Below are 55,151 nucleotides of genomic sequence, written 5' to 3' on the forward strand. Positions count from 1 at the left end.
CCATCTCCTCCCGGGCGAAAAGGCCGCGCCGGTTGACCCAGGCGCCGAGATTGGTCGACACCGTCACGTCGGGTGCGGTGGTGACAATGCGGCTGGCAAATGGCGTGTCGCTCTTGGCGATCTCATGCATGACTAGGCCGAAGCCCTGCTGGGTCGACATCGAGGGTTGGGCGCCGAACTCGAGTCGCTTAGGCACGTCGATGACCGGCGAAACGTAGCGGCGGCGGCCGGACTGCACGAACGGCACGTTGGCAAGAAACTCCTTCAGGGTGGCCTCCGGCGTCGCGAGGCCTTCGAACGGGCTCCACTCGCGGCCCTCGCGCACCTTCATCGATTTGCGCAGGACCTCAACCTGGGTCGGGGTCATCAGCCCGGCGTGATTGTCCTTGTGTCCGGCAAGCGGCAGGCCGAAGCCCTTGATCGTATAGGCGATGAAGCAGGTGGGACGGTCATGTGTCCTGGCTTGCTCGAACGCGTCCAGGATCGATTGCAGGTCATGCCCGCCCAGATTGCTCATCAGCTGGGCGAGGTCGTTGTCGCCGCGTCTTTCGATCAACCGCGAAACGTCACCCTGGTCGCCAAGGTCGTCGAGCAGGCGCTTGCGCCAGGCTGCTCCTCCCTGGAAGGTCAGGGCCGAGTAAAGCTGGTTGGGGCAGGCGTCGATCCAGTCGCGCAACTTCTCGCCGCCGGCCTCAGTGAAGGCCGCTTGTTGCAGGACGCCGTGCTTGAGGATCACCACGTCCCATCCGAAATTGCGGAACATCGATTCGAACCGCTCCCACAGTCCCTCACGCACGACCGCATCGAGGCTCTGCCGGTTGTAGTCGACGACCCACCAGGTGTTGCGAAGACCATGCTTCCAGCCCTCGAGCAGCGCCTCGAAGATATTGCCCTCATCCATCTCGGCATCGCCGATCAATGCCACCATGCGGCCTTCGGGACGCGTGGTCCCGAGGCCTTTTGCGCGAATGAAATCCTGCACCAGCGATGAGAAAAGTGTCTGCGCCACGCCGAGCCCGACCGATCCAGTGGAGAAATCGACGTCGTCGACATCCTTGGTGCGCGACGGATAGGATTGCGCGCCATTGAAGCCGCGAAAATTCTCAAGCTTCTCCCGAGTCTGATTGCCGAACAGATATTGGATTGCGTGGAAGATCGGGCTGGCATGTGGCTTGACCGCAACTCTGTCCTCGGGCCGCAGAATGGCGAAATAGAGTGCAGTCAGGATCGTGTTCAGCGAAGCCGAAGACGCCTGATGGCCCCCCACCTTCAACCCGTCGCCATTGTCGCGCAGGTGATTGGCGTTGTGGATTGTCCAGGTTGCCAACCACAGCACTTTACGCTCGAGTTCGGACAGGATGGAAAGCCGTTGCGCTGTCATGATCAGCTCCCTTGAGAGGGGTAGAGGTTAAACCTCTTCAAGCACGAAATGTAACCAAACTTGCCTTTCAGCCGGCAACCAATTAGCTGTTTTCACCAACATGATGTTTGCTTTGAAAGAAAAACAGCTAATGCGCGTGTTGGACGATATCGACAGGAAAATCATCGCGGCGATCCAAGGCAACGGGAAGATCACGGCCAATGAGCTGTCTGATCGCGTCGGTTTGTCACCGTCTCCTTGCGTCCGGCGTGTGCGCTTGCTGGAAGATTCTGGCGTGATCAAAGGATACACGGCAGTGATAGACCAGAAGAAGGTCGGCCTGCCGATCAGCGCCTTCGCGTCGATCAAGCTCGAGCGGCAGCGCGAAGAAGATCTTGACCGGTTCGCGCTCGCCGTGGCGCGCTGGCCGGAGGTGGTAGATTGCTACCTCATGACTGGGCAGCGGGACTATCTGATGCGCATCGTTGTGCGCGATCTCGAAGCATACGAACGGTTCATCAAGGACAAACTCACGCGTTTGGACGGCGTCGCCTCGATCGAAACGAGCTTCGCTCTTGCTCAGGTCAAGCGTTCAGAGGTTCTGCCCTTAGAATAGGATTCGGAGGCGTGCAGTCTAGCGTCATCCGATCGGCCTCAATGTGCGTCTATATCGGCGGCAGGGGTGGTCGTGATTTGAACTTGCGGTTTTCCCAACGCGGAGAGTAATGCTACGACCTGGAAGGCGGTCGTCAGTTTAAACTCAATTTAACTGCAGCGACAGTCTCGTAGGCGTCGAGACCGTACCTCTACAGCAGATCGCGGTTCGCAACAGCAGTGTGAAGCCGATGCGCGTCTATAAGCGCCAGAGATTGAGGTTTTTATTGGTAGCTCACAGCAGATCGCAAATTGCGTCGGCTAGGCTGCCCTCGCAACTCGGATCGTGTGCAGGGTTTCCGGCTTGAGATGCGTATATCTACGCAACATCTCCCAATCCTTGTGACCCGTGACCAGAGCGACCTGTGCTATCGTGAAACCTTTTGACACTCACATCTATGCGGCGCGCGCTGCCAACAGCGCGTGGAGAGCCTCCGGCCGCAGATGGGTGTAGCGCTTCAACATTTTCCAGTCCTTGTGCCCAGTTACCAGCGCAACTTGTTCGATCGTGAATCCGGCCTCGAATAGGCGGCTTGTCCCTTCGTGCCGCAAGTCATGAAAATGAAGGTCGTGGATGTCCAGGTCAGCGCACCCTAAACGGAAGGCGGTGCCGACTGACCTATGATTGAATGGGAAAATTCGATCATCGTCATTGCTTCGCTTGGCCAGTCGGTCCTCGACAATGGCCCATGCGTCGTACCCAGTTGCCGCGAACAAGGGTATGCGTTGATTGTTCCCGTTTTTGTTTCGCGGGTCTTTCCGGTCACGGATTAGAAGCATCCGCGTGCGGGCGTCCATGTCGGACCATCGCGCTTTGCAGATTTCCTCCTGGCGCATCGCGGTTGCGACTGCGAAACGTATTATCTGGCCAACCGGCGCTATTTGACGAGGATTTGCTTCGAAGTGGGCGATGAGCCTGTCGAGTTCATCCTGGGTCGGCCTCCTGTCGCGCTGATTGCCTTTCCCAACGAGGCCAAGTCTCTTTAGGGCGATACGCGCGAGATCAACCGGTTCGACCTTGACGGGCAGGCCGTGCACCGCAGCGGCATGAGCCAGAATGAGTTTTACAAAGCCGATGTCGATGCTGAGCGTCATCGGTCCGGCACCTTGGGCGGCCCGGTCGCGCCCAAAACGTATGAGCCGTTCGCGATCGAGAGCCGCGATGCTGCATTTCCCCAGATGTCTTTGGAGCATATCGAGGGCTGCGGCCTTGGAGCGGCGAGGGGACTTGCCTACGTCGCACATGTCGTCGATATGAAGGTCGATGAGTTCGCCGAAAGTTTTCAGGCGAGCAATACGGGACTTGGTCGGCGTCTCGCCACGATCGACTTGGCGCTCGGCTTCGGTTGCCCAGCGCCGTGCGTCGTCTCGGCGCAGGAAGGTCTCGCTGACGTAGCGGCCCTTGCGACGGACTTGGACACGCCAGGAACCGGACGAGAGTTTTGTGTAGGTGGCCATTTTTTCGTGTGCGCTCTGTGTGCACTGAGAGATCGAAACGTGGCGAAAAGGGTCGTATTCTGGCGTAAATTCGTGTGCACTCGGTAGGTTCTAACGATTTGATGTTAAAGAAAAAATGCTGAAAAATCAAGAGCATAGACTAGCTATTGCACCCATGATGGACTGGACGGACAGGCACTGCCGGTTCTTCCATCGCCAGCTGACGCGCCGTGCGCTGCTTTATACCGAGATGGTGGTGGCCGACGCCGTCATCCACGGTGCGCGCGAGAGGCTGCTCGGCTTCGATGCTCTGGAACATCCCGTCGCCTTGCAACTCGGAGGCTCCGATCCGGCAAAACTCGCCGAAGCGGCGCGCATTGGCGAAGCCTTCGGCTATGACGAGATCAACCTCAATGTCGGTTGCCCGTCCGACCGCGTCCAGTCGGGCACATTCGGCGCCTGCCTGATGAAGGTGCCCGGCCTCGTTGCCGACTGCGTCGCGGCGATGAAGGCGGTGGTGAAAATTCCTGTCACCGTCAAATGCCGGATCGGCGTCGATGAGCAGGATCCCGAGGCGGCGCTCGATGCGCTGGCGGACGGGGTTCTCAATGCCGGCGCAGACGCGCTTTGGGTGCATGCGCGCAAGGCCTGGCTGGAGGGGCTCAGTCCCAAGGAAAATCGTGACATCCCGCCACTCGACTACAACAGGGTCTATCGGCTGAAGGCCAAAAAACCGAACGAATTCATTGGTATCAATGGCGGAATTCAGTCGCTTGAAGAGGCGCGGGCGCATCTCGATCATGTCGATGGTGCCATGCTTGGCCGCGCCGCCTACCACACACCAGGCATTCTGGCTGGCGTCGACGCCGCCTTCTACGGTGCGAAACCCGAGGCCTTCGATTTCGCTGCGCTGATCGATGCGATGGCCGGCTATGCGGCGCGTCACATCGAACAGGGTGGGCGGCTCGGCCATGTCACCCGCCATATGGTCGGACTGTTCCACGGATTGCCGGGTGCACGCCGCTACCGCCAGATCCTGTCGACCGACGCAAACCGGCCCGGTGCCGGGCCTGACGTGCTGAAGACGGCTTTCGCCGCGGTCGAATTCGGTAGAGGGACGGCCGAAGCGGCCTGAGCTCAGTCCCGCAGGATCATGCGGTCGCCGCGCACGTCGAAGCCCGAGAGCGAGCCGATGAAGTTCATGCCAAGCAGGCTTTGGCTCAGCATGCCGGGTGCCGCGACCATCACCGACATGTCCTTGCGCACGATGCCGCCGATCGCCACCGCGTCGGTCTTGACCGCCGCGGCGCGCGCCATGCCGTTGGCTGTCGAAACCGGTATCGTGTAGTTGAGCGCGGCCGGGTTGAAGCCGGCGGCTTGCGCGTCTTCCGACGTCAGCACCGTGCTGGTCGCGCCGGTATCGACAACGGCCCGCACAGGATTGCCATTGACCAGGATGCGCGCTTCGAAATGGCCATTGTCGGCTTTGTCGAGGGTTACGGTGGCGTGGCCGTCTTCAACGCCGAGAGCCAGCGGACTGCCGGGAACAAGCCCGGCGGTCACCCGGCTGGCGACGTCCTGCAGTTCGTAACGATATTGGTAACCGGCGACCAGTGCCAGCACGATTGCCACCCAGGCGCCGAGGTTGCGGGCCATCGCACCCAACGGGCGGCCTGACCGCAGCAGGCCGGCGCCGATCAGGGCGCCGAAGGCGCCAAGCCAGATCAGCCGACCGAAATCGTAGTTCTCGACGCCGAGCGTGCTGCCGGCGGAATCGTTGAGCATGAGGAGGACCGCTCCCACGCCGATCACCGCCATCAAAATCCAGAACAGCCGGCTACTCATTTCGTGCCTCTAAAGTGCGTCGCGTTCACGCGCCATGCGGGTGCGGCGCGTTTCCCGGCGCGGCCGGCGCTCGACCGTTTCCAGCCGGGCCGGCAATTCGGCCATCACATTGCGGCGCGTTTCGGGCGTCATCCCCATCCAGGCGCCGATTTCCTCACGCGTGCGGCCGCAACCGAAGCAGAAGCCGGTTTTCATGTCGATCGAACAGACAAGGATGCAGGGGGATTCGATGGCCGTCATGACTTTCTCTTGAGGATTCCATTCGGAATCCCGAGTTCCATCTCCACATGGTGCAACGGCAAAGCCAATGCAAGCCCTCGCGATCGCGCCTTCCCAGGCCATCTTTGCGGCAATCAAGGCGGATGTTTGGGAGAGGTTGTGCCGATCACGCAACGCGGCTATGCCGCTCCCAACTCCAGGAATGATTGCTCACGACATGATCAGCGCTCTGCCTTTCGACGATTTCCGCAACCTGCTCGACAATCTGCCGGCAGCCGACCTCAAAGCTGAGGCACGGGTGCGCACACTGTTTGCCAAAGCCGACAAGCCAGCGCATTCGCTCGGCCGCATCGAGGACATCGCCGCGTGGCTTGCCGCCTGGAGCGGTCGGGCTCCGCCCGCCGTGACAAGACCGCTGATGGCGGTCTTTGCCGGCAACCATGGTGTTGTCAGGCATGGCATTTCGCCACGCCCGGTGGCGGCGACCGCCAACGCGGTCGAGCTTTGCGCGGCCGGCGGTGCGGCGATCAACCAGATCTGCATCGCCAACGACCTCGGATTAAAGGTATTCGATCTTGCCCTGCACATCCCGACCGGCGACATCACCGATGACGCAGCACTTGACGAGCGCGGTTGCGCGGCGACTATGGCCTTCGGCATGGAAGCGATCGCCGGCGGCACCGACCTGCTTTGCCTCGGCGATCTCGGCGTCGGCAATTCCACCGTCGCCGCCGCACTATTTGCGGCGCTGTTCGGGGGCAGGGGTGCCGACTGGGTTGGCCCGGGATCTGGCGCCGACGCGGCGATGCAGGCGCGCAAGGCTGATGTGGTCGATGCGACGCTGGCCTTTCACCACGGCCATCTCGACGACCCGTTGGAGGTGCTGCGGAGGGTCGGCGGCCGTGAGTTCGCGGCGATAGCCGGCGCCATCCTCGCCGCGCGGATGCAGAAGATTCCGGTGCTGCTCGACGGATTTGCGGCAACGGCTGCCGCAGCGGTGCTTTATGCCGCGAACCCTTCAGCGCTGGACCATTGTCTTCTCGCCAGCCTGTCGCCGGAGCCTGCGCACGCCAGGGCCGCCGAACTGCTTGGCTTCCGTCCGTTGCTCGACCTCGGCATAAGCCACGGTGAAGGGGCAGGGGCTGCCCTTGGCGCAGGCCTGGTCAAGGCGGCGGCGCTGGCCAGTTCGGGCATGGCGGCGGCTGTGCGGGGTTAGGCACATCGGGCGCTGACGAAGGTTCTACCGCCTGCGCGCCGCCACAGCCGCGGTCGGCAGCGCCGGCAGTTCTTCCATCACCCGGCTCAGCGGGAAGATGGCGATCGCCTCGGTGCCTTCGCGCAGCTTGGAATGAAGCTCGAACTCGCCGCCATGCATGGCGAGCAGGCCCTGCACGATCGGCAGGCCTAGCCCGGTGCCCTGTTCGGCGCTCTTGATCGCGATCGAACCTTGGCCGAAGGCCGAGAGCACAATCGGGATCTCATCCTCGGGGATGCCGGGGCCATTGTCCTTGATCGAGATGTATTGGCCACCGCCCGCCGTCCAGCCAACGCGGATTCGAATTTCGCCGCCGGTGGCGGTGAATTTTATGGCATTCGACAAAAGGTTGAGCGTGATCTGGCGCACGGCGCGCTCGTCGGCGAACAGCCGCGGCAATGTCTGTTCGAAATCCTGGACGAGACGGATATCCTTGTTGCGCGCCTTCAACTCCATCATGTGGCAGCAATCCTCTACAATGTGCAGCAACATCACCGGCTCTTCGTTGAGTTGATAGCGGCCGGCCTCGATGCGCGACAGGTCGAGGATCTCGTTGATCAGGTCGAGCAGGTGCTGGCCGGAATCATGCACGTCATGGGCGTAGTCGCGATAGGTGGGATTGCTCATCGGCCCCAGCACCTCATTCGCCATCACCTCGGAAAAACCGAGAATGGCGTTGAGCGGCGTGCGCAATTCATGGCTCATCGAAGCGAGGAACCGCGACTTCGCCAGATTGGCATCCTCGGCACGCCGCCGCGCCTCGTCCGACATCGATTTCGCCGTCTCGACTTCGGCAATCAGCGCATCCGTTTCGGAGCGGAACGACAACAGCATCAGCGAGGAGCGGTTGAGGTGACGGGCGATATAGGCGAAGAAAGGCAACGACACGACGAGTAGTCCGGCCATGATCGCCTCGACCGGCATCCACAGCTTGGTGCCAGCATAGGCGTAGAGCGCGACCGGAACGGCAAAAGTTGCCAGCAACGCCCCGCTCAGGGAAGAGGCCATGACCGCGGTCCCGGCCATGGCAAACAGCAGCACCACCGCCTTGACCACCTGGAACTGGTCGACGGCGCAGGCGCCGCAGCCCAGCAATACGAACCAGGCCCAGCCAAGCCCGCAAAGGAAATGGCCGACCAGGAATTCCCGTTGCGCTTGCAAAGGGTTGAGCTCGGACGCGTCCGTACGCTCAATGCGCCGCGCCATGAAGACGACGATCGTATAGGAGGTGAGCGTGAACAGCGCCCAGAGGCCGATCTCGTTGCCGACGCCGGCGAGCCGGCCGGCCGCGGCGATCGCCAGGACGAGCAGCGGGATGACCACGGCGCCGCTTGTCATGGCGCGCGCGTGGAGTTTCAGCAGTTCGCGGTCGAAATCGAGATTGCCGGCCTGCTGCGAAAGACGGTCGCGCGTCTTGCGCACCGCGCGCGCCACATCGCTGTTGCGATGGGGTTTCCTGCGGTCCACAATGAACTTGTCCGCTGTGTTCGAGCGTTGCAAGGGCATCAAAAGCTTCAATTTATGCGCGCAGCGATTTCAAGGTGTTAAGCTACGTTCGAATGATTAACCAACCGTTTGCCATATGAGCCGTTCCTGGTCGCCGAGATCGCGCCGGCGGTACGCGGCGCCTCGCCCGAGAAGCCTCTGGCACAAGGTGCTGGACTACGGGCTGGCCATCATCATTCTGGGCTTGCTGATCCTGCTGGCGGCGCGCCTCGACCGGGTGGAGACGCGCCAGACGCAAGGTGCTGCCATCATCAATGACGGCGATTCGATCACACTCGGCACCGAGCGCATCCGCATGCGTGGCATCGATGCGCCTGAATACACCCAGACCTGCCGCAGGAACGGCGCCGACTATGCCTGCGGCACGCTTGCGCGCCAGTCGCTGGTGCGCCTGATCGCGGGCAGGCCGGTCACCTGCAGCGGCTGGCAGCGGGATCGCTACGGCCGGCTGCTTGGCGACTGCAAGGCCGGTGGCACCGACCTCAACCGTGCCCAGGTCGAAGCGGGCTGGGCTGTAGCCTTTGGCGACTTCGAAAATGAGGAAGCGACTGCCCGCGCGGCCAAGGTCGGGATCTGGGCAGGTACGTTCGACCAGCCGCAGGACTGGCGCGACAGCCATCACGGCGAGGTCGTGGAGCGAAAGCACGGCACGCTGGCGTCGATCGGCGACGCCGTGCGGGAGATTTTTCGCTTCTGGTGAAGCGTATCGGCTTGGACAGAAAGGGAGGATCGAATGAAGCTCTTCGACGGTGGCCGGGCGCCCAACCCGCGGCGGGTTCGCGTTTTCCTCGCCGAGAAGGGGATCACGGTTCCGCTGGTGTCCGTCGACATGGGGGCGCTGGAGCATAAGGGCCAAACGGTGAGCTCGCGCAATCCTTTGCAGCGCCTGCCGGTGCTGGAGCTTGATGATGGCACCGTCATCACCGAATCCGTCGCCATCTGCCGTTATTTCGAGGAGTTGCATCCGGAGCCGGCCCTGTTTGGACGTGGCGCGCTCGGCAAGGCGCAGGTCGAGATGTGGCAGAGACGGATGGAGTTCAATCTCCTCAGTTGCGTCGCGCAGGCCTTTCGCCATATCCATCCAGCGATGAAGGAATGGGAAATTCCGCAGATCCCCGAATGGGGCGAGGCCAACAAGCCGAAGGCGGTCGCATTCCTGAAACTCCTCGACGGCGAGCTTGCAAACCGGGAATTCGCCGCCGGCGACAGCTATTCGATCGCCGATATCACCGGCCTGATCGCGATCGACTTCATGAAGCCAGCGCGCATCAGGGTGCCGGAGGAATGCACCAATGTGCTGCGTTGGCATCAGGCGATCTCCAGCCGGCCGAGTGCCGCCGCTTGAGCGTGGAACTGGATAGTTTTGCCGCAAAGGTCCGGGCCTGCCGCATCTGCGTCGAAAATCCTGTCGGCAAGCCGCTGCCGCATGAGCCGCGGCCGGTGCTGCGGCCCTCGTCCAACGCGCGCATTCTCATCGCCAGCCAGGCGCCGGGAACCAAGGTGCACCTATCGGGCATGCCGTTCACCGATGCCTCCGGCGACCGCCTGCGCAGCTGGCTCGGGGTGACCAGCGACGAATTCTACGACATCGAGAAATTCGCCATCGTGCCGATGGGCTTCTGCTTTCCCGGCCAGGATGCGAAGGGCGGCGACCTGCCGCCAAGGCGCGAATGCGCTCCGGCCTGGCGTGCGCCCTTGATGGCCTTGATGCCGCGGATCGACCTGGTGCTGACGATCGGCATTTACGCACAGTCCTGGCACATGGGCGCCGCGCGTCGCCGCTCGCTGACGGAAACGGTGATGGACTGGCGCGCCATCTGGGAGAATTCCGTCGGTGCGAAAGTGCTGCCGCTGCCGCATCCGTCCTGGCGCAACAGCGGCTGGTTGAAGCAGAATCCGTGGTTTGAAATGGATTTGCTGCCTTTCCTGCGCTCGGAAATCCGCTATCGCCTCGGTTAGGCATTCAGCAAGAAATCACTCGCTTTTGCGGCGATTGGCAGAATTTCTTTCTTGTGAAAGCCTGGAATAAGAGGGAGTATAGATAAACTATTCCTCCAGGAGCCTCTAATGGACCGCCTTGACCGAAAAATTCTCCGCCTCCTGCAGGAGGACGCGACGCTCGCGGTGGCCGATGTCGCCAAGAAAGTCGGCCTGTCGACCACGCCCTGCTGGCGCCGCATCCAGAAGCTTGAGGAAGAGGGCGTCATCAAGCGGCGCGTCGCCATTCTCGACCACGAAAAGGTCAATGTGCGGGTTACGGTCTTCGTCTCGATCCGCACCAATTCGCACAGCCATGAGTGGCTGCGGCGGTTTTCCGAGGTTATCCAGGAGTTTCCCGAGGTGGTCGAGTTCTACCGCATGAGCGGCGACGTCGATTATCTCTTGCGCGTCGTGGTGCCTGACATCGCCGCCTATGACGCCTTCTACAAGCGGCTGATCGCCAAGATCGAGATCCGTGACGTGTCGTCGTCCTTCGCCATGGAGCAGATCAAGTACACGACCGAGATCCCGCTCGACTACATGGTGCTGGACAAGGAATCGGGCGCTAACGCTGCTTGAGCGCGATCAATTCTTCTTCTTGTTGAGGAAACTCCACGGTGAGTTCACCGGCAGGGTAACGGTGTCCGGCACGGTGTCGACGCTGACCACATCCGCCTTGCGTACGCTGTAGCCCGACTGGATGACGCTGACGCCGTCGAGGATGAACAGCTGGCTCTTTTCCATGTCCTGCTTCAGGGCACCGGTGACGGCGACCGACTGGTAGGCTTGCGACATCTTGTAGGGATGGGCCGGCGTGACCAGCACGATCTGGTTGGGTGGCGGCGTCGGCATGTGGCTGCACGCGCCCGTCCACGGCACCAGCAGGAACTGATAGACGAGATCGCCGTCACGATCGACCGGCAATGCATAGCCGGCTAATTGTATGGTCTTATCCTGCAAACCGACGGACAGCGTCTCGCCATGATCGGGCAATTTTGCCGCGATCATCGGCAGGCCAGCGTCTTCGGCAACCGCCTGGCTCGCCGGCCGCAGATCCTTCCACAAGATGTGCATGGTCTCGGCCGAGGCGCCGACAGCGGAAAGAGACAGCGCGGCCGCGAGCGCGAGGCTTGATCTGACATGGTTCATGGCCGCTTCCTTTGCCTGGGAGTAAAGACGCCGAGGCCCATGACGTCAATGCTCGATACGCATCACATGTCGGCGAGAACCGGCCATGCCGGCCTCGTGGAAGCCGCGCGCCGCAAACATGTCGCGAAAGCCCATGAAACGGTAGCTCGGTGACGCCTCGGCCACCGGATAGGCCTCAATGATGCGCGCTCCCTTGGCGAAGGCATGGTCAATGGCTGCATCGAGCAAGGCCGATGCAAGGCCGCCGCCGCGCAAAACCCTTGGCACATAGAAGCAGACGATCGACCATACGCCCGTCTCGCTGTCGTCCTGCCGCTTTGAAAGCCTGCGATAGGTCTCGCGTGGCGCTATCGAGCACCAGCCAACCGTCTTGCCGTCGACCTCGGCGAGGATGCCGACCGGGGTTCCGGCATCGATGAGCGCCATCATCTGACGCTTCTTCTCATCGTTCTGGATGTGCTCGCGGCCGGAGTGCCGCCAGGCCATGCACCAGCAGTATTTTGGCGCACCCGGCTGCTCGAACAAAGTCTCAAAGCTGCCGCGTGTTGCCGGCGTCACATCGGTGAAGCGGATATTGGCAAGGTCAGATTTTTCTGGCGGCGATCCGCGCGAGCGTTTTGGCATCGGTCAGTTCCTTCACGGCATTCTTGCCGTTCCAGCGCGCGGTCTTGTCCGGGGAGCCGGCAAGCTTCTGGGCCAGCGCAAGGGCAGGGGCGTGCAGGCTCGTCGAACGCTTGCCGATCTGCCGCAGCGCCCAGTTGACGGCTTTCCTGACGAAGTTGCGCTCATCACCGGCATGGGCTTCGATCAGAGGCAGATAGGACAGGAATGTCGCGTCCGGTTCCTTTTTCAGATGCACAGCCGCCCAGGCCAGCATGGCAAAGGCCGTGCGGCGGACGAATTCGCGCTCGTCGGAGGCGAACTCGTCGACCAGATCGCGCCAGAACGGTGTGTCAACGAACAGGTCAGAGACGGTATCGACGATTTCCCAGGAATCGAAATCGCCGGCCCAGCGGCGACATTCTTCGATGGCGATCTTCTTCGGCTCGCCGGTGAAAGCCGCCAGCAGCCGCGCTTCGCGAATGCCGCTGGCCCACAGCGCCAGGGACCGTCCGTGGTTGCGCTTGAGCTTGCGCGCCAATGGCCGCAAATCCGTATTGCCGACGCCAAGCGCGGTCGCCGTGTTGATGCCGAACCGTGCCATGCCGGCGCGGTTTTCCTCGGTGCCGATTGAGCGCAGGTGCGCGACGATATCCTGCGCGGTCCAGTCTGGAGCGGGCAGGGACATGGTCGCCTACTTCTCCAGGCGCGCCAGCAGCGAAGACGTGTCCCAGCGCTTGCCGCCCATGGCCTGCACATCCTTGTAGAACTGATCGACAAGCGCGGTCACCGGCAGCTTGGCGCCGTTACGGTCGGCTTCAGCCAGGCAGATGCCGAGGTCCTTGCGCATCCAGTCGACGGCGAAGCCGAAATCGTATTTGCTGGCATTCATGGTCTTGTGCCGGTTTTCCATCTGCCAGGAGCCGGCCGCACCCTTGGAAATCACCTCGATCACCTTTTCGATGTCGAGCCCGGCCTTCTTGCCGAAATGGATGCCTTCCGACAGTCCCTGAACCAGTCCGGCGATGCAGATCTGGTTGATCATCTTGGTCAGCTGGCCGGCGCCCGCCGAACCCATCAGCCCGACCATGCGGGCATAGGCGTCGATGACCGGCCTGGCCCTGTCGAAGGCAGCCTGGTCGCCGCCGACCATGACGGTCAGCACGCCGTTCTCGGCGCCGGCCTGGCCACCGGAAACCGGCGCATCGAGAAACGAGAACCCGCCGGCTTGCGCGGCTGCCGCCAATTCGCGCGCGACTTCCGCCGATGCCGTGGTGTTGTCGATGAAGACCGAACCTTTCTTCATTGATTTGAAGGCGCCGTCCGGGCCTGTCGTCACCGAGCGCAGATCATCGTCATTGCCGACGCAGGAAAAGACGAAGTCCTTGTCCTTGGCTGCCTCTACCGGCGTCACTGCCAGGCTGCCGCCATGTTGGCCGACCCACTGCTCGGCCTTGGCCCTGGTGCGGTTGTAGACGGTGACGTCGTGGCCGCCCTTGTTCCTGAGGTGTGCCGCCATGGGGTAGCCCATAACGCCAAGACCGAGAAATGCCACAGATGCCATGAACTTGCCCTTCAGACGAAAACGAAATTGCTGCGAAAGCTCTAGAGCAATTCCAGGAAAAGTGTGAAGCGGTTTTCCCACAGGAATTGCGTCAAAACAAAGAGATAGAGCGGTTCGGCGTTTCTGCGAAACGGTGAACCGTTCTAGGCTCTGCGCTCAATTCGTCAAGACGCCTGTGGCACGATCGACTGGTACAGTATGGGAACCCGTCAGCGTTTCAGATGGATGGTGATCCGGCGCTCGATCCATTCGATGGCATGGCGCAACAGCTCGACCATCACGAGGTACACCAGGGCGACCCAGATATAGGACTGGATGTCGAAGGAGTTGGCGAAGGCGAGTTTTGCATTGCCCATCAGGTCGTAGACGGTGATGATGGCGACGATCGCCGAAGCCTTGACCATCAGGATCAGCTCATTGCCGTAAGGCCGCAAGGCGACGACCAGCGCTTGCGGCAGGACGATCTTGCGCAGCGTCTGCAGTTTGTGCAGGCCGAGCGAGGCAGCGCCTTCCCATTGGCCCTTCGGCACACTCTCGATAGCGCCGCGCAGGATCTCGGCCTGGTAGGCGGCGGTGTTGAGCGCAAAGGCGAAGACGCCGCAGTTGAAGGCGTCCTTGAAGAAATCCCAGAGCCCGATCATCTGGAGTTGAGGCCTGAACGACCCCAACCCGTAATAGACCAGAAACGTCTGAACCAGCAGCGGCGTGCCCCGGAAGAAATAAACGTAGCAATAGGCAAGGCCGGACAGGATGCGATTCCTGGACATGCGCCCATAGGCGACAGGCACCGACAGGATCGCACCAAGCACCATCGATATGGAAACCAGCGCGAGCGTTACCCCAAGCCCTTGCAGATAGGCCGGCGCATATTTGGCGAAGAAGGCCGCGTTCCAGGCAAAAAGAGATAGCTGACGATGCCGAGGCCAAAGGCAATCCACAGGCAGACCAGCCCGTAGCCGACGACGCGCCTTCGCGGCCAACCGCGGGCCCGCGGTGGTGGCCGTTCGATCATGGTGGCTGTCGCGCTCATCGTTGTGCCTCCCTTTTGCCGAGCGAGCGCAAGATGGCGCTGGTGGCGAAGGACGACACGACGGCCAGAGCAAGAAAGACCAGAGCCGCTACGCCGTAAAACAGGAAGGAATGCTTGGTGACACGAGCGGCCACGCCGGCGTTGCGCAACGTCTCCGCAAGACCGACGACAGACACCAGTGAGGTGTCCTTCAAAAGGCTAAGCCAGCAATTCTCGAGGCCGGGAAACGCAATGCGCAGCAGCTGTGGCACGATCACCAGGCGCATTGTCTGCCCGTAGGAAAGACCAATGGCATAACCCCCCTCATACTGGCCTTTGGGTATGGCACGGAAGGCCGACAGGAAAACCTCGCTGGCATAGGACGAGAAGATCAGGGCAAGCACGATCATGCCGGCGACGAAGCTGTTGACGTCGATGGTCGCTTCGGGTCGAAAATACCGGATGAGATGCTGCAGCAGGATCGGCACGCCGAAGAAGAACAGGAAGAGCGTCACCAGTTCCGGCAGGCCGCGAAAGACCGTGGTGTAGATGTTGGCGGCCAGGCGTAGCGAAGGTTCTTCGGACTGCTTGGCGAGTGCAATGAAAAAGCCGATCGTCAATCCGATCGGCAGGGTGGCGAGCGCAAGCGCAACGGTGATCAGTGCGCCATAAACAATATCGTCACTCCAGCCATCGGGTCCCCAACTGAGAAGTGTCCATATGCTCTGGGCTGGCATCGACAGGTCTTATCCCCACGGCCTAAGATGAATAGAAAGACGGCGGGAATTTTCCCGCCGTCTTGATCCTGTCTATCAGGACTCGGCGCCGAAGACGTCGAACTTGAAGTACTTGTCGTTGATTTCCTTGTATTTTCCATTGGCGCGGATGGCGTCGATGGCCTCGTTGAGCTTGTTGACCAGGTCGGTCTCGCCCTTGCGGACGGCAATGCCGGCGCCCGGCCCGAAGATCTCGACCGGTTGCGGCGACGGCTGGCCGAGAATCTTGCAGCAGGCGCCATCAGGCGAATCCAGCCACTGCTGCAGCACCACGATATCGTCCTCGATGGCGTCGAGACGACCGTTGGCAAGATCTGCCTGCTCCTCGGGGCTGCTCGGATAGCCCTTCACGGTGCTGTCGGTGTAGGTCTTCGAGGCATAGTTGAAATGGGTGGTCGTCGTGGCGACACCGATGGTCTTGCCGGCGAGATCCGCCTTGGTCACGCCCTTCAGGGTCGAGTCTTTCGGCACGGCGAGCGCCGAAGGCGTGTTGTAGTATTTGTGCGAGAAGTCGACCTTCTCCTTGCGCTCCGGCGTGATCGACATCGAAGCGACGATGGCGTCGAACTTGCCGGCCTGAAGTGCGGGGATGATGCCGTCCCAATCCTGGGCGACGAAGGTGCACTTGACCTTCATCTGGTCGCAAAGCGCCTGGGCGATGTCGATGTCGAAGCCGACGAGCTTGCCGTCAGAGGTCAGGTTGTTGAAGGGGGGGTAGGCGCCTTCGGTGCCGATCCGCAGGGTCTTCTCCTGGGCCTGGGCGACGCCGAGCGTCAGCAGCGCAGCCGATGCGGCGAGCGCGATACGCAGTGCAATACGCATGATAGTCCTCTCTTTATGGTCCCGGCCGTCGTTCCGAAACGGCTCTGTGGGGCGGTGCTTTTGACCGCCCGCTGGCGCGATACTCCACTCTTTCCAAGAAAAAAGCAACTGCAAAACCACCGAAATCGGTAATGGGGTTCTGCCGTTAGGTTAGTTCTCAAGCAACGAGACCGGTGGTGCGCTCGATGAAGTCGACTATGGATTTTACGTCGTCGAGGTCGAATACCGGCAGGCTTTCGTCGGTGACGGCGAAATCCGCGGCGACGGCGACAATATTGGGATCACCCGCCGCGAGCGGCGTCCGGTCCTTCGCTTCCAGGCGCCGCGTTTCGATCTTGCGGTGGGTCTCGCGCTTGTAGCCTTCGACCAGCACGATGTCGCATGGGGCGAGCCGCGAGAGGATGCTGTCCAGCGGCGGCTCATTCTCACCGCGCAATTCGTGCATCAGCGCCCAGCGATTGCCGGACACGATCGCGACCTCGGTGGCGCCGGCCTGGCGATGGCGGAAGCTGTCGGCGCCGGGCTTGTCGATGTCGAAATCATGATGAGCATGTTTGACCGTCGAGACCTTCCAGCCGCGCCGCACAAGCTCGGCGACCAGCTTCTCGGTCAGAGTCGTCTTGCCGGAGTTTTTCCAGCCGGTGATGCCGAAGATGTTCATGATGTCATGCTCTGCAACAGCCGCGCGGCCTCGGCAAGATCGTCCGGCACATTGATGTTGAAGAAAGGGTCGAGCCCTGTGGATTGCAGGACCGGGAATTCCACCTCGACGTGACCATGGCGCTCGATGAAGGCCGAAACCCGCCTGTTGTCCTCATCGACCAGGAAATGCCGCAAGGCATCGCGGCAATCGATTGGCCAGAGCGCGAAGGTCGGGTGCCGCCTGCCGGCCGATAAGGCGACGGCGATCGAACCGGGATGCTCGCCGGCTGCTGCCGCCAAGCGGTCGACGAGATCAAGCGGCAGAAAAGGCGTGTCGCCGGCGGCGGTGACGACCGCCTTGCAAGGCGTGCCGGCAGCGGCCCATTCGAGGCCGGTGAGGATTCCGGCCAGCGGCCCGGCAAAGCCTTCGATCGTGTCGGCGAGCACAGGCAGTCCGAAACGGGAAAAGCGGTCGGGATCGCCATTGGCGCTCAGCGCCAGGATTTCAACCTGCGGACCAAAGCGCGACAGGAGCTGGTCAAGCACGCTGCCGCTGCCAAGCGGCAACAGGCTCTTGTCGCCGCCTCCCATGCGCCTTGATTGGCCTCCGGCCAGGACGATCCCTGCAGATCTCGCTCCATGCATCGAGCCTGTACGCCAGCCGCCGGAAATCACAAGACCCGGCTAGATTCCATCCGGCGCCATGGCCGGCCCGGTGGTTTCGGCGACGATTTTCCGCCGGCCGACAACGCGTTCGCGATAAAGCGCATAGAGACCCGAGCCGACGACGATTGTCGCACCGACGATCATCGGCATGTCCGGTATGTCGCCGAAGACGATCAGGCCAAGCAAGATGGACCAGAGGAGCGCCGTGTAGCGGAAGGGCGCGATGAAGGAGATCTCGCCCGAGCGCATCGCCATGATGATGGATTGGTAGCCGATGACCACGAGCACCGCCGCCAGCGCCAAGAGCGCCGTGCTCTTGCCGCTCATCGGCGTCCAGCCCCCCATCGGCGACAACAGCACCGCGCCGACGACGGTCATTGCCAGTGCGGTCGCGGTCGAGACCAGCATCGTCGGTATGGTTTGGGGGATGCGCTTGGTGGAGAGATCGCGCACGGTGCAGCAGGCGACGCTGGCCAACGCCCAAAGGGAATAGATGGTGAAGCCGTCGAAGCCCGGCCGGACGATGACCATCACACCGGCAAAGCCGACGGCGATCGCCAGCCAGCGTCGCCAGCCGACCGCTTCGCCGAAAAACAGCGCGGCACCCATGGTCACCGCCAGCGGCAGCGCCTGAAGAACGGCCGAAACACTGCCGATCGGCAAATGGGCAAGCGCCACGAGGAATGACACGGTGGCGCCTGCTTCTCCCAGGACACGGATTGCCACCATAGGCTGCAGCATCAGGCGCGGCCGCGAAAGCGCGCCACGTTGCCAGGCCAGCAGGCCGACGAAGAGCGAGGCAAAGGCCCCTCTGATCAGCATGACCTGCGCCATGTTCATCGATAGCGAAGAGTATTTGGTGATGGCGTCGTTGAGCGTGAAGCCAACCATCGCCACCATCATGAACAACGCGCCGCGAAGATTTGGAGAAAGGGGCAAGACATCTACCGGTTGCTTGGGCAAGCAAGCCTGTAACAGCCCGCCACGAAACCGCAATGGCAAAGGGCTGGGCCAGGACCGGGGCATTCGTCATAGCCGGCGCGAAATCACGCCCTGGATTCGGCACAAATCTGGTCGGGAGACGGCTCCGCCTCCCGAAAACTGTCTGGTCTCCGCGATGCCTATTTCTTCGGCGTCAGTATTTCGGTGCCGTTGCCTTCCTTGCCGGCGATGGTCCACAGGCCATGCAGCGAGCCGTCATCCTCGACCTTGTAGACGACGAGGCCGATATCCTTACCCATGACATAGCCGGCGGAGAACGCGTCGTCATTGCGCATGCAGATGCCATCCGAGGAAGAGCCGCCCGTCTCCCAGTGGATCGCGCAGGTCGTCCCGCTGGTCAGCGTGATGGTGGCTTCGCCATCATATTTCGATCCGTCGAAATTGGTGCCGGCGACGGTATAGGTGCCGCCGATCGACTGAGCTGCCGCGGGCAGGGCCGTGAGGCCAAGCAATGCAAGAGAAAGAATGAGTTTGCGCATGATTTATTCCCCCTGTGAGCGACGATTCCGCTGCGGGAAAGCTAGGCCGGAACATGCTGGCGGTAAATCGGGCAACCGTTTGCGGATCAGACTTTTTCTGGGATGTGACCGAAAATGCTCACGGCCCCTTGAGGCTGCCGGCGATCGGCCCGACCAGAGGGTCGTATTTCGATTTCAGGGCCGGCGGGTAATCGATCCAGACCGTGCGGATGACGCCATCCCTGCCGAACAGACGCCGCTCGTAGAAGATCTTTCCATCCTTCATCCCCGACAGCACCGCCCAGTTCTTGCCGACCTTGCTGTAGGTGACGGTGTAGCCAGGTTCCTTGCTTGCCTTTTCATCGGCGACAAAGCCTTTCGGCGTGTCATCATCGACGTTGAGGATGCCGGAGCAGGTCAGGCTGGCGCCATCCGCGCTCAGCCACACCTGTCCGTCGCCATTTTCCGGCTCGGGCTGACGATCGGCAAATATCTCATCGGGAAAGGTGCAGACGGTGCCGAAGCGCTCGTTCACATAGGTGGAAGGCGCGGCGATCGCGCTGGTCGCCGCGATGATAATGACAGTCGCCAGGAACGAAGAACGTCGCCGCATGCTCGCCTCGAAGCCAATAGAGCCAGAAGCGATGTTGCATGAATTTTCGAAAAAATCAGCCGCCAGTGACGCTCATATGCCGTGACACCGAGGGGCGGCTGGTGCGGCGGTCGATGATGAAATCATGGCCTTTCGGCTTGCGACCGATGGCCTCGTCGATCGCTTCGGCGACCAGTTCGTTACCTTCGGATGCGCGCAAGGGCGCGCGCAGGTCGGCGGCATCTTCCTGGCCAAGGCACATATAGAGCGTGCCGGTGCAGGTCAGCCTGACGCGGTTGCAGCTTTCGCAGAAATTATGCGTCATCGGGGTGATGAAGCCAAGCTTGCCGCCGGTCTCGGCGACGTGGACGTAGCGGGCAGGGCCGCCAGTCTTAAAGGGAATGTCGGTCAGCGTGAACTGGCGCTCCAGTGAAGCGCGCAGCAGCGACAGCGGCAGATACTGGTCGGTGCGGTCGGCGTCGATCTCGCCCATCGGCATGGTTTCGATGACGGTCAGGTCCATGCCGCGGCCATGCGCCCAGCGCATCATGTCGGGCAGTTCGGCGTCGTTGAAATCCTTCAGCGCCACCGCGTTGAGCTTGACCTTCAACCCGGCCGCCTGCGCGGCGTCGATGCCATCCATGACCTTGCCGAGATGGCCCCAGCGGGTGATCTGGTGGAACTTGTCGGCGTCGAGCGTGTCGAGCGAGACGTTGATGCGCTTGACACCGCAATCAGCGAGCTCGGCGGCAAAGCGCGACAGTTGCGAGCCGTTGGTGGTCAGCGTCAGTTCTTCGAGCGCGCCGCTGTCGAGATGGCGCGACAGCTGGCGCACCAGATGCATGATGTTCTTACGCACCAGCGGCTCACCGCCGGTGAGGCGCAGTCGCCTGACGCCCTTTTCGATGAAGACGGTGCAGAGCCGGTCCAGCTCTTCCAGCGACAACAAGTCCTTCTTCGGCAGGAAGGTCATGTCCTCGGCCATGCAATAGGTGCAACGGAAATCGCAGCGGTCGGTGACCGACACTCTGAGATAGCTGATCGTGCGACCGAAGGGGTCGATCATGTTCATGTTCGAGCGTTTCCGTGGCCGTTACCGGCGTCGTTATATACAGCTATGTGATACGATCCAGCTCATCATTCAAGATACCGCTTCTCGATCTTTGGTAACATCCCGGAGCCGACACGGTGTGTCGGTCGGCCTATGAGGACTTTTCCCCTTGCGCGAAGCGGCGTAGGGAAGGGCAATCGACACGGGATCAAACAGCATGACCGCGCCAAAAGAACTCAGGGTCTCCAAGGACCGCAAGCTGCTGTCGGTCACCTTTCCCAATCACCAGCCATTCGAATTGCCGGCGGAACTGTTGCGCGTTGCCTCGCCATCGGCCGAGGTGCAGGGCCATTCGCCGGAGCAGCGGGTGACGGTTCCCGGCAAGCGCAATGTGGCCATCCTGAAGATCGAGCCGGTCGGCAACTATGCGGTGCGCATCACCTTCGACGATTTCCACGACACCGGCATTTTCACCTGGAACTATCTGCATACGCTCGGCCACGAGAAGGATGAGCGCTGGAATGCCTATCTCGCGGAGCTTGCGGAAAAAGGCTTGAGCCGCGATCGCTGATCCAATCGCTGTCGTCAAAACGTCATCGATGTGGAGTAGCGCCGGCAAAGGTTCGGAGACGAAAAGATGTCGCTCATCACCACGGTCGAACAGCTCGAAGCGCTCTATGGCGTTCCTGGCGAAGCTTCACTGGTCAAGGAACTCGACCACGTCATTCCCGATTATGCCGCCTTCATCGAAGCCTCGCCCTTTGTCGCGCTTGCCACCAGCGGCCCGGAGGGACTGGACTGTTCGCCGCGAGGCGATCTCGCCGGCTTCGTGCGCATCGTTGATCCCAGGACGCTGATGATGCCGGACCGGCGCGGCAATAATCGCGCCGAATTCGCTGAAAAACATCATCCGGGATTCGCGTGTCGGGCTGCTGTTCCTGGTGCCGGGCTCCGGCACGACGCTGCGCATCAACGGCCGGGCGCATATCACCACGGACGCCGCACTGTGCGCGTCCTTCATGGTCGACGGCAAGGCGGCGCGCTCGGTGACCGTCATCGACGTCGATTCGGTCTACTTCCAGTGCGCCCGCGCCATCGTGCGGTCCGAGCTTTGGAATCCGGCCAAACATGTCGATCCGAAATCGCTGCCGACGCCCGGAAAAATCCTGGAAGTCACCAGCCGCAAGAACATCGACGGCGAGGCCTACGACAAGGAATGGCCGGAGCGGGCGAAGAAGACGATGTGGTGAGTGACCGGGCCGTCAGGCTTCCTTCAGCACCTCATAGATCTTGCGCATCTGTTCGCCGATCATGTCGCATTGTTCAGGTGTCGACTGGCTCATCGCCTTTTCGATCAGCGCCATATGCACTTTCAGCGCCTGCATCAGCAGCGCCTCGCCAGCCTCGGTCAAGGCGAGCCGCAAGATGCGCTTGTCCTTTTCGTCGCCTTCGCGGCGCAGCAGGCCGCGCGCCTCCAGCTGCGGGAGCAGCATGGTGATGTTGGAACGGCCGACGAGCAGCTTGCGGGCAAGGTCGTGCTGCGACATGCCGGGGTGACGGTAGAGGTTCATCAGCACATCGAGCTGTGCCGGCTTGAGATCCAGCGGCGCGAGTTTCACCGCCAGCGTGCGCTCCAGCACATGGCAGGCGCGCGCCACCGCGACCCAGTTGCGAAAACGCGGGTTGTCCCAGGGTAGCTCTTGTTTATTGTTCATCTTTGAACTATTATGTTCATGCTTGAACGTATGGATGGATTCTCACTATGGCATCAATCGGGCTGAAGGTCATCCGCAGCGTATTTGGTGCGGCCGAACATATTGCGCCGCGCATCACCGGGCGCGCGGCGTTCGAACTGTTCTGCCGCACGCCGAGCGCCAAGACGCTGACCGACGGCGAACGCCGCGCCATCGGCCGCGCCGCGGAGTTCATGACCGAGGCACGCCATCATCGGCTGAAGACGGCTACCGGCTGCGTCATGGTGCACGAATTCCGGCCGGAGCCGGGCAGGGCCGCTCTTGGCACCGTGCTTGTCGTTCATGGCTGGCGTTCGCGTACCGAATATATGCGCGCTTTGATCGAAGGCTATCGCGCTGCCGGCTACAGGGTCGTTTCGCTGGACCTGCCGGGCCATGGCCATTCGCAGGGCCGGCACCTGAACATGGTCAACGCTGTCGAGGCCGTACGGGTCACCGGCGAATGGTTCGGCCCGTTTGTCGCGGCGGTGGGCCATTCCTTTGGCGGCGCCGTTGCCGCCAATGCCATTGCCGGTTTCGTCAAGAACATCCCGCCGCTGGCAGCCGGACGGCTTGTGCTGATCGCAGCACCGAGTTCCTTACCGGCGATCTTCGCCGATTTCAGCCGCATGCTTAATGTCGGGCCGCGTTCGCAGGTCGCGATGGCGGACCGTGTTCAACATTTGTCCGGCCGGCCGCTGCATGAATTCACCGGGGACCGCCAGCTTGCCCAGGCGCCGGTGCCGACGCTGGTCATCCACGCGCCGGATGATCGTGAGGTGCCGGCCGAACATGCAAAGCGCTATGCCGGCGCCGGCGGCCATGTGCGGCTGCACTGGGCCGACGGTCTCGGCCATCGCCGCATTCTGGCGGACAAGGGCGTGGTCGAACGCGCCGTTGCCTTCGTCGCGGAGCACCGCGAGCCGTCCTTACTGCATTGAGCCGCGGTCAGGTTACTTCTTCTTCTCGCCGGGCTCGACAGGCAGTCCGGCTGCCTTCCAGGCGGTATAGCCGCCAAGGATGTGCTTGACCGGGGCAAGCCCCATATCCTGCGCGGTCTTGGTCGCCAACGCCGAGCGCCAGCCGCCGGCGCAGAAGAAAACGAAGCTCTTGCCCGAGGCGAAGAACGGCTTGTGGTAGGGGCTTTCGGGATCGATCCAGAACTCCAGCATGCCGCGTGTGACATGCTTTGCGCCGGGTATTTTCCCATCGCGCTCTACTTCGCGCGGGTCGCGCAGGTCGACGAAGATGGTGCCTTCGTCCTCGAGCAGTCCTGCTGCTTCTTCAGGCGAAACCACTTCGATCTCGGCGTTCGCCTCGTCCAGCAGTTCCCGATAACCCTTTTTCACAGGCCTGTTTCCTCTCAACCGCGCATGTCCGAATTTCCACCACAATGGCCGGCGTTTGTCACGCTCTGTCGGCGCCTGCCAGAGTCTGCCAGGCCGCCATCGCGCCGGTAACCGTCGCCATCAGCGCTGGGCACGAAGCGCCGTCGCGCGCCTGGATCGACATGCCGTGCTGCACCGTGGCGTAGAAGGTCGCCACGGCACCGCAGTCGAAGTCGGCAGGCAATTCACCCTCGGCCACGCCGCGCTCCAGGCGCTTGCGCAAGGCCGTGAGGTTTTCGGCGCGGCGGCGACGTAAATCCGTGCAGATGGCACCGCTGCTTGAACCCTCATGCAGTGCGCCCAGCGCAATCAGGCAGCCCTGCGGGCGATCGGTCTGCGAATAGGCCTTGGCTGTTTGCCGCAGGAAGTTCTCGATCGCGCGGCAAGCTGTCGATGCCTCATCCAATGCGGCCCAGATCTCGGTTCCTTCGGCTTGCGTGTAATATTCGGTCGCTTCGAGAAACAGCGCCTCCTTGCTGCCGAAGGCGGCGTAGAGGCTGGGCGAATTGATAGCCATCGCCGCGGTCAGTTCGGCGATCGAAGTGCCCTCATAGCCCTTGGCCCAAAACAGCTCCATCGCGCGCCGCAAAGCCGCGGTTCGATCGAAGGTGCGGGGGCGGCCTCGTTCCGACATGTTCTTCTTTTCTGTGTTGATCGATACATAAATGAGTTGACGCGACTGGACAAGCCTGACAGGTATTTATGTATCAATCACTACATAAATGGAGAAACCAATGTCTTCCGGAAATTTGAACGGCAAAGTGGTGCTCGTCACCGGTGGCAGCCGCGGCATCGGAGCGGCGATCGCGCGAAGGCTCGCGGCCGACGGCGCCGATGTCGCCCTGACCTATGTGCATGGCGAGGAACAGGCCCGCTCGGTCGTCGCCGAGATCGAGGCCAAAGGCGGCCGCGCCATCGCGATCCAGGCCGACAATCGGAACGCCGAGGCCATAGACAGGGCCGTCGATGAGGCCGTGGCGGCATTCGGACGGCTCGACATCCTGGTCAACAGCGCCGGTATCTGGCGGGCGGCGCCCATCGACACATTGTCGTTAGCCGACTTCGACGAGACCATGTCGGTCAATCTCAGAGCCCCGTTCATCGCCTCGAAGGCGGCGGCAAGGCACTTGGGCGAGGGCGGCAGGATCATCTCGATCGGCAGCAATCTCGCCGAACGCGTCACCGACACCAGCCTCGGCGCCTATTCCACCAGCAAGGCGGCGCTGGTCGGCCTGACCAAGGCTCTCGCGCGTGACCTCGGGGCACGCGGCATCACCGCCAACGTCGTCCATCCCGGCTCGACCGACACCGACATGAACCCGGCGGACGGACCGCATGCCGAACACCAGCGCCAGAAGATGGCGACGCCGCGATTCGGCAAGGCCGACGACATTGCCGGCATGGTTGCCTGGCTTGCCGGCCCGGAAGGACGTTTCGTCACCGGCGCCGCATTGACCATCGATGGCGGCGCCAACGCCTGATTTTCATGGAGTGCTTGGGCTGGAGCGAAACACCCGCGCTCCAGCCGTCACGATGTTGTGAAACCGTTCTGCAACAGGCTTTCCGAAATTTATGAAAGCTTAACGAAATCGGTATGAATCGGTATAGTCGCGCCTTACATCCGCCATGCGGTGGGCGAGACGGTCTTGCGTGCGGAACGGGAACCGGTTGCGGCCGGAGCGGGTGATCCATGAAATTCCTCGGTAAAAAAGCAACCGCGATGCCGCTTGTGGCGATCGCGGCAACGCTCGCCCTGGGCGCGCCTCAAGCTGGTGCGCAAGGGCTGTTCGACATGCTGTTCGGCGGCGGCATCAGGCATGAGCCGCAGGGCGAGTTTCCGCCTCCGCCACCAAAGCACAGACCCAAAGCACCGGCCGGCGGCGGCGGTGGTGGCGTGAAGATCAGCGGCCCATCCTACTACACCTACAAGGCCGACAAACTTGTGCGCGTCGACTTCTCGGCGTTGACCGCGGCACCGCAGCCCGCGGCGGCGCAGGATGCCGCGTTCGTTCCATCGGCCACCGGAGCCGCTTTCCACGACGCTATTGCCAGCTTGAGCGACTACGAGCTCTATGCTGAACCCGATATCGCCAAGGCACTGATCGCCTATTATTCAGCCAATCCGGACTTCATCTGGGTGAACGGAACCAGCCTCAACAGCCGCGCCCAGGATGCGGTGCGGGTGCTGGGCGAGGCCGCAAGCTATGGGCTCACGCCCGCCGACTACACGGTCGATGTGCCCGCCGCCAATTCAGCCTCAACGGGCGACGCGGCCAAGCTCAGGGAACTCGTGCGCTTCGAGATGGCGCTGTCGGCGCGCGTCCTGCGCTACGCCCATGATGCGCAGAACGGCCGTGTCGAGCCCAACCGGATGACCGGCTACTATGATTTCCCGGCCAAGCCGCTCGACATGGTCGGCGTGCTGAAGACGCTGGCGCATACGCAGGAAGTGCGCACCTACCTCGAATCGCGGCATCCGCAGAATGCGGAATATCAGGCGCTGCGCGTCGAGCTGGAAGCGCTGCAGGCCAGTGCCGAGAACGAGATCGTCGTCGATCCCAAGCTGCTGCTGAAGCCGGGCGAGACCAGCCCCGAATTGCCAAAACTGCTGTCGCTGATCGCGCGCAGTCTCGATGACGATATGGGCGGCACCTATGGCGAGCTGCTGTCGCGGCTGGCGACAAGCGAAGTCTACGTCCCCGAGCTCATTCCGCTGATCAAGGCGGTGCAGGTGAAGGAAGGCATGAAGGGCGACGGCGTCATCGGTCCGCGCACCGTCGCCTTGCTGGCCGGCACGTCGAAGGCCGACAAGCTGCTCAAGGTGCAGGTGGCGCTGGAGGAACTGCGCTGGCTGCCTTCCGATCTCGGCAGCCCGCGTGTCTTCATCAACCAGCCGGCGTTCACCGCCAGCTACATCGACAATGGCGAGGAGAAGCTGAAGACGCGCGTCGTCGTCGGCAGGGTCACCAACCAGACGGCCTTCTTCTACGACCAGATCAAGCAGGTCGACTTCCATCCCTATTGGGGCGTGCCGCAGTCGATCATCGTCAACGAGATGCTGCCCAGATTGCGCAGCGATCCCGGCTATCTCGATCGTGCCGGCTACGAGGTGACCGATTCGCGCGGCAAGCGCATTCCCTCATCGGCGGTCAATTGGGGCGCCTATGGCGCCAACATTCCCTACAGCGTGCGCCAGCAGCCGAGTGAGGCCAATGCGCTGGGCGAACTGAAGATCCTGTTCCCCAACAAGCACGCGATCTACATGCACGACACGCCGCAGAAATCGTTCTTCAAGCAGGATATGCGTGCGCTCAGCCATGGCTGCGTGCGCCTGCAGGATCCGCGCGGCATGGCGGCGGCGGTGCTTGGCACTTCGGTCGACTACATCGCCGAGAAGCTGAAGCACGGGCATTCGACCGAGGATGTGACGCGCAAGATCCCTGTCTATGTCGCCTATTTCACCGCATGGCCCGACATGTCCGGCAAGGTCGAGTATTTCAGCGACGTCTACGACCGCGACTCCCGGCTGAAGCAGGCACTGGATGCGACCGAGGCGGTACGCTCGCCGTCGAGCTGATCGTCAGAATTGCGATAACGGGCGGCGGAAACCCGCCTCCCGCCCGGCGATCAGCCAGTAGATCAATCCGGCGACAAGGCCGGCGGCGGCGATGATGCCGATGTCGGCCCAGCGCTCGGGGTCCATGTCCTCCGCCGGAACCGGCCAGATCAGGAAGAAGCCGCCGGCGGCGGCAGCGGCGCCGAAAAACATGTGCAGCAGAAAGTTGCGCAACGAGAAGAACTCGGCGATCAGCGCGAAGATCAGCGTCTGCAGTCCGGTCACGACAATCGTCAGGAAATAGACGAACATGCCGAGCGGCGGCACCACCAGGGCCGCGATCGGGCTGACGCCCAGGATGTCGAAATAGGCCGGCGCGTTGGGCAGGGAACTGAGCGCGGCATAGATCGCCACGACAGCGACCAGGCCGACCAATACGGCGACCAGATAACCGGCCAGCATCATCAGGATGCGCTTCATCACATACTTCGCCGTCGCCATGCCCATCCCCCCATGCGGCGCAGTCAACCGTTCCAATCAGCCATCAAAGACGATCCGGCGCAAGAGTGGGCACAGAGCGGGCCGCTTTGGCAGGCTTTCGTGGATCGCGACGCGGTGCTGATCAGGCGCCACCGCACAGATGCTCGGAGTCCGGCAGGGCCCAGCTGCCCTTGGCGACGAGGTCCAGCGAATAATAGACCCGACCGCGGTCGTCATCCCTAGGGCAGTCCCTTGGAATCGCGATCAGGCACATTTCGACAGGTTCGCCGACCTTCGAGGCGGCGAGGCCCGGCTCGCGATCGTAGGAGACGGCGCCGCCGCCATTGGTGAAGGTGGCGGCGCTGCCGGCATCGGGCGTGGCCGTTTCCAGCGGATCGTCGCCAAGCCGCGTGGTCAGCGTCTTGATGTGCGTGGTGGCGCATTGCCCGACGGCCGAGGGCAGGGGCTGATCCTTGTTGCCGGGGTTGCGCGTGGCGACGTCCAGCGCCTTCTTACCGATCAGCGCGATGTTGTAGTCCTGCACCCAGGACGGCGCGTTGCCGTAGGTCTGCAAAGCGTTGTTCAGCGCGCTGACGATGCAGGCGGTATCGCTCTTGCAGGCATTGCGGTCAGCGATCAGCCCGCGGGCGATCTTGCGCTTGTCACCGCCGAAGGCCGGCTCGAACCCCTTGTAGGCCTGCGAACCAGCAGATCGATGGCCGACAGCTGCGGATCGGCGCAGATCGCCTTCTCCGCCGGCAGGCTTGCTTTGCTGCAGTCGAAGGATGGCCCCTCGGCCCAAGCCGAAGGTGCCGCAAGAGTGCCGCCCGCCAGGATGATGCCAAGCACAAGCACGGTTCGAACGGAAAATCGCACGACTGCCCCCAAGCCAAAGGCGTTGCCCACGCCATGGGGTGCATATCACATGCCAAGGATGGACAATTTGCGGCAATCCGGTTGGTCATCGAGGCGCGCGGATAAAAACGGGTAGACCGGTCGAATAGAGAGTATCTGCTGGCGCCCTATTTGGGTTCGGCCGTCACCGGATCATAGGTGATTTCGACCTTTGCCTTGTCCGAGGTGTAGTAGGTGACGGTGTAGGCGTCCTTGTCCCAGTCGACCTCTTTCACATAGCGAAAGCCGTCGCGCTGCTCGACCTTGGCAAGGATTTCCGACAGCTTCTTGGCATTGGGCGGCGGCAGCGGCGCTTCATCCGCGGCAAAGACCGGGCCGGCGGCGAGAAGAACGGCGACGCTGGTCGCCAGCAGCAATCTGGACATGGCTTTCCCTCAAGTTTCGGTCGACAGAAACTCGCTGGCGCGGCGGTTGGTTCCGCAGCTGGAATGCGGGACCATTCAGTCCATCGATTTGCAGTCGCCCAGAAGGAAAAACATCCGCCAAAAAACCACGATGCGCCGCTCCAATATCGTGGCCATACTGCTGGCGGTTCATTTAGGGGGATCTCTATCATGTCGTCATGCTTGCAGTTTCGGTTCTTGCCATCCCGGCCGTTTCCATACCCGTGCAGAAAGCCAGGGCGCTGGAACCGGAACGCTACACGGTCTACTGCGCCGATGACCGCATCGAAGTGTCGTTCTGGGATCTCGAACAGATGAAGGTGCGGCGAGGCTCCAACGTCTGCCAGTTCCAGAGCTACACGAGCTACAGCAGCGCCTTGAATTTCGCCCAGAAGAATTTTGGCGGGGAAGGGGCGAGTTGTAGTTGCTAGCTGTGCTGGCATGGGGGCGGTTCAGAACCGCTCGCGTGCATGCTCGCCAGAGTGTCTTGCAAGTGCGATGGCGTCGGAACGGCTAAGACCCCTCGCGACTACGTGCCCGCTTTCTCGCTGCACATCCGACGTGCTTGCACCCTGGCTGCGCCCAGCTGCAACCGCGTCACGGCCAGCCACGGCGCTATCAGGGCTTTGCACGTCTGAAAGAAGGCACGCAATTTCACCACGGGATAGTAAGGACGTCGTCTGGAATCCGACGCGGTCGTTTGGCTTCGAGATCGTTGATCGCCGCTGCTAGCCTTTCTACTGTCTCCATAAAACACCGGGCTAACTGATTTAGGTAGTCCACGGTGAGGCTGGTCAGGACGTTGCCGTCGGCGTCGCGGCCGTTTCGATGAACGCAGTAGTGACGACGTTGAACAGATTGCAGCATCAGGTCGCGTTGAACCTTGTCTCTTGGGAGTAGGTAATGACCAATCGCTGCACGCAGCATGCCATTCAGGAACTCGAACCGATGGAATTGAGTTTTCTTGCGGAGTTGGGCAACAAGCATGTCGCGCACCAAGTTCGGCTGTGACGCCACTTTCGCTAAGGACACTTGTTCTATTTTCAGATCTGGGTGCCACTCCACAATAGCGCCGACGACCACAGGATCTTCGAATGCAAGCTTGATGACGGTGTCAGAGAGGTATGCTTCGACAATCGAGAACAGTTGGACAAGGAGCATTCGGTTGATGCCGGCCGCCCCTGATCGATTGTCGCCGAATGCATGCAGTAGATTTGTCCACTCGCTAATTGCTTGGTTGAAAATGGCACGTGGATGTGGCTCGGGTTCCATCTCCTCGAGCCAGTCATCGTACGGTTGGTCGGTGTGCTCAAATTCGACCTTTGTTTTGGGATCGTCAGTGAGATGAGCTTCCCATCCCGTCAAATGCGCTGTGATAGTGACAGGAATCTCTGACCCGCACGTCTCACATTCTATCTCGATGTCTTCGGTCACTATCGCGTCGGAAGCGGTCTCGGCGGCCGGGTCCGCCATTGGCACATCATCAAGCCAGGTATCGGCTGGCACGCCGCAACTTGGACAACGAGTTATAATGTGGAATTCACCTTTGACCATCACTCAACCCTACATCTTCTGCGTCATGCGCATGTAGGGTGCAGCAATCTTCGGAAGTCGTCGTAGAACGCCGATACGAACAAGAATTCATCATGTATGACCTGAGGCCAATCCCTAGAATTGTCGTGCTGTTCGCTCATCGTGTTTGCTAACTGAAGATTCGCCATCGATTTCTGCAGTCGCTCCAGATAATTGAGAACCTCGTCACCGAACAGGAAAGCGGCCTCTCCGCGTACGACGGCTATATTTCGAATGCCGTCGTTCTTGCGCGCATCGCCGTCGCGGATAACCTGATCTACGCCGGCCTTTGCTGCTGCATATAACGTGAACCGACGTTCAAAGAGATCGAGGACGAGCTTTTCCTTGGCTGTTCGCCACTGTCTATACGCAACTAACCAGACGGCAATAGCAACGACTGCGGTCACTAGGCTGACCGTCGTCGGGCCGAGAGCCTGAATCCACGAGACCCACTCAGGCAACTGAGAACCCGCTGTTGGCATTGACTTCCCCCATCGATATCTCAGCTCAAACGGCTATTCATCGCGTGCCAGTAGCTGTTGATCTCGCTTTCGAACCAGCCTTCAGCCTCGTTACGCACACCGACGCTCGATCTAAAGTTTAGGTAGTGGCTAAAGTGCTTACCTTCGAGCCAAGTCGTACAGGCGCTGAAACTAGGATAGTGGCCCGGCTTCTTCCGGTAACCGGTTTCATGCATACATTCGAGCGCCAGATGACGGATGGCCTGCTCCGCTTCGGCTTTCTTGTGCATCACCGACTCGATTGCAGCAACTGGCGCCCTGCCGGAGTAATGGCTGGCCCTCCCAGCATATGCCTGGCAAGGCCAAGGTTGATGAGGTGCTCCAGATCCTTGGCGTCAACGCTTAGGCCTATTCCCCCTCTCGCCATTGCCCGGAGAGCTATAAGTTGCGAGTTAGTCAGATCGCTTTTGGTCAACGCCATGAGTCGTCCCCCAAATCTTCGAATCACCTCGCCATTTTAGGCTCGTCGGGGGAGGTCAAGCCAGTAGACGAGGCTGCGGGTGACCGATCGCCTCCACCGGCGCCACCGTCATTGATTGAGCAGAACTTGCGCACATTCGAGGCGAGGGCGCGAGCTGTAGTTGCTAGCTGTGCTGACTTGGAGTGCAATTTCAGGAAGGAAATGGTGGGCGATGCAGGGATTGAACCTGCGACCCCACCCGTGTGAAGGGTGTGCTCTCCCGCTGAGCTAATCGCCCGCTCGTTGCCCGAAGGCCAAGCGAGCCGCGATATAAGGGAGGCCGGCCGGTTAAGTCAAGGCGCTGTCTGGCGTTGTTGTAGAGATCGGATTCTGCGCCATTTCGGGGCCGTCCCGACGGAATTTCTCGTCGCTTTCCGTTTAGTGCCCTGCGGCGCTGATCAGGCGCTCCGCCAGATCCACGGTCAGCGCGTCGAAATGCGAGATCACCGCCGAGGGCTCGAACTCGCGCACGTGCCGGTCGGTGTAGCCGAAATCGACGGCCACCACCGGAATGCCGGCGGCCTTGGCGGTGTCGATGTCGGTTTGCGAATCGCCGACCATCAGAGCGCGGTGCGGATCGCCGCCGGCCAGCTTGATGGTCTCGGTCAGGTGACGCGGGTCGGGCTTGCGGAAGGCGAACGTGTCCTGGCCGGCGATCGCCGCGAAATGCCTGGTCAGGCCGAGCGCCTCGATCAGGGCCAGCGAGTTGGCCTCGTATTTGTTGGTGCAGATTGCCAGGAGATAGCCCGCCTTCTCGAAGCGTGCGATCGCTTCGATGACACCGGGGTAGGGGCGGGATTTGCCGGGGATGTTGTCGGTGTAATGATCCAGGAACAGTTTGAGCAGCCGGTCGTGCTCGGCGACATCGAGCGAGCGCTGCTGGGCGGCGTGCGCCCGCTCTATCATCACGCGCCCGCCATGGCCGACGAAGCGCCTGAAGCCCGCCTCGTCGACAGCCGTGAGTTCGCTGGCGGCCAGGCTGTGGTTGAGGCTGTCGAGCAGGTCCGGCGCGGTATCAACCAGCGTTCCGTCGAGGTCGAACACGATGATCGGGCGACTCATGATCCATCCTGCGCAGATTTATGCATCGGCAGGCGATAGCGGCTGCGGCGCGTCAAGGCAAGCAGAGCGGTGGACAGGCGCCCAAGGGCTTTGACCACGGTCAAAGGCTTTGACCCGACCGGCAAAAATGCTAGGAGCCCGAAACACTCAGTTTCATGCATGTCGTTTCCCCAACACCGAGGTCACTTTTGGGCGACATGCATAAGGTTCCCGGGGCAGCAAGCGGCATGGATGCAAGACAGTTGAAGGTCGAGGCCGCGCGGGCCGCCCTTGCCCATGTCACCGATGGCATGCGGCTCGGCATCGGCACCGGCACCACGGCGGAAGAATTCGTGCGGCTGCTTGCCGAAAAGGTCGCCACCGGCATGACCGTCATCGGTGTGCCGACGTCGGAGCGCACCGCGGCACTTTGCCGTGAGCTTGGCGTGCCGCTGTCGACATTGGAGGAAACGCCCGAGCTCGATCTTACAGTCGACGGCGCCGATGAGGTCGACCCGGAACTGACCCTGATCAAGGGCGGCGGCGGCGCGCTGCTGCGCGAGAAGATCGTGGCCGCGGCCTCGCAGCGCATGATCGTCATCGCCGACCGGTCGAAGATGGTCGAGACGCTTGGCCGATTTCCGCTGCCGATCGAAGTCAACCAGTTCGGCCTGCGCGCCACCGAGATCGCGGTGGCCGCGGCGGCCGCAAATCTCGGCCTTTCCGGTCCGATTACATTGAGGATGACGGGAGGCCAGGCTTTTGTTACAGACGGCGGCCATTTTATCCTCGATGCATCTTTTGGCCGCATTCCGGATACAAGAGCGCTTTCGAATGCTCTCCACGCCATTCCGGGCGTGGTCGAGCATGGTCTTTTCATCGGGCTGGCGTCAGCGGCCATCATCGCCGGCGGCGACGGTATCCAAACCGTCCATGCCGCCCGAAAACCAGGGAGTTCTACCGATCATGATGTTGCATAACCGGGTTCGCGGCCTTTGCGTCGTTCTGGCGGCTTCGGCCGTTTTCGCCTTGTCGTCGCCTGCGTTTTCGCAGGACGTCACCGAATCGCACTTGAAGGCCGCCCGGGCGGCGGTCGCGGCGATCCATGCGACCGACCCGTTCGACAACATCCTGCCGCAGGCGGCGGCCGCGCTCGAATCGCAGCTGATCCAGAAGAACCCGGACATGCAGGAGCTGATCGGCAAGACGATCAGCGAGAAGGCGATGGCATTGGCCGCGCGCCGCGCCGATCTCGAGAAGGAAGCGGCTCTTGCCTATGCGAAGGTGTTTTCCGAAAAGGACCTCAACGACATCGCGGCCTTCTACAGCTCCGACGCCGGCAAGAAGCTGCTCGACAGCGGGCCGACCGTGACACGTGATTTGGTCAAGGCAGCCGACATCTGGCAGAACGGCGTCGCCCGCGATCTCGCCCAGCAGGTCGGCGAAACGCTGGCCGCGGCTGCCAAGGCCGCGGCACCGGCTGCGCCCACGCCAGCGCCCGCTGATGGTGCCGCTCCGGCCGACAATGCGGCTCCGGCGGATGGCGCCGCGCCTGCCGACGGTTCGGCGCCTGCCGACGGCACGCAGAACTGATTTCATTTTTCGAGGCGGCGTGGCTGCCTCTGGACCAGAAAGCCCGGCTTTGTCCGGGCTTTTCTTTTGGCGCTTCGCATCCTACCTCTGGCTTGAACTTTCCCTCCGCAGGAGTCCCCCTCATGGCCGCTTACGACTACGATCTCTTCGTCATCGGCGGCGGCTCGGGCGGGGTGAGGGCGGCGCGCGTTGCCGCGGCACTCGGCAAGCGCGTCGGCATCGCCGAGGAATACCGCTTTGGCGGCACCTGCGTCATCCGCGGCTGCGTGCCGAAGAAGCTCTATGTCTACGCCTCGCAATTCCCGGAGCATTTTGCCGACGCGGCGGGCTATGGCTGGACGGTGCCGGAGGCCAGTTTCGACTGGCGTACGCTGGTCGCCAACAAGGATCGCGAGATCAGCCGGCTGGAGGCGATCTACAAGAAGAATGTCGAAGGCTCCGGCGGCGAGACCTTTCATTCCCGGGCGATGATCGTCGACCCGCATGTGATACATCTTCTAGGCGAGGACCGCACCGTCACAGCCGACCAGATCCTCATCGCCACTGGCGGCCGTCCAGCGGCGCATCCGGCACTGCCCGGCCACGAACACTGCATCTTCTCCAACGAGGCTTTCGACCTCAAGGAGCTGCCGAAGGCGATCATGATCGAAGGTGGCGGCTATATCGCCGTCGAGTTCGCCAACATCTTCCATGGCCTCGGCGTCGACACCACTCTGGTCTATCGCGGCAAGGAGATCCTCAGCCGCTTCGACATGGATCTGCGCCGCACGCTGCACGAGACCATGGAAAAGAAGGGGATCAAGATACTCTGCCATGCGGTGAGCGAAGAGGTGCGCAAGCGGCTGGACGGCCGGCTCGACGCCGTTCTCACCAACGGCCAGACGCTGACGGTCGATCAGGTCATGCTGGCCATCGGACGTATCCCCAACACCGAGAATATGGGCCTGGAAGGCATCGGCATCGAGATGACCCAGGCCGGCGCGGTCAAGGTCGACGACTATTCCCGCACCAACATCGACAACATCTGGGCGATCGGCGACGTCACCAACCGGGTGCAGCTGACGCCGGTGGCGATCCACGAAGCGATGTGCTTCGTCGAGACGGCATTCAAGGGCAACCCGACCGCGCCCGATCACGAGACGATCGCGACCGCCGTCTTCTCGCAGCCGGAAATCGGCACGGTTGGCCTGTCGGAAGATGACGCCGTGAAGCGTTTCGCCGATATCGAGATCTACCGCGCCAGCTTCCGGCCGATGCGGCATACGCTGTCGGGCCGCGACGAGAAGATGCTGATCAAGCTGGTGGTCGATGGCGCTTCCCGTAAAGTGCTCGGCGCTCACATATCGGGGCCGGATGCCGGCGAGATGGCGCAGCTGCTGGGCATTCCGCTGAAGGCCGGCCTGACCAAGGATGATTTCGACCGCACAATGGCCGTGCACCCGACCGCGGCGGAAGAACTCGTCACCATGTACAAGCCGACCTACCGCGTGAAGGACGGCCAGCGCGTCTGACTTCTTTTGCAAGCCGCCAGTGCTTGCTGCCAGGGGGCAATCAATGTCCGTGACAGCCAGTTCCACACCGCTTGATCACGCCTTCGGCGGACGTGTCGATCAGGTCATCGACAGGGCCGTCGAAGAGGGGCGCATCGTCGGCGCCGTGATCCTTGTCGCCCGGCGCGACGAAATCCTCTACAGCCGCGCCGCCGGCCTGGCCGACCGCGAAGCGAAGAAACCGATGACGCCAGACGCGATCTTCCGGCTTGCGTCGGTCACCAAACCCGCCGTCGCGACTGCAGCACTTGCCCTTGTCGAAGCAGGCGATATCGGCCTCGATGACCCCTTGGTAAAATCCATCCCGGAATTCCGGCCGAAGCTCAGGGATGGCAGCGAACCCGTCATCACCATCCGACATCTGCTGACGCACACCGCTGGGCTGGACTACCGCTTTCGTCAGGCGGCGGACGGTCCCTATCATCGCGCTGATGTCTCCGACGGCCTCGACCAGCCCGGCCTCTCCATGGCCGAGAATCTCCGCCGTATCGCCTCGGTGCCGCTGTCCTGTGTGCCGGGAACGGGCTGGGGCTATTCGGTGGCGATGGATGTGCTGGGCGAGGCGATGGCGAGAGCCACGGGCGCCTCCTTGCCGGAATTGGTCGATCGCCTGGTCGTACAGCCGCTCGGCATGCATGATGCGGCCTTTGCCGTGCGCGATCGATCCCGGCTGGTAACGCCATACGCCGATGGGCCCGGCAAGGCCATCGTGATGGGAGAACATCACCGCGTGCCCTTCGGCGACGGTTTCATCTCATACTCGCCCGGCCGTGTCTTCGATCCCGCTTCCTTCGCCTCGGGCGGTACCGGCATGAACGGCACCGCCGGCGATGTCCTCAAGCTGCTCGAGGCACTGCGTTCGGGCGGCGGGCCAGTCATCCGCACCGAAACGGCAGCGGTGATGACCAGGGATGCGATACCGGGCCTCGAAACCACCATGCCCGGCTGGGGCTGGGGTCTCGGCTTCAGCGTCCTGCGCGACCCGCTCGCCGCATCGACGCCGCAGACCGTCGGCACCTGGCGCTGGGGCGGCGTCTACGGTCATTCCTGGTTCGTGGATCCGGCGTTGGACCTGACGGTGGTGGCGCTGACCAACACGGCAATCGCCGGCATGACGGGCACGTTTCCCGATGCACTGCGCGATGCCATCTATGGCAGGCAGGCCTAGGCAATTCCACGAAGGACGGAACCCGCCGCCGGCCATGGCCAGCGGCGGAGACAGTGATGCGCTACAACAGCGTGCCGCGCAGGATGACCAGCGCCACCGAGAAGTAGATCACCAGCCCGGTGACATCGACCAGCGTGGCGACGAACGGCGCCGATGCACTGGCAGGGTCGAAGCCGATCCGTTTCAGAGCAAAGGGCAGCATCGATCCCGACAGGGAACCAAAAGTGACGATGCCGACCAGTGCGGCACCGACCGTCGTGGCGATCAGCGGCCAATGCGGCCCATAGTCGTAGAAGCCCATATATTGCCAGAGCGCGATACGGCAGATGCCGACCACGCCAAGCATGGCGCCCAGCACGAGACCGGTGGGCAGTTCGCGCAACGCCACCCGCCACCAGTCACGAAGACCTATCTCGCGCAGCGCCAGCGCCCGGATGACCAGCGAGGTCGCCTGCGAGCCGGAATTGCCGCCGGAACTCATGATCAACGGGATGAACAGCGTGAGCACGATCGCCTTCTCCAGCTCACCCTCGTAGCTCTGCATGGCGTTGGCGGTCAGCATTTCGCTGATGAACAGCGCGCACAGCCAGCCGCCGCGTTTCTTGATCATGGAGAGGAAGCTCATCTTCATATAGGGCTCGTCGAGCGCCTCCATGCCGCCGAAGCGGTGCACGTCCTCCGTCGTCTCCTCGATCATCGTATCGATGATGTCGTCGATGGTGACGATGCCGAGGATCTTGCCGTGGTCGACGACCGGGACAGCGAGCAGATCGTATTTGGAGATCGTCTGCGCCAAGGTTTCACGATCGGTCAGCGGGGTGACCGTGACCGGGATGCGGTCCGGCGCTACCGACAGGATCGGGTCGTCCGGCTCACCGGTGATGAGCCGGCGCAGGCCGGTAGAGCGCACCAGCAGGTGCGTTTGCGGATCGACAATATAGATCGCGTAGACGGTTTCGCGCGTCCGCTCGACCTTGCGGATGTAATCGAGCGTGCGCCGACGGTCCAGTCCGAGGGAACGCTGACGAACTCCGTCGTCATGATCGATGCGGCGCTGCCTTCGGGATAGCCCAGGATCGACAGCAGGGTCGCGCGCAGTGGCGGCGCCAGCGCCCCGAGCAGTTCGGAGCGTGCCGGCTCGTCGAGCTCGCGCAGGATGTCGGCCGCACGGTCGACCGACATGGCGGTGAGCAGCTTGCTTGCCTTGGGGCGGGGCAGGGCCTCGGCGAGTTCCGGCGCGCCTTCGAGTTCAGGCTGATCGAAAATCTCGACCAGCCGCTCGAAAGGCACGGCGCAAAGCAGATCTGTCGCGGTTTCGCGCGGTTCACGGTTGAGCGCCTCGACCACGTCGGCGACATGGTCGTTTGCAAGGATGCGGGCGATGGCGACGGCCTCGTCGTCCGCTACGGGAGAAAAATCGTTCATGGCTCACTCCTTGCCGTCCGGCAGGACATGAACCATTCAGGTCACGTCTAGGCGGACGGCGGTTGCGTTCGACTAATACTGTCGCCAGGCATGGCGCGGTGACCTTTCCGCTTGCGGGTTCGCGTTTGACTATCAGCAAGCCGGCGCAACATAGGAGTGCGTCTTGCCGAGTCAATCGTGGTGAGTGAGGAAAACGGCGCCTGACGGCTCCGATCGCGATACTGTGATCGCCGACTGCCGCCAGATGCGGCAAGTCGCGGTGAAATCACGGTTATTTCTGCTTCAGCCGACGCGAGAAACGCAGCCATTTGTCCTCTACTGGCCGTGGCTGCGCCAGGATCGTGGTGAGCTCGACGGGCAGGGTCGGAGTCAGCGGTTTCTTGGTGGCGACGCCGTCGGCGATCAGGACGATCGAGTGGTAGAACTCGGTGCCGGCAGCCGATCTCGGCGCCACCGCTTCGTGCATGACGCTGATCACCGTGACATCGGGGCAGTTGTCCTTGATCGCCTGGTGGAAGGCAATCTTGCCCTCCGGGTCGAGGGCGCCGGTCGCCTCGTCGAGGAACAGCAGTCCCGGCTGCTGCAGGATGATGCGGGCCACCACCAGCTTCTGCTTCTGGCCGCCCGACAAAACCTGATCCCAGCTTTTGCCCTCGCGGCTCTCATTGGCCATTTGTTCGATGAAGTCGCCGAGCCCAGCCTTGTGCAGCGCGGACGCGACCTGGGCGTCGCCATGGTCATGTTCGGAGCCCGGCAGGCAGACCAACTGTTTCAGCGACACCTGCGGGAGCTTGACGTCCTGGGCAGCATAAAAACTCTTCACCCCGTCAGGGAAGACGATGGTGCCGTGGCCGTAGGGCCAGAGGCCGTTGATCGCCTTGATCAGCGAAGTCTTGCCGCACCCGGATTCGCCCTTCAGGAAGGTCCATTCGCCGCGCCGGAAGCGCAAATTGGCGGCGCTGAGGAACGGTGTTGCGTCCTCGCCCTGATGCGCCAGTTCGAGCTTCTGGATGGTCAGGCCGAAAACCGGATTCTGGCTGGCATAGTGGAAGTCGGAACGGCCGGTCTGGCTGTAGAACGCTTGCGGGTGCTGAACATTCTCGATCGCATTCGCCAGCTCGGTGACACGCTGGCTGTTGGCACGCAGCGTCGCAATGGCCGGCATCACATGGATGAACCACGAGCACTGGCTGATCAGCTGGGCGACCATTTCAGAGCCGGTTATGTAGCCTTTGTAGTCCAGGCGATTGTGGATGAACGACACGAGACCGGGACCATAGGCGACGATCCGGGCGCCGATGAAATTGTAGATCAGCTCGAACGACGTGTAGCTGTTGTTGACGACATTGAGCCGGCCCCAGGTTTTGTCGATATCGACGTAGAGCCTGTCGTGCATCGACTTTTGCACGTCCTCGCCATGCGAGGCGGCGACGTGGAAGCTGCGGCGCAGGAATGTCGTCAGTTCACTGCGGTAGCTGCCCTCGGCCTGCTGCATGCGGATATTGAGCCGCTCGAGCAGGCGCCCAAGCTTGACCGCGATCCAGGTGTTCAGCGGCACGTAAATGGCGACGGCGAGGAAAGCCAGCACCGCGCTGCCATAACTGCCGAGGAACTCCAGCCCCTTAACCTCGACCGAGGATCCGATCAGATTTTCGCCGATAAAATAGAGCGAGGTCGCAACACCCAGAACGCCCATGGCGAGACCGATCGCCCCACCGGTCATGTCCTTGATCGATTCCTGGATGCGTTGGTCGATGTTGTCGGGAGCCACGATACCGCCGGCCGCCGAACCATGCTGGGCATGGAAATGGGTATGATTGCCGTCGAGCAGAGCCTGGTTGAACTGGCTGTTCAGCCAGCCACGCCATTTACGGTGCAAGGTTGCGGAGACAAGACCGCGCACGCCGGTGAAGCCGGCATCCTTGAGCACGACCAGCACCACCAATATGCCGGCATTGGTCAGAATTGCCCGCAGCGGGCTGGTGTTGGCGGCATCGTGGAAGAAGGCGATCGAATTGCCCAACTCGCCCAATGCCAAGGCAAACCAGACGCCGGCCTTGCTGGAAAGCGCCGTCAGCAGGGCGATGACGATGGTCAGCGTCCAGGCCTCCTTCCAACGGTTGGAGAACCAGTAGGCCCGCATCAACCCCCAGAAACTGCGCATCGAGGATACCGGCGTCAAATGCGACCGCCCTGCGGCGCCGCGGTGTAGTCCATCCGGTACTGACTCTTGCGATCGTCTGCCGATCCGAATCACGATCCCGCCCAAACCTTTTTTGTTTTGTTACGGATAGTAACACCAATTGATCATTTTCCATTAATTTTTGTAGGGGGCCAGCGGGATTGAAGTTCCAGCCGTGTCCGCAAGGCAACAGAAAAGGCTTTCCAAGCGTCGCGCGAAGGTCGGCGAAACAGCGATTTAAGACAACGATGTCAGATGGTTATCGTGTGACGCGCAGAGCCGCATGCACCTTCCCTTGGGGAAGGTGTTCACACGATTTTGTGACTCGTTCTGGCTTGTCCATCTGGCCGACTTTTCATTGCGGGCTAACCAAAATTCCCGAAAACAGGCCGTCCTTGATATCTGCTTTGACAATTCCCGTGTTCGGGATTGAACCTTCCGGGGCGTTGTCGACACCCAGGATTGTCCAACAGGGAAGCTTCCTCATGCTCACACGCGCAACCGCAGCTTTCGTCCTGGTGGCCTGGCTACCCCTCCCTTTGGCGCATGCCGCCGAACAGAGCATCCCGGCCAGCGCCGAGGGCCAGATCGAATTCAACACGCCATCCGATAACATTGGCTGCATCTACACGCCGAAAGGCGGCACCAGCACCTATGAGCCACAGGATGGCGGCCCGGAACTGAGCTGCTCGCGCGTCGAGCCGAGCTACATCACCATCATCCTCGGCCCCAAGGGGCCAGCAACGCTGATCAAGAATCCAGGCGAACAGCCTTGCTGCAGCGACGTCACAAGGCTCGCCTATGGCAACAGCTGGAGCGCTGGGCCCTTCTTCTGCCAGTCATCGACCAAGGGACTGACCTGCACCGCCACAAATGGCCACGGATTTTTTATCAGCAAGGCGAAGGCGACGGTGAAGTAACGCCTGCCTTTGTAGGAACCTGCCTCAGCCGACTTTGTCCAGCTCGCCCCGGGCCTTGGCCGCCGCCACCTGGCGGATGGCATCAGCCAGCGTGTCGGCGTCCTGAGCGCCCATCACGGCATATTTGCCTTCAAGCAGAAAACACGGCACGCCTGATATGCCCATGCGCGACGCCGTGGCGATCTCGGTGCGCACCGCTTCGACATCGGCGTCGGTCGGCAAGAGCGTGGCCACCACGGACGCGTCCATTCCGGCCTCACGGGCGGCCTCGACCAACACGGCATGGTCGCCGATGTTGACGCCTTCCTCGAAATTCAGCTGGAACAGGCGACGGACCAGCCTGTTCTGCACGGCTTCGCCGGCAGCACCCGCCCAGCGGATCAGGCGGTGCGCATCCAGCGTGTTCGGCGCCACCTTGATGGCATCGAAAGCAAAGGAAATGCCCTCCGCCTCGCCAAGCGGCTCGATGCGGGCATGGATCTCGCGAATGCGCTCTTCGCTGCCGAACTTGGCCAGCATATACTCCCGGCGGTCCTTGCCTTGCGGCGGAATGGTCGGATCGAGCTGGAACGGCCGCCAGCGTATGTGCACATCGACATCGCCGGCCGCGGCAACCGCTCTGTCCAGCCGCTTCTGGCCAATGAAACACCACGGACAGACGACGTCCGACACCACATCGACAGTAATGGCGTTCGCTTCGCTCATCTCGATCTCCGGATTGTCAGTTCGGTTTGCGCCACCAGGTCGGCAGCTGATAACCGAATATGGGCGTCTTCTGCGGATGTTCCAGATAATTCCAGTACGCAAGCCACTGCTGCGTGTTGTACTGCATCGGCACCATATAGTTGCCCGAGATCAGCAGCCGGTCGAGGACGCGAACGGCGGCGACATAGTCTTCCTTCGAGCGGGCGCGCAGCATCGCGTCGATCGCGGCATCGATCGCCGGGTCGGCGACACCGGCGAGATTGAACGAACCTTCGGCCCTGGCCGCCTCGGAGCTCCAGCGTCCGAGCTGTTCGAAGCCTGGCGACAGCGAATTGTTGAAGCCGCTCGAGCCGATCAGGGCCTCGAAATCGAAGCGCTGCTTGCGCGACTGGATCTGGTCGCCGTCGAGGCTACGGATGCTGACGTTGATGCCGATCTTCTCCAATGTGCGCTGATAGATGCCGGCCAGGCGCTCCTCATCTTGCGAGGCAGTCAGGATCTCGAATCCGAAAGGTTTGCCGTCGGGATCGAGCATCGTACCGTCCTGCACGTGGTAACCGATGCTTTTCAGGAGATCGAAAGCGGTCTTCAACACCTTGCGGTCCTGGCCCGAACCGTCGGTCACCGGCGGTTTCCAGGTGCCGTCCATGACGTCGGGCGGCACACGGCCGGGGTAGGGGGCGAGCAACGCCTTTTCCCTGTCGTCGGCCGGATGGCCGAGCGCGGAAAGCTCGGAGTTCTGCCAATAGCTCATCGTGCGCGTGTATTTGCCGCCGAACAGGTTCTTGTTCGCCCATTCGAAGTCGTAAAGCATGCCGAGCGCCCGCCGAACCACCGGATTGGAGAATTTCGGCAGCCGCGTGTTGAACAGGAAGCCGGTCACCACGGGCGGAATGCCGGTGTCAAAGGTTTCAGAAACCACCTCTCCCCGGTGGAAGGCCGGGAAATCCAGATCGCGCTCCCGTTTGACCGGATCGCCGTCGTCATCGATAGCGCAGAGGCCTTTCTTGAAAGCCTCGAGCTTGGCGTTGGCGTTGAGGAAATACTCGATGGTGATCTGGTCGTAATTGTCGAAGCCGCGCTTGGCCGGGACATCCTTGCCCCAATAATCGGGGTTGCGCTTGAACACGATGCGCTGGCCCGGCGCCACCTGGGCAATGGTATAAGGTCCACTGCCAATCAGCGGCTTCAGCGTCGTCTTGTCGAAAGTCTCCTTGTCAAAGGCGTGTTTCGGCAGGATCGGCGTCAGCGCGATGATCAGGGGCGTTTCACGATTGGCCTTGTCATTGAAGGTGAAGCGCACGCTGTGATCACCGGTCTTTTCGAGCTTGGCGATCAGGCTCATGCGTGCGTTGTAGGGCGGGCGGCCCTTGTCGGTGAAGACATCGTAGGTGAACAGCACATCGTCCGGCGTCACCGGCTCGCCGTCTGACCACTTTGCATTGGGGTTGAGGTGGAATTCGATCGACTTGCGCTCGGAATCCATGTCCGCGCTGTCAGCGAGCAGGCCGTAGAGACTGAAGGCCTCGTCGTAATTGCGCTGCATCAACGGCTCGAAAACGAGGTTGCCGTAGGTCAGATCCATCATGCCGCGCGCCGTCGTGCGCAGGCTTTTCAGGATGAAAGGGTTGAGGTTGTCGAAGCTGCCGACAACACAATAGGTGATGTTGCCGCCCTTCGGCGCATCGGGATTGACGTAGTCGAAATGGGCATAGTCGGGCGGCAGTGCCGGCTCGCCCTGCATGGCGATGGCATGCTTCGGTTCCGACATGGCCGGCCGCAGCGAAAGGGTAAAAAGCGATATCGCGGTGATCAGCCAAACAAGAACGCGGCCCATGACCGTCTCCTTAACAGGTCGGCTTGATGATTCGGTGCGCACCCTAGCATGAGGCGGCTGCGTGCCGGCCAATGGCGTCATCAAGAATTACAAGTGAGCGGGCTGGATTCGGCACCGCTTGCAGTGTAACACGCCGTCCGAAGTCATTCTGTTGCCTCATTTCGGCAACAGGTAGCTGGACCACACGGCGCAGAGAAGCCGGTTCCGGGATCATTTGAGAGGAAGTGCACGACATGACGAGCCTGAACAGCAACGCATACCGCCTTTCGGTCATGGCCGCGGGCGTGGTCGGCTTTCTCGGGCGCAGGACTTCCCTCTGCTTCCGCACAGCAGCAGCAACAGATTCCACAGGGCTGGTTCAAGGCCTGCACCAAGCAGGAAGACGTCGACATCTGCAACGTCCAGAACATCGTCACTGCCGGCAACGGCCAGCTCGTCACCGGTGTCAGCCTGATCGAACTCAAGGGCAAGGTGAACCGCAAGGTGTTTCAGGTGACGGTCCCGACCGGCCGCCTGGTGCCTCCCGGCATCGGCCTGCAAATCGATACCGGTAAGGCCGTAAAGCTCGACTATGTCATCTGCTTCCCGGATCGTTGCGTGGCCGAAGTGCCGCTGACCGACCAGCTCGTCGCCTCGTTCAAGAAGGGTCAGGGGATCACGCTGACCTCGATCAATTTCCAGAACCAGGCCAACCCGATCAAGATCGCGCTCCAGGGCTTCAGCGGCGCCTATGACGGCCCGCCGCTGCAGCAGTCGGACATCGAGGACCGGCAGAAGAAGCTCCAGGACTTCGTCGCCAAGAACAACCAGGACTTCGCCAAGAAGCTCAAGGACGAGCAGGACAAGGCCAAGACCGCCAACTGATCGCCGGCTCGGGCCACCCACCAGTCAAAGAAAAAGCGGGGTCATGCCCCGCTTTTTTCGTTCCAGACCATGACTGGATTTCCTGACGGTAGCCGGAAACTCAGTGCCTTGACTGACGTTTCGGCTCGTAGCGCCCGTCCGGCTTCTTGTCGAACATCTCCTTGATCTGCGGGTGGCGGACTGGCTCGCCCGACCGATCCTCAAGCAAATTCTGCTCCGACACATAGGCGATGTATTCTGTTTCCGAATTCTCGGCGAGCAGGTGGTAGAACGGCTGATCCTTGCGCGGCCGCACGTCGGCGGGGATGGCTTCGTACCATTCGTCGGTGTTGGCGAATTGCGGATCGACGTCGAAAATGATGCCTCGAAACGGAAACAGCCGGTGGCGAACCACCTGCCCGATCGCGAATTTGGCCGTTTTCATCGTACTCACCACTGAATTCCTTGACTTTATTTGGCGCAGACTCCGAGTCAATTCAATCCCGAAGCGTCTAAGCGCCTTCAAGCTACGCAAAATGCGGAGCAAAGGTTTTTGATTGGTGCCGCGATGCCGCGATAAAATCCGCAAGATCGCTACTGCTGCCGCATTGGTTTTCGCAGGCCACCCACAAGTGCCGAAAAACCGCTGCCGGGACGAAGCCCTTCGCGCATGAAGAAGGCGCGGAGCGGTGTAAAGCCGCCGAGTACGCTTAGACCGGCGCCACGCGCCATCTGCGCCGGCAGCATGTCGGAAAGCAGCGACATGTTGAGCAGATTGACCGCGCTGCTGCGGGCCAGGATGTCGGGCCGGCGCTTGAAATCGTAGGCGGCAAGGGCCTTGGCCGCACCAGGGTCGCCACGATTTTCATTCGCAATTCCAACCAGATCGTCGATATCCCTGATACCAAGGTTGAGGCCTTGCGCACCGATTGGCGGGAACACATGCGCGGCTTCGCCGACGAGCGCCACCCTGTCTCGCGCAAAACGCAGGGGCGTGACGGTCGAAAGCGGATAGATCTGGCGGCCCGGCTCCACCGTCACCCGGCCCAGCATCGACTGCATCTGCTGCTCGACCCGTAGCGAGAGCGCTGCATCATCCAGAGCGGCAAGCTCCTTGGCGGTCTCGGGCTTCACCACCCAGACGAGGCTTGAGCGATTGCCGGGCAACGGAACCTGTGTGAACGGACCCGTCTCGGTGTGGAACTCGGTCGACGTGAAGGCATGCTCGCTTCTATGGCCGAAATTGAGCACGAGCGCGGCCTGCGGGTAGGTGCGCGCGGCCGTCGAAATGCCCGCCGCCTCGCGCGCCGGCGACAGGCGCCCATCGGCGGCGACCGCCAGCGATGCGGCAACCTCGCTGCCGTCGGCGAGGGTGGCATAAGCCTTGTCGGCGTCGAGACGCCAGGTCTTGACCATCGACCTGCGCCATTCGATCCCGGAATGCGCGGCCACCTTGCCGGCAAGCGCGGGGCCAAAGACGGCGTTGGGCAGGTTCAGGCCGAATTGGTCCTCGTCGATCTCGCTGGCGCGGAAGGTGACAACGGGACTGCGGATCAGCCGGCTGGTCGCATCGACGATGCGCATGACTTTCAAGGGCGCGGCCTTGGGCTTGATGTCTTCGAGGACATCAAGCCGTTCCAGCACCTTCAGGGCAGGGTTCATCAGCGCCGTGGTGCGGCCGTCGGGGGCCGACGCCTCAGGCCCGACCAGCGTCACCGGGAAGCCGGCATCGGCGAAAGCCAGCGCCGCAATCAGCCCTGCCGGCCCGGTGCCGGCAATCAGTATCGGCGCTGTTTCCTGATGCTCCAAGGTCGGCTTCCGGCTTGCGATGCGAGGCGGGCCCACCAGACCTGCCAGTTGAGCAGCATATAGGGCAGTTCATGCAGCTTGATCAACGCGGCGATTCGGCCCATTCGGGTGTCATGACCGGCCATCAGGACGATTTCAGCCATCTCGACCGCGCCGGCCGCGCCACGGCTGACATCGCGCGCAACCCGCGCGTGACGATCAATATCGTCGTCGGCGCAAGCATTCTGCTCGCCTGGCTGTTGTTGGCCGCGATGGCGATTCGCGGTGCCGAGGCCCGCGACAGCGCGCCTGGCGACACGCTGCTGCGTGGCCTGCCGCAACTGCCGCTGCCTGATTTCCTGGAGCGGTTCTTCGCGCTCTGCCTGTCGCCGGTGCCACTGGATGCGAGCATCGGTTGGCGTGCCCTGGCGCTCATCGCGATGTGGTTCCTGATGGCAATCGCCGCGATGCTGCCGTCCGCGGCGCCGATGATCCGAACCTATTGCGAGATCGCCGATACAGCCCGGATCAAGGGCGAGCCGGTCGTCCATCCGCTGGTGCTGGTTGCCGGCTATCTCTGCGTATGGCTCGCCGCCTCGATGCTGTTTTCGGCACTGACGCTCTCCGTGCACGCATTCTCTGCGTCCGGCGAAATCTACGACCCGGTGCTCGGCATTGCCGGAGCGCTCGCATTGCTGGTTGCCGGCCTCTACCAGTTCAGCGGCCTCAAGGAGGCCTGCCTGAAGAAATGCCGCAACCCGTTCTCGATCCTGTTTTCGAACTGGAGCACCAAACCAGTAAGCGTCTTCCGGCTCGGTGTCGCGCAAGGTATCTGGTGCCTTGGCTGCTGCTGGGCGCTGATGCTGGTGATGTTCGCCGTCGGCGTGATGAATATCTTCTGGATGGCGCTGATCGGCCTGTTCACCCTGATTGAAAAACAAACGACCGGCAGTCTTCCAACCCGGCTGGCCGGTGCGATACTGCTTGTCTGGGCAGCCGCGCTGCTAGTAATCTCACTGTGAGTGGGGGAAATTCAATGACGGATCAGAGCTGGGCAATGAAGGGAGAGCTCGTACTCTCCTGCAATTGCACGGTTTTTTGCCCTTGCGTGCTGTCGCTCGGCAGTCACCCGCCGACCGAGGGCTATTGCCAGACATGGGCGGGTTTCCGTATCGACGCCGGTCATTTCGGCGAGGTCGACCTGTCCGGCCTCAACCTAGGGCTGATCATGGAAATTCCCGGTTACATGAGCCGCGGCAACTGGACGGCGGGCCTCTTCATCGACAAACGCGCCTCGGTCTACGCGGTCAAGGCACTGACGAAGATTTTTACCGGCAAGGCCGGCGGAACCACGTCGCTGCTGTCGATCCTCGTCGGAAAATTCCTGGGTGTCGAACAGGTGCAGATCACCTATGAGACGCGCGACAAGACGCGTATCTTCCAGATACCGAAGATCATCGATGGGGCGGTTACGCCAATCGCGGGCAGGGATCGCGAGAAGGATACGGTGATCACGAATTCGGAATACTGGATCGCGCCGGAGATCATCGTGGCCAAGTCCGAGAAGAGCAAGATGCGCGCCTTTGGCCGCAACTGGAATTTTGCAGGCCGCTCGGCCGAAATCTGCAAGCTGGATTGGCGGGGCCCGTGAGCAAGAACACATCGCCGAGGAATATGGCGGCCAGGAATATGGCGGCACGGAAAGCCGCCAAGAAAATCACGGACAGGATTCCGCGACCGAAGAAGAAGTCACCTGGCCGCAGGCGAGGGCGTTCTCCGTCCATCTGCTGACAGCGTCGGGCTCGTTCCTTGCCTTCCTGTCGCTGGTAGCGGCAAGTGAGGAACGCTGGACAGCGATGTTCTGGTGGCTTGGACTGGCGCTGTTCGTCGATGGTATCGACGGGCCGATCGCCAGGAAGCTCGAAGTCAAGGAAATCCTGCCGACCTGGTCGGGAGAACTCCTCGACAACATCATCGACTATGTGACCTATGTGCTGATCCCGGCCTTCGCGCTCTACCAGCGCGGCTTCATGGGTGAGGGCCTGTCGTTCCTGTCGGCGGCGATCATCGTCGTCTCCAGCGCGATCTATTATGCCGACACCGGCATGAAGACGAAGGAGAATTTCTTCAAGGGATTCCCGGTTGTCTGGAACATGGTGGTGTTCACGCTGTTCGTCATCGAGCCGGGACAATGGGTCTCGTTCGCGGTGGTGGTGGTGGCCGGCATTCTGACCTTCGTGCCGATCAATTTCATTCATCCGGTGCGGGTGGTGCGGCTGCGGCGCATCAATCTCACAATGACGCTTTTGTGGTGCGCCTTCGGCGCGCTTGCGCTTGCGCAGGCGGCTTTGGCAGCGTTCTATGATCAGATCGGCGTGCTGGGCGAACAGGTCAGCACCTTCATCAAGATCGGCATCACCATCAGCGGGCTTTACCTCGCCTGCATCGGCGGCATCATGCAGTTCTTTCCAAATCTCGGTGCCAAAAAGGCCTGATCGGACGCTCTCTAGGGAAATCCAACCATGTCCAAAGCAATCCGCATCCATGCCCATGGTGGCCCGGACGTTCTGACCTATGAAGACACAGATCCCGGCCAGCCTGGTTCCGGGCAGATCCTGGTCAGGCATACGGCCATCGGCCTCAACTTCATCGATGTCTATCATCGCTCCGGGCTCTATCCGCCGCCCGGCGGTTTTCCGCTCATTCCCGGCAGCGAAGCCGCCGGCGTGGTTCAGGGAGTCGGTGAAGGCGTCGACTGGCTGAAGCCGGGCGACCGCATCGCCTATTCGACAAATGTCGGCGCCTATGCAGAGCAACGCGTCATCGCCGCCAGCCTCGTGGTCAAGATTCCCGAGGGCATCAGCGACGAGCAGGCGGCCGCGATGATGCTGAAAGGCATGACCGCCGAATATCTGCTGCGCCGGACCTTCAAGGTGAAGGCGGGCGACACGATCCTGTTTCATGCCGCAGCCGGCGGCGTCGGCCTCATTCTGGGTCAATGGGCGAAACATCTCGGCGCGACCGTCCTCGGCACGGCGAGCTCTACCGACAAGATCGAGCTCGCCAAGGCGCACGGCTTCGACCATGTCATCAACTACAAGGAACAGGATTTCGTCGCAGGCGTCGCGGCCATCACTGGCGGCAAGAAATGCGACGTCGTCTACGATTCGGTGGGCAACGACACGTTCCCGGCCTCGCTCGACTGCCTGAGACCGCTCGGCATGTTCGTCAGCTTTGGCCAGTCCTCGGGGCCGATCCCGCCATTCTCGATGTCGCTGCTGGCGCAGAAGGGCTCGCTGTTTGCCACCAGGCCGACGCTGTTCGTCTACAACGCAAAACGCGAGGACCTCGATGCCTCCGCGGCGGCGCTGTTCGAGGTGGTGCTCAGCGGTGCCGTCAAGATCAAGATCAACCAGCGCTATGCGCTCAAGGATGCGGGCAAGGCGCATGCCGACCTTGAGGGTCGCAGGACAACAGGGACGACCATTCTCATCCCTTAGAGACTGTCTGGAAACTCTGCTCTGGCGGCCATCTGATGGCGTTTTCTGCGCTTCCGGTGCTCACGGACCCAATGTCCGCTGCGCTCCGGTTCTCGAAACCACCACCATATGACTCGCCAGAGCGAATTTCGAAACAGTCCCGCCAGGCTTGCTATCCCTTGAATTTCCGCTGAAATTCTTGAAGCTCTTTCAAGACGCGTGCCGCTTTCCGTCGAGAGCCGGCGGCGCCTACCATGCTTGCGGAACACAGAACATATCTGGCGAACCAGATGGGAGGCACTGTGAGTGCAAATCATGATGGGGCGAACCTGCTCGAGGTTCGTGGCCTGACCAAGATATTCGGCACGCTGACGGCGTGCGATCATATCGACCTCAACATCGCCAAGGGTGAAATCCACGCGTTGCTCGGCGAGAACGGCGCCGGCAAGTCGACGCTGGTCAAGATGCTGTTCGGCTCGCTGGAGCCCAATTCCGGCGAGATTTTCTGGAACGGCCAGGCGGTACGGATCACCAGCCCGGGTGCGGCGAAGAAGCTCGGCATCGGCATGGTGTTCCAGCATTTTTCGCTGTTCGAGGCGCTGACCGCGGCCGAGAACATCGCGCTGTCCTTGGATGACGGCTCGCCGATCAGCAGCATCGCCGCGAAGGCGAGGGCGCTCTCCTACAGTTATGGCCTGCCGCTCGATCCCGACTCTCTGGTCGGCGACCTGTCGGTCGGCGAACGCCAGCGCATCGAGATCATCCGCTGCCTGCTGCAGACGCCGCAACTCATCATCCTGGACGAGCCGACCTCGGTGCTGACGCCTCAGGAAGCCGACAAGCTGTTCGAGACGCTGGAGCGGCTGCGCGCGGAAGGCAAATCGATCCTCTACATTTCGCACCGGTTGGAAGAGGTCAAACGCATCTGCGACCGCGCCACCGTGTTGCGGCATGGTAAGGTGGTCGGCCACTGCAATCCGCGCGAGGAGACGGCCGCATCACTCGCCCGCATGATGGTCGGCAACGAGGTGCAGGCCGTGGTGCGTGCACCGGTCGAGGGGATCGAAACCGCGCAGCCGCTGCTCGAAATCCGCAATCTCAGCCGCAAGCCGGCGACGCCGTTCTCCATTCCGCTCAAGACCATCAGCCTCAATGTCCGCGCCGGCGAGGTGATCGGCATTGCCGGTGTCGCCGGCAACGGCCAGGGCGAATTCTTCGAATCCGTCTCCGGCGAGGTGTTGCAGCAGGATGCGACCTCGGTGCGCATCCGCGGCAAGGATGCGGGCGGGCTGACCATCACCGGACGGCGCCTGCTGGGTGCCGCCTTCGTGCCGGAAGAGCGCCTCGGCCATGGTGCGGCGCCACGCATGAAACTCTCGGAAAACCTGCTTCTGTCGCGCCATGCCACCGACGGCAAGGCTTTTGTCGGCACCGGTGGAATGGTCAAGAGCGGCGCTGTTTACGCCGCCTCGCAACGCATCATCGAGGCGATGGACGTACGCAAGAGCGCACCGGATCCGGAAGCGGCAGCGCTCTCGGGCGGAAACCTGCAGAAATTCATCGTCGGCCGCGAACTCGATCGCCGCCCAAGCGTCATGGTGGTCAACCAGCCGACCTGGGGCGTCGATGCCGGTGCCGCCGCCCACATCCGCCAGGCCCTGATCGAACTGTCGCGCAGCGGATCGGCGGTGCTGGTGATCAGCCAGGACCTCGACGAGCTGTTCGAAATATCGGATGCGATCGCGGTCATGCACAATGGCGAATTGTCCAAGCCGATGCCGATCGCCGAGGCGACCTTCGAGAAGGTTGGCCTGCTGATGGGCGGCGCCGAGCCCGGCCACGCCGAACATACGCTGGAGACGGCATGATGCGCCTCGAACTCGTCAAACGCCCGCAGCGCTCCGCGCTGTTTTCGGCCCTGTCGCCATTCATTGCCTTCGCGCTGACGATCATTGCCGGCGCGGTTCTGTTTGCGCTGCTCGGCGTCAACCCGTTGACCGCGTTCCGGATCTACTTCATCGAGCCGGTCAGCCAGGTCTGGCAGCTGCATGAGCTGGCGATCAAGGCGGCACCGCTCATCCTGATCGCGGTCGGCCTGTCGGTCTGCTACAAGGCCAACATCTGGAACATCGGCGCCGAGGGCCAGTTCATTTTCGGCGCCATCTTCGGCTCCGCCATTCCGGTGCTGTTTCCGCAGTTCGAAGGGCCGCTGGTGCTGCCGCTGATGCTGCTGCTCGGCATGGTCGGCGGTGCCGCCTATGCGGCGATCCCGGCCTTTCTCAAGACCCGCTTCAACACCAATGAGATCCTGACCAGCCTGATGCTGGTCTATGTCGCCCAACTCTTCCTCGACTGGCTGGTGCGCGGCCCATGGCGCGATCCGCAGGGCCATGGTTTCCCGCAGACGATCCAGTTCGGCGACTCCGCCGTGCTGCCGGAACTGATGCCGGATGCCGGACGCGCCAATTGGGGTTTTGTCTTTGCGCTGGTTGCCGCGGTGCTGATCTGGATCCTGATGGGGCGCATGCTCAAGGGCTTCGAGGTCCGCGTGCTGGGTTCCAGTCCGCGGGCAGGGCGCTTCGCCGGCTTCGGCCTCAGCCGCATGGTGTTCTTCGCATTCCTGCTGTCGGGCGCGCTGGCCGGCCTTGCCGGCATCTCTGAAGTCTCCGGCGCCATCGGGCAATTGCAGCCTGTTATTTCTCCCGGCTACGGCTTCACCGCCATCATCGTGGCGTTCCTTGGCCGCCTCAATCCGCTCGGCATCATCGCCGCAGGCCTTGTGTTGGCGCTGACCTATCTCGGCGGTGAGGCGGTGCAAAGCGCGCTCGGCATTTCCGACAAGGTGGCAAGGGTGTTCCAGGGCATGCTTTTGTTCTTCGTGCTCGGCTGCGACACGCTCATCCATTACCGCATCCGCCTGGTCGGCATGGCGCTGACGAAACAAGAAGGCGCGGCGAAGCTCGAAGCCACGCCGAAGTTGAAGGAAGCCCGCTGATGGACATCACCGTCAACATCCTCTTGACCATCGCCACGGCCGCAACGCCGCTGTTGATCGCGGCGATCGGCGAACTCGTGGTCGAGCGCTCCGGCGTGCTCAATCTCGGCGTCGAAGGCATGATGATCATGGGTGCGGTCGGCGGCTTTGGGGCCGGCTACCTGACAGGCTCGCCATGGGTCGGCCTTCTGGCGGCGATCGCCATGGGCGCGCTGTTCTCGCTGCTGTTTGCCGTGATGACGCTGTCGCTGGCCACCAACCAGGTGGCGACCGGCCTGTCGCTGACGCTGCTCGGCCTCGGCCTCTCCGGCATGATCGGCACGAGCTTCGTTGGCCAGCCCGGCGTCAGGCTGCCCAATCTCGATATTCCCGGCCTCAGCTCGATCCCGATCGTGGGCAAGCTGCTGTTCGGCCAGGATCCAGTCTTCTACATCTCGATCGCGCTGACCGCCGCCGTCATGTGGTTCCTGTTCAAGACGCGCACTGGCCTCACGCTGCGCTCGATCGGCGACAGCCACACGTCGGCGCATGCGCTCGGCATCAAGGTCATCCGCTACCGCTATATCTCGGTCATCTTTGGCGGCGCCTGCGCCGGTCTCGCCGGCGGTCATCTGTCGCTGGTCTACACGCCGCAGTGGGTCGAGAACATGAGCGCGGGCCGCGGCTGGATCGCCCTGGCGCTGGTGGTGTTCGCGTCGTGGCGGCCGTGGCGGGTGCTGGCCGGCGCCTACATCTTCGGCGCGGTGTGGATCGGCCAGCTTCATGCACAGGCTTTTGGCATTCCGGTGCCCTCGCAGATGCTTTCTTCTCTGCCCTATCTGGCAACCGTCGTGGTTCTCGTTCTAATCTCGCGCAATAAGCGTCTGACGATGATGAACACGCCGGCATCCCTGGGGCAGCCATTCGTTCCGGATCGTTGACAACAACAAAAAGACGGGAAGCTCCAAGGCTTAACACAGAGAGGTAACACGATGAAAAAACTGCTTATTGCCCTGATGACGACGACAGCGGCACTGTCGCTAGCCGCGTCCGCAGAGGCTGCCGACAAGCTTAAGGCCTGCTGGGTCTATACCGGCCCGATCGGCGATTTTGGTTACTCCTACCAGCACGACCAGGGCCGGCTCGAGGTCGAGAAGGCGCTCGGCGACAAGGTCGAGACCGCTTATCTAGAGAACGTCTCCGAAGGCCCCGACGCCGACCGCGCTTTCGAGCGCCTGGCGCGCGAAGGCTGCAAGCTCATCTTCGGCACCTCGTTCGGCTTCATGGATGCCGAGGTGAAGGTCGCCAAGAAGTTTCCCAAGGTGATGTTCGAGCACGCCACGGGCTACAAGACCGGCGACAATCTCGGCATCTACAATGCCCGCTTCTATGAAGGCCGCTACGTGCTCGGCCAGATCGCCGCCAAGGAATCGAAGTCCGGTGTCGCCGGCTACATCGTCTCCTTCCCGATCCCGGAAGTGGTGATGGGCATCAACTCGTTCATGCTCGGCGCGCAGTCGATCAACCCGAACTTCAAGGCCAAGATCGTCTGGGTGAATTCGTGGTTCGATCCGGGCAAGGAAGCCGACGCCGCTAAGGCGCTGTTCGACCAGGGCGCCGACATCATCGTCCAGCACACCGATTCGACCGCCGCCCTGCAGGTGGCCGAGGAGCGCAAGCTGCACGGCTTTGGCCAGTCGTCCGACATGATCAAGTTCGCGCCGAACGCGCAGCTGACCTCACTGACCGACGAATGGGGTCCGTACTATATCAGCCGGGTGCAAGCAGCCATCGACGGCACCTGGAAGCCGGACAATGTCTGGCTCGGCATCAAGGACGGCGCGGTCAAGCTCGCGCCCTATACCAACATGCCCGACGACGTGAAGGCGATGGCCGAAGCGACCGCGAAGAAGATCGCCGGCGGCTGGAACCCCTTCACCGGACCGATCGCCAAGCAGGACGGCTCGGCATGGCTTAAGGACGGCGAAGTCGCCGATGACGGCACGCTGCTCGGCATGAACTTCTACGTCAAGGGCGTCGACGACAAGCTG

The 55,151-nt window shown here is 61.9% G+C and carries 56 protein-coding genes, 1 tRNA gene and 5 pseudogenes (2 of these 62 running past the window's edge); 27 read left to right on the top strand and 35 right to left on the bottom strand.

Translation table 11 applies throughout. The features are described from left to right. Positions 1-1,381 (bottom strand): annotated as a pseudogene (locus AC0V8S_RS22590) (transketolase-like TK C-terminal-containing protein) (it extends 1,012 nt beyond the left edge of the window). A gap of 130 nt (positions 1,382-1,511) precedes the next feature. On the opposite strand from AC0V8S_RS22590, the gene AC0V8S_RS22595 reads away from it, so the two are divergent. Beyond that, positions 1,512-1,976, top strand: a complete 465-nt coding sequence (locus AC0V8S_RS22595; RefSeq protein ID WP_475438677.1) for an Lrp/AsnC family transcriptional regulator — start codon at positions 1,512-1,514, stop codon at positions 1,974-1,976. A gap of 434 nt (positions 1,977-2,410) precedes the next feature. Here the strand turns inward: AC0V8S_RS22595 and AC0V8S_RS22600 are convergent, their stop codons facing one another. Next, positions 2,411-3,472: a site-specific integrase gene (locus tag AC0V8S_RS22600; RefSeq protein ID WP_475433459.1), complete on the bottom strand. Its 1,062-nt coding sequence runs from the start codon at positions 3,470-3,472 to the stop codon at positions 2,411-2,413. Between the two features lie 115 nt (positions 3,473-3,587). On the opposite strand from AC0V8S_RS22600, the gene dusA reads away from it, so the two are divergent. Continuing rightward, positions 3,588-4,586, top strand: coding sequence for a tRNA dihydrouridine(20/20a) synthase DusA (gene dusA, locus AC0V8S_RS22605; protein WP_475433461.1), 999 nt, complete (start codon positions 3,588-3,590; stop codon positions 4,584-4,586). A 2-nt stretch (positions 4,587-4,588) separates the two neighbouring features. On the opposite strand, the gene AC0V8S_RS22610 is transcribed toward dusA, so the two are convergent. Together AC0V8S_RS22610 and AC0V8S_RS22615 are read right to left on the bottom strand one after the other, a co-directional pair. After that, positions 4,589-5,296: a TIGR02281 family clan AA aspartic protease gene (locus AC0V8S_RS22610; protein ID WP_475433463.1), complete on the bottom strand. Its 708-nt coding sequence runs from the start codon at positions 5,294-5,296 to the stop codon at positions 4,589-4,591. Between the two features lie 9 nt (positions 5,297-5,305). Then, positions 5,306-5,536, bottom strand: a complete 231-nt coding sequence (locus AC0V8S_RS22615; RefSeq protein WP_010909481.1) for a DUF1289 domain-containing protein — start codon at positions 5,534-5,536, stop codon at positions 5,306-5,308. 196 nt (positions 5,537-5,732) lie between these two features. Here AC0V8S_RS22615 and AC0V8S_RS22620 point away from each other — a divergent pair, with 196 nt between their 5' ends. Then, on the top strand, positions 5,733-6,731 hold the full coding sequence (locus tag AC0V8S_RS22620; protein WP_475433465.1) for a nicotinate-nucleotide--dimethylbenzimidazole phosphoribosyltransferase: 999 nt from the start codon (positions 5,733-5,735) through the stop codon (positions 6,729-6,731). 24 nt (positions 6,732-6,755) lie between these two features. Here AC0V8S_RS22620 and AC0V8S_RS22625 read toward each other — a convergent pair whose 3' ends face one another. Further along, complete coding sequence (locus AC0V8S_RS22625) at positions 6,756-8,276, bottom strand: sensor histidine kinase (protein WP_475433467.1); 1,521 nt, start codon at positions 8,274-8,276, stop codon at positions 6,756-6,758. A gap of 76 nt (positions 8,277-8,352) precedes the next feature. On the opposite strand from AC0V8S_RS22625, the gene AC0V8S_RS22630 reads away from it, so the two are divergent. The 4 genes from AC0V8S_RS22630 (at position 8,353) to AC0V8S_RS22645 (ending at position 10,835) form a co-directional block, all read left to right on the top strand. Further along, positions 8,353-8,976 (top strand): thermonuclease family protein, encoded by a 624-nt coding sequence (locus AC0V8S_RS22630; protein ID WP_095200193.1) that lies wholly within the window; start codon positions 8,353-8,355, stop codon positions 8,974-8,976. A 33-nt stretch (positions 8,977-9,009) separates the two neighbouring features. Beyond that, positions 9,010-9,621, top strand: coding sequence for a glutathione S-transferase (locus tag AC0V8S_RS22635; RefSeq protein WP_475433469.1), 612 nt, complete (start codon positions 9,010-9,012; stop codon positions 9,619-9,621). Next, positions 9,561-10,235: a uracil-DNA glycosylase family protein gene (locus tag AC0V8S_RS22640; protein ID WP_475433471.1), complete on the top strand. Its 675-nt coding sequence runs from the start codon at positions 9,561-9,563 to the stop codon at positions 10,233-10,235. The genes AC0V8S_RS22635 and AC0V8S_RS22640 overlap by 61 nt, the downstream gene beginning before the upstream one ends. Positions 10,236-10,343: 108 nt before the next feature. Beyond that, a complete protein-coding gene (locus AC0V8S_RS22645) occupies positions 10,344-10,835 on the top strand; it encodes an Lrp/AsnC family transcriptional regulator (protein ID WP_006205209.1) in 492 nt (163 codons plus the stop codon). Positions 10,836-10,841: 6 nt separating this feature from the next. Here AC0V8S_RS22645 and AC0V8S_RS22650 read toward each other — a convergent pair whose 3' ends face one another. From AC0V8S_RS22650 to moaA, 13 genes and pseudogenes are all read right to left on the bottom strand, one after another. Next, entirely contained in the window at positions 10,842-11,405 is a 564-nt protein-coding gene (locus AC0V8S_RS22650; protein WP_475433477.1) for a DUF3299 domain-containing protein, read from the bottom strand. A gap of 45 nt (positions 11,406-11,450) precedes the next feature. Beyond that, a complete protein-coding gene (locus tag AC0V8S_RS22655; RefSeq protein WP_475433479.1) occupies positions 11,451-12,029 on the bottom strand; it encodes an N-acetyltransferase family protein in 579 nt (192 codons plus the stop codon). Continuing rightward, a complete protein-coding gene (locus tag AC0V8S_RS22660; RefSeq protein ID WP_475433480.1) occupies positions 11,989-12,693 on the bottom strand; it encodes a DNA alkylation repair protein in 705 nt (234 codons plus the stop codon). Before AC0V8S_RS22660 ends, AC0V8S_RS22655 begins: the two co-directional genes overlap by 41 nt. Before the next feature lie 6 nt (positions 12,694-12,699). Next, complete coding sequence (locus AC0V8S_RS22665) at positions 12,700-13,569, bottom strand: NAD(P)-dependent oxidoreductase (RefSeq protein WP_475433482.1); 870 nt, start codon at positions 13,567-13,569, stop codon at positions 12,700-12,702. Between the two features lie 209 nt (positions 13,570-13,778). Further along, positions 13,779-14,599: pseudogene (locus AC0V8S_RS22670) on the bottom strand (ABC transporter permease). Then, complete coding sequence (locus AC0V8S_RS22675; protein ID WP_095200201.1) at positions 14,596-15,315, bottom strand: ABC transporter permease; 720 nt, start codon at positions 15,313-15,315, stop codon at positions 14,596-14,598. Before AC0V8S_RS22675 ends, AC0V8S_RS22670 begins: the two are co-directional and overlap by 4 nt. Positions 15,316-15,390: 75 nt before the next feature. Further along, a complete protein-coding gene (locus tag AC0V8S_RS22680; RefSeq protein WP_095200202.1) occupies positions 15,391-16,176 on the bottom strand; it encodes an ABC transporter substrate-binding protein in 786 nt (261 codons plus the stop codon). Between the two features lie 157 nt (positions 16,177-16,333). Next, a complete protein-coding gene (gene mobB / locus AC0V8S_RS22685) occupies positions 16,334-16,837 on the bottom strand; it encodes a molybdopterin-guanine dinucleotide biosynthesis protein B (RefSeq protein WP_183459347.1) in 504 nt (167 codons plus the stop codon). After that, positions 16,834-17,463, bottom strand: a complete 630-nt coding sequence (gene mobA / locus AC0V8S_RS22690; RefSeq protein ID WP_475433483.1) for a molybdenum cofactor guanylyltransferase MobA — start codon at positions 17,461-17,463, stop codon at positions 16,834-16,836. The genes mobB and mobA overlap by 4 nt, the downstream gene beginning before the upstream one ends. A 39-nt stretch (positions 17,464-17,502) precedes the next feature. Next, positions 17,503-18,423: a DMT family transporter gene (locus AC0V8S_RS22695; RefSeq protein ID WP_475433484.1), complete on the bottom strand. Its 921-nt coding sequence runs from the start codon at positions 18,421-18,423 to the stop codon at positions 17,503-17,505. A gap of 182 nt (positions 18,424-18,605) precedes the next feature. Further along, on the bottom strand, positions 18,606-18,965 hold the full coding sequence (locus AC0V8S_RS22700; RefSeq protein ID WP_095200205.1) for a hypothetical protein: 360 nt from the start codon (positions 18,963-18,965) through the stop codon (positions 18,606-18,608). Between the two features lie 118 nt (positions 18,966-19,083). After that, on the bottom strand, positions 19,084-19,557 hold the full coding sequence (locus AC0V8S_RS22705; RefSeq protein WP_095200206.1) for a hypothetical protein: 474 nt from the start codon (positions 19,555-19,557) through the stop codon (positions 19,084-19,086). A 55-nt stretch (positions 19,558-19,612) separates the two neighbouring features. Next, a complete protein-coding gene (moaA, locus tag AC0V8S_RS22710) occupies positions 19,613-20,608 on the bottom strand; it encodes a GTP 3',8-cyclase MoaA (protein WP_095200207.1) in 996 nt (331 codons plus the stop codon). Between the two features lie 196 nt (positions 20,609-20,804). On the opposite strand from moaA, the gene AC0V8S_RS22715 reads away from it, so the two are divergent. Both AC0V8S_RS22715 and AC0V8S_RS22720 read left to right on the top strand, forming a co-directional pair. Continuing rightward, complete coding sequence (locus tag AC0V8S_RS22715) at positions 20,805-21,158, top strand: gamma-butyrobetaine hydroxylase family protein (RefSeq protein WP_095200208.1); 354 nt, start codon at positions 20,805-20,807, stop codon at positions 21,156-21,158. Between the two features lie 66 nt (positions 21,159-21,224). Further along, positions 21,225-21,837: pseudogene (locus AC0V8S_RS22720) on the top strand (pyridoxamine 5'-phosphate oxidase family protein). Between the two features lie 12 nt (positions 21,838-21,849). On the opposite strand, the gene AC0V8S_RS22725 reads toward AC0V8S_RS22720, so the two are convergent. Then, entirely contained in the window at positions 21,850-22,302 is a 453-nt protein-coding gene (locus tag AC0V8S_RS22725; RefSeq protein WP_056587725.1) for a MarR family winged helix-turn-helix transcriptional regulator, read from the bottom strand. Between the two features lie 47 nt (positions 22,303-22,349). Here AC0V8S_RS22725 and AC0V8S_RS22730 point away from each other — a divergent pair, with 47 nt between their 5' ends. Next, on the top strand, positions 22,350-23,261 hold the full coding sequence (locus tag AC0V8S_RS22730) for an alpha/beta hydrolase (RefSeq protein WP_475433485.1): 912 nt from the start codon (positions 22,350-22,352) through the stop codon (positions 23,259-23,261). 12 nt (positions 23,262-23,273) lie between these two features. Here the strand turns inward: AC0V8S_RS22730 and AC0V8S_RS22735 are convergent, their stop codons facing one another. Next, on the bottom strand, positions 23,274-23,669 hold the full coding sequence (locus tag AC0V8S_RS22735) for a rhodanese-like domain-containing protein (RefSeq protein WP_115143308.1): 396 nt from the start codon (positions 23,667-23,669) through the stop codon (positions 23,274-23,276). A 58-nt stretch (positions 23,670-23,727) separates the two neighbouring features. Further along, complete coding sequence (locus tag AC0V8S_RS22740; RefSeq protein WP_475433486.1) at positions 23,728-24,342, bottom strand: TetR/AcrR family transcriptional regulator; 615 nt, start codon at positions 24,340-24,342, stop codon at positions 23,728-23,730. Between the two features lie 100 nt (positions 24,343-24,442). Between AC0V8S_RS22740 and AC0V8S_RS22745 the strand changes: the two genes are divergently transcribed. Together AC0V8S_RS22745 and AC0V8S_RS22750 are read left to right on the top strand one after the other, a co-directional pair. Further along, positions 24,443-25,189 (top strand): 3-oxoacyl-ACP reductase family protein, encoded by a 747-nt coding sequence (locus tag AC0V8S_RS22745; RefSeq protein WP_475433487.1) that lies wholly within the window; start codon positions 24,443-24,445, stop codon positions 25,187-25,189. A gap of 209 nt (positions 25,190-25,398) precedes the next feature. Beyond that, complete coding sequence (locus AC0V8S_RS22750; protein ID WP_475433488.1) at positions 25,399-27,285, top strand: L,D-transpeptidase family protein; 1,887 nt, start codon at positions 25,399-25,401, stop codon at positions 27,283-27,285. 3 nt (positions 27,286-27,288) lie between these two features. On the opposite strand, the gene AC0V8S_RS22755 is transcribed toward AC0V8S_RS22750, so the two are convergent. The 3 genes from AC0V8S_RS22755 to AC0V8S_RS22765 all read right to left on the bottom strand — a co-directional run bounded on the left by AC0V8S_RS22755 (position 27,289) and on the right by AC0V8S_RS22765 (position 29,024). Beyond that, positions 27,289-27,771, bottom strand: coding sequence for a hypothetical protein (locus AC0V8S_RS22755; protein ID WP_475438678.1), 483 nt, complete (start codon positions 27,769-27,771; stop codon positions 27,289-27,291). A 115-nt stretch (positions 27,772-27,886) separates the two neighbouring features. Next, positions 27,887-28,546 carry a hypothetical protein gene (locus AC0V8S_RS22760; protein WP_475433489.1) on the bottom strand — a complete coding sequence of 220 codons (660 nt, stop codon included), beginning with the start codon at positions 28,544-28,546 and terminating at the stop codon, positions 27,887-27,889. Positions 28,547-28,766: 220 nt separating this feature from the next. Further along, entirely contained in the window at positions 28,767-29,024 is a 258-nt protein-coding gene (locus AC0V8S_RS22765; protein WP_475433491.1) for a PepSY domain-containing protein, read from the bottom strand. Positions 29,025-29,221: 197 nt separating this feature from the next. Between AC0V8S_RS22765 and AC0V8S_RS22770 the strand changes: the two genes are divergently transcribed. Continuing rightward, on the top strand, positions 29,222-29,473 hold the full coding sequence (locus AC0V8S_RS22770; RefSeq protein ID WP_475433492.1) for a hypothetical protein: 252 nt from the start codon (positions 29,222-29,224) through the stop codon (positions 29,471-29,473). A 223-nt stretch (positions 29,474-29,696) separates the two neighbouring features. On the opposite strand, the gene AC0V8S_RS22775 is transcribed toward AC0V8S_RS22770, so the two are convergent. The 5 genes from AC0V8S_RS22775 to AC0V8S_RS22795 form a co-directional block, all read right to left on the bottom strand. Further along, positions 29,697-30,596 (bottom strand): hypothetical protein, encoded by a 900-nt coding sequence (locus AC0V8S_RS22775; RefSeq protein WP_475433493.1) that lies wholly within the window; start codon positions 30,594-30,596, stop codon positions 29,697-29,699. 23 nt (positions 30,597-30,619) lie between these two features. Continuing rightward, a complete protein-coding gene (locus tag AC0V8S_RS22780; RefSeq protein WP_475433495.1) occupies positions 30,620-31,096 on the bottom strand; it encodes a hypothetical protein in 477 nt (158 codons plus the stop codon). 20 nt (positions 31,097-31,116) lie between these two features. Further along, a complete protein-coding gene (locus tag AC0V8S_RS22785) occupies positions 31,117-31,365 on the bottom strand; it encodes a hypothetical protein (RefSeq protein ID WP_475433497.1) in 249 nt (82 codons plus the stop codon). Between the two features lie 393 nt (positions 31,366-31,758). After that, a tRNA-Val gene (locus tag AC0V8S_RS22790) sits at positions 31,759-31,833 on the bottom strand. 140 nt (positions 31,834-31,973) lie between these two features. Beyond that, positions 31,974-32,657, bottom strand: a complete 684-nt coding sequence (locus AC0V8S_RS22795; RefSeq protein WP_183459199.1) for a phosphoglycolate phosphatase — start codon at positions 32,655-32,657, stop codon at positions 31,974-31,976. Positions 32,658-32,884: 227 nt separating this feature from the next. Here AC0V8S_RS22795 and rpiA point away from each other — a divergent pair, with 227 nt between their 5' ends. From rpiA to AC0V8S_RS22815, 4 genes are all read left to right on the top strand, one after another. Further along, on the top strand, positions 32,885-33,616 hold the full coding sequence (gene rpiA, locus AC0V8S_RS22800) for a ribose-5-phosphate isomerase RpiA (protein WP_475433499.1): 732 nt from the start codon (positions 32,885-32,887) through the stop codon (positions 33,614-33,616). After that, the gene (locus AC0V8S_RS22805; RefSeq protein WP_475433501.1) at positions 33,603-34,229 is read left to right on the top strand and encodes a DUF2059 domain-containing protein; all 627 of its coding nucleotides are present in this window, start codon (positions 33,603-33,605) and stop codon (positions 34,227-34,229) included. The genes rpiA and AC0V8S_RS22805 overlap by 14 nt, the downstream gene beginning before the upstream one ends. A gap of 122 nt (positions 34,230-34,351) precedes the next feature. Next, the gene (gene gor, locus AC0V8S_RS22810; RefSeq protein ID WP_475433502.1) at positions 34,352-35,740 is read left to right on the top strand and encodes a glutathione-disulfide reductase; all 1,389 of its coding nucleotides are present in this window, start codon (positions 34,352-34,354) and stop codon (positions 35,738-35,740) included. 43 nt (positions 35,741-35,783) lie between these two features. Then, entirely contained in the window at positions 35,784-36,947 is a 1,164-nt protein-coding gene (locus tag AC0V8S_RS22815) for a serine hydrolase domain-containing protein (protein ID WP_475433504.1), read from the top strand. A gap of 61 nt (positions 36,948-37,008) precedes the next feature. Here the strand turns inward: AC0V8S_RS22815 and mgtE are convergent. Further along, positions 37,009-38,372 (bottom strand): annotated as a pseudogene (gene mgtE, locus AC0V8S_RS22820) (magnesium transporter). A 271-nt stretch (positions 38,373-38,643) separates the two neighbouring features. Beyond that, positions 38,644-40,536, bottom strand: coding sequence for an ABC transporter ATP-binding protein/permease (locus AC0V8S_RS22825; protein WP_183459192.1), 1,893 nt, complete (start codon positions 40,534-40,536; stop codon positions 38,644-38,646). A 503-nt stretch (positions 40,537-41,039) separates the two neighbouring features. Between AC0V8S_RS22825 and AC0V8S_RS22830 the strand changes: the two genes are divergently transcribed. Further along, positions 41,040-41,474: a hypothetical protein gene (locus tag AC0V8S_RS22830; protein WP_095200225.1), complete on the top strand. Its 435-nt coding sequence runs from the start codon at positions 41,040-41,042 to the stop codon at positions 41,472-41,474. A 24-nt stretch (positions 41,475-41,498) separates the two neighbouring features. Here AC0V8S_RS22830 and AC0V8S_RS22835 read toward each other — a convergent pair whose 3' ends face one another. Continuing rightward, positions 41,499-42,179 carry a DsbA family oxidoreductase gene (locus tag AC0V8S_RS22835; protein WP_095200226.1) on the bottom strand — a complete coding sequence of 227 codons (681 nt, stop codon included), beginning with the start codon at positions 42,177-42,179 and terminating at the stop codon, positions 41,499-41,501. Positions 42,180-42,195: 16 nt separating this feature from the next. After that, positions 42,196-44,016 (bottom strand): extracellular solute-binding protein, encoded by a 1,821-nt coding sequence (locus AC0V8S_RS22840; protein ID WP_475433506.1) that lies wholly within the window; start codon positions 44,014-44,016, stop codon positions 42,196-42,198. A gap of 233 nt (positions 44,017-44,249) precedes the next feature. On the opposite strand from AC0V8S_RS22840, the pseudogene AC0V8S_RS22845 reads away from it, so the two are divergent. Continuing rightward, positions 44,250-44,880: pseudogene (locus tag AC0V8S_RS22845) on the top strand (invasion associated locus B family protein). A gap of 100 nt (positions 44,881-44,980) precedes the next feature. Here AC0V8S_RS22845 and hspQ read toward each other — a convergent pair. Continuing rightward, on the bottom strand, positions 44,981-45,304 hold the full coding sequence (hspQ, locus tag AC0V8S_RS22850) for a heat shock protein HspQ (protein ID WP_056577259.1): 324 nt from the start codon (positions 45,302-45,304) through the stop codon (positions 44,981-44,983). A 149-nt stretch (positions 45,305-45,453) separates the two neighbouring features. After that, on the bottom strand, positions 45,454-46,668 hold the full coding sequence (locus AC0V8S_RS22855; protein ID WP_475433508.1) for a UbiH/UbiF family hydroxylase: 1,215 nt from the start codon (positions 46,666-46,668) through the stop codon (positions 45,454-45,456). Between the two features lie 71 nt (positions 46,669-46,739). Between AC0V8S_RS22855 and AC0V8S_RS22860 the strand changes: the two genes are divergently transcribed. The 8 genes from AC0V8S_RS22860 to AC0V8S_RS22895 form a co-directional block, all read left to right on the top strand. Continuing rightward, positions 46,740-47,669 carry a DUF2182 domain-containing protein gene (locus tag AC0V8S_RS22860; RefSeq protein ID WP_475433510.1) on the top strand — a complete coding sequence of 310 codons (930 nt, stop codon included), beginning with the start codon at positions 46,740-46,742 and terminating at the stop codon, positions 47,667-47,669. Positions 47,670-47,683: 14 nt separating this feature from the next. Then, positions 47,684-48,298 (top strand): DUF1326 domain-containing protein, encoded by a 615-nt coding sequence (locus AC0V8S_RS22865; protein ID WP_475433512.1) that lies wholly within the window; start codon positions 47,684-47,686, stop codon positions 48,296-48,298. 133 nt (positions 48,299-48,431) lie between these two features. Next, entirely contained in the window at positions 48,432-49,142 is a 711-nt protein-coding gene (gene pcsA, locus AC0V8S_RS22870) for a phosphatidylcholine synthase (protein ID WP_475438679.1), read from the top strand. Positions 49,143-49,169: 27 nt separating this feature from the next. Then, positions 49,170-50,147 (top strand): quinone oxidoreductase family protein, encoded by a 978-nt coding sequence (locus AC0V8S_RS22875; RefSeq protein ID WP_475433513.1) that lies wholly within the window; start codon positions 49,170-49,172, stop codon positions 50,145-50,147. Between the two features lie 269 nt (positions 50,148-50,416). Then, a complete protein-coding gene (locus tag AC0V8S_RS22880; protein WP_475433515.1) occupies positions 50,417-51,994 on the top strand; it encodes an ABC transporter ATP-binding protein in 1,578 nt (525 codons plus the stop codon). Beyond that, positions 51,991-53,121 (top strand): ABC transporter permease, encoded by a 1,131-nt coding sequence (locus AC0V8S_RS22885; protein WP_475433517.1) that lies wholly within the window; start codon positions 51,991-51,993, stop codon positions 53,119-53,121. The genes AC0V8S_RS22880 and AC0V8S_RS22885 overlap by 4 nt, the downstream gene beginning before the upstream one ends. Beyond that, positions 53,121-54,041: an ABC transporter permease gene (locus tag AC0V8S_RS22890; RefSeq protein ID WP_475433519.1), complete on the top strand. Its 921-nt coding sequence runs from the start codon at positions 53,121-53,123 to the stop codon at positions 54,039-54,041. The genes AC0V8S_RS22885 and AC0V8S_RS22890 overlap by 1 nt, the downstream gene beginning before the upstream one ends. Positions 54,042-54,092: 51 nt before the next feature. After that, positions 54,093-55,151 carry the 5' portion of a BMP family ABC transporter substrate-binding protein gene (locus AC0V8S_RS22895; protein ID WP_475433521.1) on the top strand. It continues 9 nt past the right edge of the window, so 1,059 of the gene's 1,068 nt are visible here — the first part of the coding sequence; its start codon is at positions 54,093-54,095; the stop codon falls past the right edge of the window.

The organism is Mesorhizobium oxytropidicola (assembly GCF_056174625.1).

Coding starts and splice junctions, on each gene's coding strand:
- AC0V8S_RS22595 (WP_475438677.1), top strand. CDS start 1,512: ATGCGCGTGTTGGACGATATCGACAGGAAAATCATCGCGGCGATCCAA.
- AC0V8S_RS22600 (WP_475433459.1), bottom strand. CDS start 3,472: ATGGCCACCTACACAAAACTCTCGTCCGGTTCCTGGCGTGTCCAAGTC.
- dusA (WP_475433461.1), top strand. CDS start 3,588: ATGCTGAAAAATCAAGAGCATAGACTAGCTATTGCACCCATGATGGAC.
- AC0V8S_RS22610 (WP_475433463.1), bottom strand. CDS start 5,296: ATGAGTAGCCGGCTGTTCTGGATTTTGATGGCGGTGATCGGCGTGGGA.
- AC0V8S_RS22615 (WP_010909481.1), bottom strand. CDS start 5,536: ATGACGGCCATCGAATCCCCCTGCATCCTTGTCTGTTCGATCGACATG.
- AC0V8S_RS22620 (WP_475433465.1), top strand. CDS start 5,733: ATGATCAGCGCTCTGCCTTTCGACGATTTCCGCAACCTGCTCGACAAT.
- AC0V8S_RS22625 (WP_475433467.1), bottom strand. CDS start 8,276: ATGCCCTTGCAACGCTCGAACACAGCGGACAAGTTCATTGTGGACCGC.
- AC0V8S_RS22630 (WP_095200193.1), top strand. CDS start 8,353: ATGAGCCGTTCCTGGTCGCCGAGATCGCGCCGGCGGTACGCGGCGCCT.
- AC0V8S_RS22635 (WP_475433469.1), top strand. CDS start 9,010: ATGAAGCTCTTCGACGGTGGCCGGGCGCCCAACCCGCGGCGGGTTCGC.
- AC0V8S_RS22640 (WP_475433471.1), top strand. CDS start 9,561: ATGCACCAATGTGCTGCGTTGGCATCAGGCGATCTCCAGCCGGCCGAG.
- AC0V8S_RS22645 (WP_006205209.1), top strand. CDS start 10,344: ATGGACCGCCTTGACCGAAAAATTCTCCGCCTCCTGCAGGAGGACGCG.
- AC0V8S_RS22650 (WP_475433477.1), bottom strand. CDS start 11,405: ATGAACCATGTCAGATCAAGCCTCGCGCTCGCGGCCGCGCTGTCTCTT.
- AC0V8S_RS22655 (WP_475433479.1), bottom strand. CDS start 12,029: ATGCCAAAACGCTCGCGCGGATCGCCGCCAGAAAAATCTGACCTTGCC.
- AC0V8S_RS22660 (WP_475433480.1), bottom strand. CDS start 12,693: ATGTCCCTGCCCGCTCCAGACTGGACCGCGCAGGATATCGTCGCGCAC.
- AC0V8S_RS22665 (WP_475433482.1), bottom strand. CDS start 13,569: ATGGCATCTGTGGCATTTCTCGGTCTTGGCGTTATGGGCTACCCCATG.
- AC0V8S_RS22675 (WP_095200201.1), bottom strand. CDS start 15,315: ATGCCAGCCCAGAGCATATGGACACTTCTCAGTTGGGGACCCGATGGC.
- AC0V8S_RS22680 (WP_095200202.1), bottom strand. CDS start 16,176: ATGCGTATTGCACTGCGTATCGCGCTCGCCGCATCGGCTGCGCTGCTG.
- mobB (WP_183459347.1), bottom strand. CDS start 16,837: ATGAACATCTTCGGCATCACCGGCTGGAAAAACTCCGGCAAGACGACT.
- mobA (WP_475433483.1), bottom strand. CDS start 17,463: ATGCATGGAGCGAGATCTGCAGGGATCGTCCTGGCCGGAGGCCAATCA.
- AC0V8S_RS22700 (WP_095200205.1), bottom strand. CDS start 18,965: ATGCGCAAACTCATTCTTTCTCTTGCATTGCTTGGCCTCACGGCCCTG.
- AC0V8S_RS22705 (WP_095200206.1), bottom strand. CDS start 19,557: ATGCGGCGACGTTCTTCGTTCCTGGCGACTGTCATTATCATCGCGGCG.
- moaA (WP_095200207.1), bottom strand. CDS start 20,608: ATGAACATGATCGACCCCTTCGGTCGCACGATCAGCTATCTCAGAGTG.
- AC0V8S_RS22715 (WP_095200208.1), top strand. CDS start 20,805: ATGACCGCGCCAAAAGAACTCAGGGTCTCCAAGGACCGCAAGCTGCTG.
- AC0V8S_RS22725 (WP_056587725.1), bottom strand. CDS start 22,302: ATGAACAATAAACAAGAGCTACCCTGGGACAACCCGCGTTTTCGCAAC.
- AC0V8S_RS22730 (WP_475433485.1), top strand. CDS start 22,350: ATGGCATCAATCGGGCTGAAGGTCATCCGCAGCGTATTTGGTGCGGCC.
- AC0V8S_RS22740 (WP_475433486.1), bottom strand. CDS start 24,342: ATGTCGGAACGAGGCCGCCCCCGCACCTTCGATCGAACCGCGGCTTTG.
- AC0V8S_RS22745 (WP_475433487.1), top strand. CDS start 24,443: ATGTCTTCCGGAAATTTGAACGGCAAAGTGGTGCTCGTCACCGGTGGC.
- AC0V8S_RS22750 (WP_475433488.1), top strand. CDS start 25,399: ATGAAATTCCTCGGTAAAAAAGCAACCGCGATGCCGCTTGTGGCGATC.
- AC0V8S_RS22755 (WP_475438678.1), bottom strand. CDS start 27,771: ATGGGCATGGCGACGGCGAAGTATGTGATGAAGCGCATCCTGATGATG.
- AC0V8S_RS22765 (WP_475433491.1), bottom strand. CDS start 29,024: ATGTCCAGATTGCTGCTGGCGACCAGCGTCGCCGTTCTTCTCGCCGCC.
- AC0V8S_RS22770 (WP_475433492.1), top strand. CDS start 29,222: ATGCTTGCAGTTTCGGTTCTTGCCATCCCGGCCGTTTCCATACCCGTG.
- AC0V8S_RS22775 (WP_475433493.1), bottom strand. CDS start 30,596: ATGGTCAAAGGTGAATTCCACATTATAACTCGTTGTCCAAGTTGCGGC.
- AC0V8S_RS22780 (WP_475433495.1), bottom strand. CDS start 31,096: ATGCCAACAGCGGGTTCTCAGTTGCCTGAGTGGGTCTCGTGGATTCAG.
- AC0V8S_RS22785 (WP_475433497.1), bottom strand. CDS start 31,365: ATGCACAAGAAAGCCGAAGCGGAGCAGGCCATCCGTCATCTGGCGCTC.
- AC0V8S_RS22795 (WP_183459199.1), bottom strand. CDS start 32,657: ATGAGTCGCCCGATCATCGTGTTCGACCTCGACGGAACGCTGGTTGAT.
- rpiA (WP_475433499.1), top strand. CDS start 32,885: ATGGATGCAAGACAGTTGAAGGTCGAGGCCGCGCGGGCCGCCCTTGCC.
- AC0V8S_RS22805 (WP_475433501.1), top strand. CDS start 33,603: ATGATGTTGCATAACCGGGTTCGCGGCCTTTGCGTCGTTCTGGCGGCT.
- gor (WP_475433502.1), top strand. CDS start 34,352: ATGGCCGCTTACGACTACGATCTCTTCGTCATCGGCGGCGGCTCGGGC.
- AC0V8S_RS22815 (WP_475433504.1), top strand. CDS start 35,784: ATGTCCGTGACAGCCAGTTCCACACCGCTTGATCACGCCTTCGGCGGA.
- AC0V8S_RS22825 (WP_183459192.1), bottom strand. CDS start 40,536: ATGCGCAGTTTCTGGGGGTTGATGCGGGCCTACTGGTTCTCCAACCGT.
- AC0V8S_RS22830 (WP_095200225.1), top strand. CDS start 41,040: ATGCTCACACGCGCAACCGCAGCTTTCGTCCTGGTGGCCTGGCTACCC.
- AC0V8S_RS22835 (WP_095200226.1), bottom strand. CDS start 42,179: ATGAGCGAAGCGAACGCCATTACTGTCGATGTGGTGTCGGACGTCGTC.
- AC0V8S_RS22840 (WP_475433506.1), bottom strand. CDS start 44,016: ATGGGCCGCGTTCTTGTTTGGCTGATCACCGCGATATCGCTTTTTACC.
- hspQ (WP_056577259.1), bottom strand. CDS start 45,304: ATGAAAACGGCCAAATTCGCGATCGGGCAGGTGGTTCGCCACCGGCTG.
- AC0V8S_RS22860 (WP_475433510.1), top strand. CDS start 46,740: ATGCAGCTTGATCAACGCGGCGATTCGGCCCATTCGGGTGTCATGACC.
- AC0V8S_RS22865 (WP_475433512.1), top strand. CDS start 47,684: ATGACGGATCAGAGCTGGGCAATGAAGGGAGAGCTCGTACTCTCCTGC.
- AC0V8S_RS22875 (WP_475433513.1), top strand. CDS start 49,170: ATGTCCAAAGCAATCCGCATCCATGCCCATGGTGGCCCGGACGTTCTG.
- AC0V8S_RS22880 (WP_475433515.1), top strand. CDS start 50,417: ATGGGAGGCACTGTGAGTGCAAATCATGATGGGGCGAACCTGCTCGAG.
- AC0V8S_RS22885 (WP_475433517.1), top strand. CDS start 51,991: ATGATGCGCCTCGAACTCGTCAAACGCCCGCAGCGCTCCGCGCTGTTT.
- AC0V8S_RS22890 (WP_475433519.1), top strand. CDS start 53,121: ATGGACATCACCGTCAACATCCTCTTGACCATCGCCACGGCCGCAACG.